The following is a 48,732-nucleotide window of genomic DNA, read 5'->3' as shown; positions in this document are numbered from 1 at the left end:
CCGACCCGCCGGTGCTGCTGGCGCAGCAGGACCGGCAGGATGCCACGGGCGAGCGCATCCGCGCTGCGCTGGCTTTATATATCCGCCGCATCGTGCGCGAAATCGGCGCCCTGACGGCCGTGCTGGGGGGGCTGGACATGCTGGTGTTTACGGCCGGTATCGGCGAGCACAGCGCCGAGCTGCGCCAGCGTATCTGCGACGAGCTGGGGTTTATCGGCCCCGTGCTCGACGCGGAGGCGAATGCGCGTAACGCCAGCCGCATTTCCACCGATGCCAGCCGCATCGTGGTGGGCGTGGAGCCGGCCAACGAGGAGTGGGTGGCTGCCCGCCACGCGGCCCTGGCCGTGGGCGCATGAGGTCTTGATGCGTAAGGCTGCACTCGATGGGGAATTTGCCGAATTGCACATATTTTCCGTTGAGTGCGCTAACGCACTGTGTGGTTTGCCAGATATCTTTACTATGAAGTCATGCCATTGCGCTACATCAAGAAACAGCGCGATGCCTGGCAAATTTTGAACATTTTGCCCGCCTTTAGTAAGAATAAAATTAAACCATATTGAAAGGTCTCATCATGAACAAATTACTCGCCACCCTGATCGCTACCCTGTTTGCCACCGCTGCCATCGCGCAAACGGCGCCAGCTACCCCAGCCGTTGCCAGCGCCCAGGCGTCTGCGCAGCATGACATCAACAAGGCTGCCAACAAGGAAGCCAAAGTCGATGCCAAAGCTGACGCCAACGTCGCCAAGGCCGAAATGAAGGCCGACGAAAAGAAAGCCGACGCCCAGCACAAGGCAAATAAAACCAAGGCCAAGGCCCACGACAAAGTGGTCGACGCCGATCCGGAAGACAAGATGAAGGCGCAAGCCAAGGCTGACAAGGCCGCTGCCAAAGCCGATGCCAAAGCGCACAAGGCCGCCGTGAATGCGGATGCCAAAGTGGCCAAGGAAAAAGTGGAAGCGAACCAGGATAAAGCCATCGCCGCCACCAAGACGGAAGAAGCCAAGGCCAAGGCCGACGCTGAAGTCAAGGCTGCCGCCGCCAAGTAATGCACCGTTTGCGGGCCACGGCCTGCAAGCCCAAAAGACAGCTTCGGCTGTCTTTTTTTTCGTTCGCCATTTTTCTTAGACGCCGCTTGCCAGTCTTGATCTCGCGCAAATGCTCCTCTTTTCGCCGTGCCATAGTGAATTGGCACACAGACGAAGGAGACATCATGAGCACCGCTAAAACGAAAAAAACGCCTGCCACCGGTTCGGCGGAAGGCGCGCCAGCCACGTCCGCCACGCAGTCCATGCCGGTCGAAGGCGACATGCAGGCCGGCGCCGATGCGGCGGGCGGCGACGCCATGCCGGGGCAGCGCCTGGGCGTGTCGTATGCGGACCAGGCGGCGCTCGCCCAGGGCGCGACGGCCGCGAATGGCGGCGACATGCCGGGCGGCGGCATGCAGCAGGCATCGCAGGCCATGGCCGGCGCCAGTTGCATGCAGGTGGGAGGTGGCGGCGGCATGGGGGGCGATGGTGGCGGGAGTGGCGGCATGGGTGGTGATGGAGGACAGGGCGGCGGGCAGGGCGGCGGCACGCCGCAGACGCGCACCTGCGCCACGATGGACGTGCATCGCCGCCTGCTCACAGAAGATCCGGCGTACGCGAACGTGCGCGCCGATATCGAAAACCTGGCCGGACTGTACGAGGGCGACGGCAGCATTGCCGGGCGTGCCGGCGTGACCCACATCCCGGTGGTCGTGCACGTGGTGTGGAATACGGCCGCGCAGAATATCTCGGATGCGCAGGTCGCCAGCCAGATCGATGTGCTCAATCGCGACTTCCGGCGCGTCAATCCGGACGTCAACAGCACGCCGGCGCCATTCCTGCCGCTGACGGCCGACGCGCGCGTGGAGTTTGCGCTGGCCACGACCGATCCGCATGGCGCGGCCACCAGCGGCATCGAGCGGCGCCAGACGACGGTGGCCTCGTTTGGCGCGGACGATGCCGTCAAGTCGCAGGCGACGGGCGGCATGGATGCCTGGCCGGCCGACAGCTACCTGAATATCTGGGTCTGCCAGCTCGGTGGCGGCTTGCTCGGTTACGCGCAGTTTCCCGGCGGCCCGGCCGCCACCGATGGCGTGGTGATACTGCAATCGGCCTTTGGCACGACGGGCACGGCGGCGCCGCCGTTTCACCTGGGGCGCACGGCCACGCATGAAATCGGCCACTGGCTGAACCTGAACCATATCTGGGGCGACGACGGCACCGGGTGCTCGGGCACGGACAACGTGTCCGACACGCCGAACCAGGGCGGGCCGAACACGGGCCAGCCCTCGTTTCCCCAGGTGTCGTGCAATAACGGGCCGAATGGCGACATGTTCATGAACTACATGGATTACGTCGACGATCCCGCCATGTTCATGTTCACGGCAGGCCAGGTGGCGCGCATGCAGGCTTGCCTCGATGGCCCGCGCGCCAGCATTGGCACGGGCGGGACAGGCGCCGGCGCCACGCCGCGCCAGAGCTCCTCTCCAGTCGTGGCCTGGGGCGCAAGCCGCCTCGACGTCTTCGTGGTGGGCACCGACCGCGCGCTCTTCCACAAGGCCTGGAATGGCACGGCCTGGGCGCCGTCCGTCACCGGCTATGAAGCGCAGGGCGGCATTTGCACCAGTGCGCCGCAGGTGGTGTCGTGGGGGCCGAACCGGCTCGACGTGTTCGTCACGGGCACCGACAGCGGCTTGTTCCACAAATGGTGGAACGGCACGGCCTGGGGACCGTCGCTGACCGGCTATGAAGCGATGGGCGGCCTGTGCGTGGGCGATCCGCGCGCCGTGGCCTGGGGCCCGAACCGCCTCGACGTGTTTGTCGTCGGCACGGACCGCGGCCTGTATCACAAGTGGTGGAACGGGTCCGCCTGGGGGCCATCCTTGACGGGCTATGAAGCCATGGGCGGTCTGTGCCTGGGCCAGCCGGAAGCCGTGGCGTGGGGTCCGAACCGCCTCGATGTCTTCGTCGTCGGCACGGACCGGGCCCTGTACCACAAGTGGTGGGACGGCACGGCCTGGGGACCGTCGCTGACGGGCTATGAACGCCTGGGCGGCATCTGCACCTCGTCGCCGAAAGCCGTGGCGTGGGGACCGAACCGCCTCGACGTCTTCGTCACGGGTACCGACGGCGCGCTGTACCATAAATGGTGGGACGGCGCGAAATGGGGGCCTTCCAACGATGGTTTCGAACGCCTGGGCGGTGCCTGCGTGGGCGAGGTGGAAGCCGTGTCGTGGGCGCCCAACCGGCTCGACCTGTTCGTCATCGGCACGGACAGCGCCCTGTATCACAAGGCGTGGAATGGCACGGCCTGGGCACCGTCCCTGGCGGGCTTTGAAAATCTGGGCGGCGTGTGCACCTCGCGTCCGCGCGCCACGGCCTGGGCGCCAAACCGCCTCGACGTCTTTGTCACGGGCACGAATGGCGCCCTGTTCCACAAGGCGTGGAACGGCACGGCCTGGTCGCCCTCCGTGACTGGCTATGAAAACCTGGGCGGCGTGGTATCGTGTTTCTGAGGGAGGGATCGCCATGCACGGCATGACCACGGCACTGCCCAGCGGCAGCTGGACGCACTCGTTCGAGGAAGATGCGGACGGTATCGAGGTGTACCGGCCCACGGCCACGTTCGCCTTTCCTGCCAGCCGCAAGGGGCGCAAGGTGCTGGAATTCGGCGCGCCCGCCGGCGCCATGGCGCAAGGGGCGGCGACATTGACGTCGATGGCACCCGGCCCCGACGACCGGCCCCGCGCCGGCCCCATGTCCCGGCTGGTGCCCCTGGGCATGGGCCGCTATGCGCTCGGTGATGGCGCCGGCGCGCAAGACGTGATCGACATCGTCGAAGCGACGCCCGAGGTGCTGCGCCTGTCGCGGCGCTAAGGCTGGCCGCGCAGCTTGTGCGCGAGCGCCGTGCGGTTGCCCACGTCCAGTTTCTGGTAAATAGCATGCAGCTGGTTGCGCACGGTGGCCGGCGACTTGCCCAGTTCCCTGGCGATGCTTTTATATGGCAGACCTTCGGCTGCCATGGCCGCCACCAGCCGCTCGGCCGGGGTCAAACGCTGCATGGCGACCTGCCTGAAACATTGTTTGTCATCGCTGTTCTCCTGTCCGTGGGCGGCATGCCGGTGGCATGCCTGCAGGGATAACGGGGATGCGGCGCGTATTTGTAAAACTATTTTTCCCGCGGTGATGGGCGAAAAAAAAGACAGGCGAACCTGTCTTTTTTGTATGGCGCGATGCCGGTCAGCCGATGGCTGCCATGGACACAGGTTTCAGCTTGGCCGCCAGCGCCTTGCCTTTCTTCGAACGCTTGCCGAAGTGGTCGGCCAGGGCCGTGGCGCCCAGCGATGCATCCTGCGGTTTCGACGCCCGGCCGATGCCCGAGACCACCACGCCGCGCTGCGTGATCGGTTGCACGGCCAGCAGCTTGTCCTTGGCATCGAGGTCGATCAGCTTGACGCCGGTGCCGCCCTTGGAGAGGGTCTTCATCTCATCGAGGCCGAACACCAGCAGACGCGCGCCTTCCGTCAGGCAGGCCAGGGCGCTGGCTGTCTCGGCGATGACCTTCGGTTCGAGCGGCACGTCGCCGTCGTCCAGGGTGATGAAGGCCTTGCCGCCTTTCAGACGGCTCGTCATGTCGCCCGCCTTGGCGATGAAGCCGTAGCCGGCGCTCGACGCCAGCAGCAAATTGGTGGCGCCATTGCCCGCAAAGTAGTGCAAGATGCGCACGGCGTTGCCCGGGGTGCCGCCGCTCAGGTCGCACAAGGTCGTGATCGGCACGCCGTCGCCGCGCGCGTTGGGCAGCGCCGAGACGGGAACCGAGTAAATCTTGCCGTTGTTGCCAAAGCCCAGCAGGGTGTCGACCGTGCGGCACTCGAAGGCGCCATGCAGGCTGTCGCCCGCCTTGAAGGTGAACTGCGCCGCATCGTGGCCGATGCCGGTACGCGCGCGCACCCAGCCTTTTTCCGAAATGATGACGGTGACCGGTTCATCGACGACCTTCTGTTCGGCCACTGCTTTCTGCGCTTCCTCGATCAGGGTGCGGCGCGCGTCGCCGAACTGCTTGGCGTCCGCTTCGATTTCGCGGATGATGGCGCGCTTCATCGAGCCCGGGTTGTCGAGCAGGTCTTGCAGCGATTTTTCTTCCTTGCGCAGCTCGGCCAGCTCCTGCTGGATCTTGATCGTTTCCAGGCGCGCCAGCTGGCGCAAACGGATTTCCAGGATGTCGTCGGCCTGGCGTTCGGACAGATTGAACGCGTCGATCAGGGCCGCCTTCGGTTCATCCGAATTGCGGATGATCTGGATCACCTTGTCGATATTGAGCAGGATCGCTTCGCGCCCTTCCAGGATATGGATGCGGTCCTTGACCTTGCCCAGTTTGTAGCCGGTGCGGCGGGTGACGGTCTCGAAGCGGAAATCGATCCACTCGCGCAGGATGTCGCCCAGGCCTTTCTGGCGTGGACGGCCGTCGCCGCCTATCATCACCAGGTTGATCGACGTCGATGATTCCAGCGAGGTGTGCGCCAGCAGCATCAGCATGAATTCTGTCTGGTCCTGGTTCTTCGACTTCGGCTCGAACACGAGGCGCACGGGCGCGGCGCGGCCCGATTCGTCGCGGATGGTGTCGAGCGAATTGAGGATCAGCGCCTTCAGGGCCACCTGGTCCGGCGACAGCGCCTTCTTGCCCAGCTTGATCTTCGGATTCGTCAGTTCTTCGATTTCTTCCAGCACTTTTTGCGACGAGGTGCCAGGCGGCAGTTCCGTCACGACGGCTTGCCACTGGCCGCGCGCCAGTTCCTCGATCTTCCAGCGCGCGCGCACCTTCATGCTGCCACGGCCGCTCGCGTACATATCCTGGATCTGCGACGGCGGCGTGATGATCTGGCCGCCGCCGGGGAAGTCCGGGCCGGGAATGATGGCCATCAGCTCGGCGTGCGTCATCTTCGGATCGCGGATCATGGCGACGGCCGCTTTCGCCACTTCCGCCAGGTTGTGCGACGGGATTTCCGTCGCCAGGCCCACGGCAATGCCGGAGGCGCCGTTCAGCAGCACCATCGGCAGGCGCGCCGGCAGCAGCTTCGGTTCTTCCGTCGAGCCGTCGTAGTTGGGCTGGAAGTCCACCGTGCCCATGCCGATTTCATCCATCAGCAGCTTGGCGATCGGCGTCAGACGCGCTTCCGTGTAACGCATGGCCGCCGCGCCGTCGCCGTCGCGCGAGCCGAAGTTGCCCTGGCCATCGATCAGCGGGTAGCGCAGCGAGAAATCCTGCGCCATGCGCACCAGCGCGTCGTACACGGACTGGTCGCCGTGCGGATGCAATTTACCGAGCACGTCGCCGACCACGGCCGCCGATTTGCGGGGCTTCGCGGTGGAATTGAGACCCAGCTCGTTCATCGCATACAGGATGCGGCGCTGCACGGGCTTCTGGCCGTCGCAGACGTCGGGCAGGGCGCGGCCCTTCACGACGGAGATGGCGTAATCGAGATAGGCGCGCTCGGCAAAGGTGGACAGGGTCAGCGCTTCGCCGTCGAATACCGGTTCATCCGGCTCGATCGGCTCAGGCTGGGCATCGTCAAATAAATTGGTTTGTGTGGACATGGCGCTTGTTTCGGTGTTGAGTGGTTGCGGTTGAATTCGTGGGGCTGATTATGACAGCCGGGATTTGGAAAAGGACTTGCCGTACGTCAGATACATATAGCGCAAGGTCAGATACAGCACGGCCAGGGCCAGCTCGACGCTGTGATGCATCACGGGCATGGCGCGGATGGCGGGGGCATGGCCGGCCAGCACGACGCTGGCGAGGGACGGCACCAGCACGACCGGCCAGATCGTCTTCCATTTGAAATCGGTGGGGGAAAACAGCAAGCCGGCGCACGACCAGGCATACAGCGCGGCGCCGACGAGGGCGGCCGGCAACTGCTGCACATACAGCAAGGACAGCAAGCCCGCACAGCCGATCAGCCATGCGGCGCGCAGGCGGGGCAAGAGCGATTCGCGCCAGCCGCAATCGCCATACAGGCCGGTGGCGCAGCGCAAGGCCAGGGCCGCCAGGCAAAACATCAGCGGCATGGCATCGCCGATGGCCAGCGCCGACGGGCCTTTGCCGCTCATGAACATGGCTGCAAACAGCGACAGGCCCAGACACAGGAGCAGCAGCATGCCATGCAGCAGCTGGCGGTTCATCGCATACGCCAGCAGGGCGGACGCGCACAAGCCGGCGGCGGTAACGAGGCGCATGGTGTCGCTGCGCTCGGGCAGGAACAGCAGCAGTGCCAGCACGAGGTAGGGCGCGATCCAGCCCAGTTGCCGCAGGCCGGGCCGCTGCCACAGTACGGGCAGGCGTTCCTGCAGCGACTCTTGCAGCGTGTCGAGTTGCGCAAACAGGGGCGCCGGCCAGCGCAAGGCATGCATGGCCAGCAGGGCAAAGGCCAGTGCCTGGAAGCCCAGCAGGCTGGCATAGGCCGCCGCGTCGCCGAGCTTGAAGCCGGCCGCATCGAGCACGCCCGCGAGCATGAAGTGCAGTACGAAACCGAGGCCACCCGAGGCCAGCGCCGTCTGCTTGAAGTAGCGCTTGGCATGGACGGCGTGTTCCCATCGTTCGAACAGGTCCGTATCGAGTTTGTAAGCGAGCATCTCGCCGTGCTGCCAGCGTATCGCGTGCAGCAGTTCGCGTAGTTGCAGCGTGAATTTTTGGTCGAACAGCTGGCGCGCGTAGGCCGAAGGCGGCTGTTGCGACATGATGCAGTCCAGGCCCGGGTAGCTGTCGCGGTTGTCGCTGAAATGGGCGAACGAGCGGTCGGCCCGGTAGCGCTGCACGGCGCTGCGCACCAGATCCCCATGGCTGCGCGCCAGGTAGGAAAAATCGCGGTCCCAGCCCAGTTGCTCAAACAGGGCCTGGCGCAGCGACAGGTCATAGCCGGCGCTGGCGCAGTAGCGCAGCGCGCATAGTTCGAATTCCTCGCGCACGTCGAGGTTCAGCATGGCGTCGTCCTGCAGGATGCCGGCCAGTACCTCGCTGCCATCCGCGTGCCGCGACTGTTTCAGGAACGCCTGCCACAGGCTGGCCGCTTCCTGCGCCGGATCGATGGCGACCACGCCCCATAGTTCCGACGGCGGTGCGGGCTCCTGGGCAATGACGCCCCACAGTTCCGCAGGCGGCTCCTGCGCTTCCTGCGGGGGTTCGTCGATCACGCCCCACAGCTCGGCCGGTTCCATGGGCGGCGCTTCTGGCGCTGCCGCTTTGGCTTCGACTTCGGCTTCGGCCGCTTGCGCTTCCGGGAACTCCTCGGCAAACAGGTGCGCATGGCGCAGCGCGTATTCATACGCGTCGCGCAGTTCCTGGAAGGCGGCCGGATCGTCCTCGGGACGCGTCACCTTCAGGCGCTTCGCATACGCGCGCTTGAGGGCGCGCTCGTCGCCGGTCGGCTCCGTGCCCAGGATTGCCCACAGGCTGCGCTGTCCGTTGTCCATGCCGCCGTCCATTTACAGGAAGCTCTCGCTCTCGACCTGGCGCAACACGTCATCCAATGCCTGGCGCGCCTTGCGGATGGTGTTCGGGTCCTGCGTTTCCAGCGCGGCCTGGAAGTTGGCCGTGTGCGCCGCCAGGTACTGGCGCACGTCGCCCAGCGACTGTTCGTACAGGCGGTCGGCGCGTGTGACCAGGGTGCGGTTTTCCAGCTGCTCGCGCGGGTGGATCTTCAGGTCGGCCAGTTCCGCAAAGCGCTGCTCGATCTGTTCCGGCGTCATCACGCCCGCGTTGTCGCTGATGATCATCTTGTGGCGTTCCTGTGTGGCCAGCACCGTCACTTCCGCTTCCAGCACGCCGCTGATGTCATAGGTGAAGCGCACGTCGATGCCGATCTCGCCCGCTTTTTTCGCGGGGATCGGGAAGCTGATCTTGCCGAGGAAGACGTTGTCGGCCACCAGGCGCGACTCGCCCTGGAAGATCGCCACGTTGATTTCCTTCTGGTTGTCGTGGATGGTGGTGATGTTTTCCGTGCGCGAGACGGGCACGACGGAATTGCGCTCGATGATGGGCAGATAATGCCCGCCTTCATACTGGTTCGCGCCGACCTGGCGCGAAATGGAAATGCCCAGCGAGTACGGCGCCACGTCCGTCATGACCACTTCGTCGAGGGCCGCGTCGCGCATTTTCAGTCCCGCCTGCACGGCGGCCCCCAGCGCCACGGCTTCGTCCGGGTCCAGGTGGATGGCGGGGAAACGGCCGAACATGCGCGAGACGAGCTTGCGCACCAGCGGCATGCGCGTGGCGCCGCCGGCCAGTACCACTTCATTCAATTCCGCGGCGCGGATGGTGGCGTCGCGCAGCGCCCGTTCCACGGGCAGGCGCAGGCGGGCCAGCAGCGGCTCGCACAATTGCGCCAGCTTGTCTTCGCCGATCTCCCAGCTGTACTCCCTGTCCTGGTAGCGCGTGGCCATGCGCACGGACGGCTGCTCCGACAGCAAACGCTTGACGCGCTCGGCCTCATCGCGCAGCAGCTGCTGCTGGCGCGGATCGAGCAGGCGGCTGCCGACGGCGTCGCGCAAGCCGCTGCCTTCCATGAAAGCGTCGACCAGCACGGTGACGAAGTCTTCGCCGCCCAGAAAATTGTCGCCGGCCGAGGCGCGCACTTCCATCACGCCTTCGAACAGCTCCAGGATCGACACGTCGAAGGTGCCGCCGCCCAGGTCGAAGACGAGGAATTTGCTTTCCTGTTCCTTGTCGCGGATGCCGTAGGCCAGCGCGGCGGCCGTTGGTTCGTTCAGCAACCGCTCCACGCGCAAGCCCGCCAGTTGGCCGGCGATGCGCGTGGCCTTGCGCTGCGCATCGCTGAAATACGCGGGCACGGTGATGATGGCTTCCTCGACCTTGTGGCCGAGGAAGGCTTCGGCATCTTCCTTCAGCGCGCGCAGCACCATCGACGACAGTTCTTCCGGACGGAATTGCTGCGTGCCGAGAGTGATCTTCTTTTCACTGCCCATGTAGCGCTTGAAGACGGCCGCCGTCAGTTGCGGGTGCGTCTGCAGGCGCTCGCGCGCTGCGCGGCCCACGAGCACGGTGCCGTCGTCATCGATGCTCACGCACGACGGCGTCAGGTGCTCGCCGAGCGCATTCGGGATGATGGAAGCCTTGCCGTCGCGCCAGATGGCGACCAGGCTGTTGGTGGTGCCCAGGTCGATGCCGATGATCATCAGATATCCGCCTCCGCCTCATTGCCGTGTTCTTCGATCCAGGCGCGGCGTCCGGCCGCTTCGCCCTTGCCCATCAACATATTGAAGCGCGAGGCCGAGGCCATGTGGTCGACTTCACCGAGCGTCACGGGCAGCAAACGGCGCGTGTCCGGGTTCATCGTCGTTTCCCACAGCTGTTCGGCGTTCATCTCGCCCAGGCCCTTGAAGCGCGAGATCGACCAGGCGCCCTGTTTCACGCCTTCCTTGCGCAGCTTGTCCTCGATGGCCACCAGTTCGCCGTCGTCGAGCGCATAGATTTTCTGCATCGGCTTCTTGCCGCGCGCGGGCGCGTCGACCCGGTACAAAGGCGGGCGGGCGATGCAGATGTGGCCCTTGTTGATCAGGACGGGGAAGTGCTTGAAGAACAAGGTCAGCAGCAGTACCTGGATGTGCGAGCCGTCCACGTCCGCGTCGGACAGGATGCAGATCTTGCCGTAGCGCAGGCCGGACAGATCGGGTGTATCGCCCACGCTGTGCGGATCGACGCCGATGGCGACCGCAATATCGTGGATCTCGTTATTGGCGAACAGGCGGTCGCGGTCCGTTTCCCACGAGTTCAAGACCTTGCCGCGCAGGGGCAAAATCGCCTGGAATTCCTTGTCGCGGCCCATCTTGGCCGAACCGCCCGCCGAGTCCCCCTCGACGAGGAACAGTTCATTGCGCGCGATGTCCGACGATTCGCAGTCGGTCAGCTTGCCGGGCAGGACGGCGACGCCCGAGGATTTTTTCTTTTCCACTTTTTGCAGCGAACGCTGGCGCGACTGCGCCTGCTTGATCACGAGTTCGGCCAGCTTCTTGCCGTAGTCGACGTGCTGGTTCAGCCACAGTTCCAGCGGCGGCTTGGTGAAGGTTGAGACGAGGCGCACGGCGTCGCGCGAGTTCAGGCGTTCCTTGATCTGGCCCTGGAATTGCGGGTCCAGCACCTTGGCCGACAACACGAACGAGGCGCGCGCGAACACGTCTTCCGGCAGCAGCTTCACGCCTTTCGGCAGCAGCGAGTGCATCTCGACGAAGTTTTTCACGGCGCCGAACAGGCCGTCGCGCAAGCCCGATTCGTGCGTGCCGCCATTCGAGGTGGGGATCAGGTTGACGTACGATTCGCGCACGATGGCGCCTTCTTCCGTCCACGCCACCACCCAGGCCGCGCCTTCGCCTTCGGCAAAGCCTTCCGAGTCCGGGCCCGCGTACTGCGCGCCTTCGAACAAGGGGATCAGGGTTTCGCCATTCGATACCTGCGCCAGCGTTTCGGTCAGGTAGCCGCGCAAGCCTTCCGCATACTGCCAAGTTTGCGTGTCGCCCGTTTTCGCGTTGGTCAAGGTGACGGTGACGCCCGGCAGCAGCACGGCTTTCGAGCGCAGCAGGCGCTGCAGCTCCGTTTGCGAGATGTTGGGCGAATCAAAGTATTTTGCATCGGGCCAGGCCGTGACGCGCGTGCCCGATTTTTTGCCGTCGCGCGGGGCGGGGCGGGAATTCAATGGCTCGATCACGTCGCCATTCGCAAACACCATGTGGTGCAGGCCGTTGCCGTCGCTTTCCTTGCGCCAGACGGTGATTTCCAGGCGCGTCGACAGCGCATTGGTGACGGACACGCCGACGCCGTGCAGACCGCCCGAGAACGCATAGGCGCCGCCCGAACCCTTGTCGAACTTGCCGCCCGCGTGCAGCCGTGTAAACACGATTTCCACTGTCGGCACACCTTCTTCCGGGTGCAGGCCGACGGGAATGCCGCGGCCATTGTCTTCCACGGTAATGCTGCCATCCGTGTTTTGCGTGACGGCGATATGCGTGCAATGACCGCCCAGCGCCTCGTCGGAGGCATTGTCGATCACTTCCTGAATGATGTGCAGCGGATTTTCAGTGCGGGTGTACATCCCCGGGCGCTGCTTGACGGGTTCCAGTCCTTTCAGGACACGGATGGATGATTCGCTGTAGTCGGATGCTGGTTTTTTAGTGGCCATACGTGTTCAAGCTAAGTAAAGACAGTGGTTGGAACGCCAGGCCAGGGCACTGCGGGCGCAATGACAGCGGCGGCGATAACTGTATAAATATACAGTATATCCCGTCCAGCGTCACTGGGGGAGGGCAGTGCGGCAGGCTTGGCGTCCTTGTGCGGACGCTCGCGCATTCTATCTTGATCGGCGGGCAATAGCGCTACTCCAAGGCAACAACAGTGCGCCGCGCGCGTGGTTTTGCGCCAATTGTGATGGATTTTATGCGGTAAAGCCGCCGTTTTTACATCTTGTTTACAGCCGCCTCCCCAGTCTTTACGAATTTTTTAGACCCTTTTGGCTAATCTGCTCACTATCAAAACAAACCTGTGTGAGGGTGGGAATGGATCTCGTGTATCTCGGCTTGATTGCCGTGTTTTTCGTCCTGGCGGCCGGCTTTGCCGTCGCCTGCGACAAATTAGGGAGCGTCAAATGAATGCGTTTTATGTGCTGGGTGCCGTCGTCTCGGCTGGCCTGCTCGTGTACCTGCTGGTAGCGCTGCTGAAGGCGGAGGAACTGTGATGACGACGCAATCGATACTCTTATTGGTGGCCTTCCTGGCCGTGCTGCTGGCCGCCGGCTATCCGCTGGGCCTGTACATGGCCAAGGTGGCCGGCGATGCGCCCGTGCGCGGCCTTGGCTGGCTGCAAAAGCTGGAAAACCTGCTGTACCGCTGGTCCGGCCTGCCCGCCGACAAGGCCATGGGCTGGAAAAGCTATGCCATCGCCCTGATCGTCTTCAACACCGTGGGCGCCGTCTTCGTCTACGGCCTGCAGCGCCTGCAGGGCTTCCTGCCCTTGAATCCCCAGGGACTTGGCGCCGTCAGCCCCGATTCCTCGTTCAATACCACCGTCAGCTTCGTCGCCAACACCAACTGGCAGGGCTACGGCGGCGAACAGACCATGAGCTACCTGACCCAGATGCTGGGCATGGCATGCCAGAACTTCTTTTCGGCGGCCACCGGCATCGCCGTGATTTTCGCGCTGGTGCGCGGCTTCGCCTCGCGCTCGGGCAAATCGATCGGCAATTTCTGGGTCGACCTGGTGCGCTCGACCCTGTACATCCTGCTGCCGCTGTCGCTGGCCCTGTCCGTCGTCTTCATGGGCGAAGGCATGATCCAGAATTTTTCCGCCTACAAGGAAGTGACCCTGCTCGACCACGTGGCCTATGAAACGCCGAAAATGACGGCAGACGGCCAGCCCGTGCTGGATGCGGCCGGCAAGCCCGTGATGGAAGCGCAAGTGGCGACGACGCAGACGATCGCCATGGGCCCTGTCGCATCGCAGGAATCGATCAAGCTGCTGGGCACGAATGGCGGCGGCTTCTTCAACGCCAATTCCTCGCACCCGTATGAAAACCCCACCGTGCTGTCGAACTTCCTGCAGATGCTGGCCATCTTCCTCATTCCCGCCGGCCTGTGCTTCACCTTCGGCAGCATGGTGGGCGACATGCGCCAGGGTTGGGCCGTGCTGGCCGCCATGACCCTGATCTTTGTCGTCATGACGGCCGGCGTGATGAGCGCCGAGCAGCAAGCCAATCCGGCCCTGCAAACGCTGGGCGTGGACCAGCAGGCCAGCAGCCTGCAATCGGGCGGCAACATGGAAGGCAAGGAAACGCGTTTCGGCATCAGCTCCTCGACCCTGTTCGCGGCGGTGACGACGGCTGCGTCGTGCGGCGCCGTCAACTCCATGCACGACTCCTACATGCCACTGGGCGGCATGGTGCCGCTGCTGCTGATGCAGTTCGGCGAAGTGATTTTCGGCGGCGTGGGCACGGGCCTGTACGGCATGCTGATGTTCGCCATCCTGGCCGTCTTCATCGCCGGCCTGATGATCGGCCGCACGCCTGAATACCTGGGCAAGAAAATCCAGGCCTATGAAATGAAGATGGTCTCGCTGGCCATCCTGATCACGCCAGCCCTGGTGCTGACGGGCACGGCGATCGCCGTGATGGTTGAACCGGGCACGGTGGGCGTGGCCAACCCGGGCGCGCATGGTTTCTCGGAAATCCTGTACGCCTTCACGTCGGCCGCCAACAACAACGGCAGCGCGTTTGCCGGCCTGTCCGCCAACACGCCGTTCTACAACGTGATGCTGGCGATCGCCATGTGGTTCGGCCGCTTCGGTGTGATCGTACCCGTGCTGGCGGTGGCCGGTTCGCTGGCGGCCAAGCAGCGCCTGTCGGCCAATGCCGGCACCATGCCCACGCACGGCCCCATGTTCATCGGCTTGCTGATCGGCGTCGTCATCCTCGTCGGCGTGCTCAATTACGTTCCCGCGCTGGCCCTGGGCCCGATCGTCGAACACCTGCAACTTTTCATCAAATAAGAGGCTACCATGTCACGCACAAGCCTGACTTTGTTCGATTCCGCACTGATCGGCCCCGCCGTCGTCGATGCGTTCAAAAAACTCGACCCCCGCACGCAGTGGCGCAGCCCCGTGATGTTCGTCGTCTACGTGGGCAGCATCATCACGACCCTGCTGGCGACCCAGGCCGGGATCAGCGGCGGCCAGGGTGAAGCGCCATTCGGCTTCATCGTTGCCGTCGCCGTGTGGCTGTGGTTTACCGTGCTGTTCGCGAACTTCGCCGAAGCGCTGGCCGAAGGCCGCAGCAAGGCGCAGGCGGCCTCGCTGCGCGCCCTGAAGCAAACGGTGATGGCAAAGAAAATGCAAACGCCGAAATACGGCACTTCCTGGCTGCCCACGCCGGCCACCGACCTGCGCAAGGGCATGACGGTGCTGGTCGAAGCGGGCGACGTGATTCCCGCCGACGGCGAAGTGACGGCCGGCGTGGCTTCCGTCGATGAAAGCGCCATCACGGGCGAATCGGCGCCCGTCATCCGCGAATCGGGTGGCGACTTTTCCGCCGTCACGGGCGGCACCCGCGTGCTGTCGGACTGGCTGCTGGTGCGCGTCTCCGTCAACCCCGGCGAAGCCTTCATCGACCGCATGATCGCCATGGTCGAAGGCGCCAAGCGCCAGAAGACGCCGAACGAGATCGCCCTGACGATTTTACTGGTGGCCCTGTCGATCGTCTTCCTGATCGTCACCGTGACCCTGTTGCCGTATTCGCTGTTTTCCGTGGCGGCGGCCGGCACTGGCACGCCCGTGACGATCACGGTGCTGATCGCGCTGCTCGTGTGCCTGATTCCAACCACCATCGGCGGTCTGTTGTCCGCCATCGGCGTGGCCGGCATGAGCCGCATGATGCAGGCCAATGTGATCGCCACGTCGGGTCGCGCCGTGGAAGCGGCCGGCGACGTGGACGTGCTGCTGCTCGATAAAACGGGCACCATCACACTGGGCAACCGCCAGGCGTCGAGCTTTGTACCTGCGCCCGGCGTGACGGAGCAGCAGCTGGCCGATGCGGCGCAGCTGGCCTCCCTGGCCGATGAAACGCCGGAAGGGCGTAGCATCGTCGTGCTGGCCAAGCAGAAGTTCAATATCCGCGAACGCGAAATGGCCAGCCTGCACGCCACCTTCGTGCCTTTCACGGCGCAAACGCGCATGAGCGGCGTGGATATCCCGGGCGAGCAGCAGGTGCGCCAGTTGCGCAAGGGCGCGGCCGATTCCATGAAAAAGTACGTGGAAGCGCTGGGCCAGCCGTATCCGGCCGAGGTGGGGCGCGCCGTCGACGATATCGCGCGCCGCGGCAGCACGCCGCTGGTGGTGGTCGACGACGGCCGCGTGATGGGCGCCGTGGAGCTGAAGGATATCGTCAAGGGCGGCATCAAGGAACGCTTCGCGGAATTGCGCCGCATGGGCATCAAGACCGTCATGATCACGGGCGACAACAAGCTGACGGCCGCCGCCATTGCGGCCGAAGCGGGCGTGGACGATTTCCTCGCCGAGGCGACGCCGGAAGACAAGCTGAAACTGATCCGCAGCTACCAGGCCGAAGGCCGCCTGGTGGCGATGACGGGCGACGGCACCAACGACGCCCCGGCGCTGGCGCAGGCCGACGTGGCCGTGGCCATGAACTCGGGCACGCAGGCGGCAAAGGAGGCGGGCAATATGGTCGACCTCGATTCGAACCCGACCAAGCTGCTGGAAATCGTTGAAATCGGCAAGCAGATGCTGATGACGCGCGGTTCGCTGACGACGTTCTCGATTTCGAACGACATCGCCAAATACTTCGCCATCATCCCGGCCGCCTTCGTGGGCACTTATCCGCAACTGAAGGCGCTGGACATCATGCATTTGGCCAGCCCCGCGTCGGCCATCATGTCGGCCGTGATCTTCAATGCGCTGATCATCGTCGTGCTCATTCCGCTGGCGCTCAAAGGCGTGCAATACCGGGCCATCGGCGCAGCCAGCCTGTTGCGCCGCAACCTGCTGATCTATGGCCTGGGCGGCATCGTCCTGCCCTTCATCGGCATCAAGCTGATCGACATGCTGCTGTCCGCACTCAATTTAGTCTAAAGGAACCATCATGAGCACCATCGTACGTCCTGCCCTGGTCCTGTTTGCCGCGCTGACCGTGATCTGCGGCGTCGTCTATCCATTCGCCACGGCCGGCATCGGGCAGCTGGCTTTCAGCGATGAAGTCAACGGCAGCATCGTCGAGCGTGGCGGAAAACCCGTCGGCTCGACCCTGATCGGCCAGTCCTTCACGTCGCCCAAGTACTTCTGGGGCCGTCCATCGGCGACCGCGCCGATGGCGAACAACGGCGCAGGTTCGGGCGGCTCGAACCAGGGGCCGACCAATCCGGCCCTGGTGGACGCCGTCAAGGCGCGCATCGCGGCCCTGAAGGAAGCCGACCCGGGTAATCGCAATCCGATTCCCGTCGACCTGGTGACGGCGTCGGGCAGCGGCCTGGATCCGGAAATCAGCCTGGCGGGCGCTCTGTACCAGGCGCCGCGCGTGGCCCGCGTGCGCGCCATGCCGCTGGCGCAGGTGGAAAACGCCATCGCCAAGGTGCAGAAAACCGCATATATCGGCTTTTTCGGCGAACCGCGCGTCAATGTGCTGGAACTGAATCTGGCGCTCGATGCGATGGCGAAGTAAGCTGGCGAAGAACCGTAGGTCGGCGTAGGTCGGCTTAGCGCAGCGTAAGCCGACACCACCACCAGCCAGGCCACCAATGTCGTCGGATTACGCGCAAGCGCTAATCCGACCTACGTGCTTACGTCGCCGCTTGACGCCACAGCAAAATAACAAGATAGCATTACGCAAGAAGATTAAAATACAACATGCTCCCCAACGACAGCCAACGCCCCGACCCTGATGCCCTGCTGGCGCAAGTGCAGGCACAGGAAAAGAAAGCCGCGCGCGGCCGGCTGCGCATCTATTTTGGCGCCTCGGCCGGCGTCGGCAAGACCTATGCGATGCTGGCCGCCGCGCGCAAGCTGCTGGCCGATGGCCAGGATTTGCTGGTGGGCGTGGTGGAGACGCATGGGCGCCAGGATACGGCGGCCCAGCTGGACGGTTTGCCTGTGCTGCCCCTGAAGGCCATCGAGTACCGGGGCAAGACCCTGTACGAGTTCGACCTTGACGAAGCGCTGCGCCGCGCGCCGCCGCTGATACTGATGGATGAACTGGCCCATTCGAACGTGGCCGGTTCGCGCCATCCGAAACGCTGGCAGGATGTCGAGGAATTGCTGGCGGCCGGCATCGACGTGCTGTCCACCGTGAACGTGCAGCACCTGGAAAGCCTGAACGACGTGGTGGGCGGGATCACGGGCGTGCGCGTGGCCGAGACCTTGCCAGACACGGTGTTCGACCGCGCCGACGAAGTGGTGCTGGTCGATATCCCCGCCGACGAACTGCTGCGCCGCCTGAAGCAGGGCAAGGTGTATCAGCCGCTGCAGGCCGAGCGGGCGTCGCAGCATTTTTTCCGCAAGGGCAATCTGATCGCCTTGCGTGAGCTGGCCTTGCGCCGCACGGCGGACCGGGTGCAGGACGACGTGCAAGCCTACCGCGTCGAAAAATCGATCAATCCCGTGTGGAAGACGGGCGCCGCGCTGCTGGCCTGCGTGGGGCCGCACGCGGGGGGTGAACACGTGATCCGCAGCACGGCGCGCCTGGCCAGCCAGCTGAACGCGGAATGGCATGCGCTGTACGTGGAAACGCCGCGTTTGCAGCGCCTGCCGGCGGGCCAGCGCGAGCGTATTTTGAAAACCCTGAAACTGGCGCAGGACCTGGGCGCGCGCACGGCCATCGTGCCGTCGGCCGACATCGCCGGTGCCGTGGTCGAGTATGCGCGCAGCGCGAATATCTCGAAAGTCATCGTGGGCCGTGGCCGTGCCAACTTCAATGCGCTGGCGCGCCTGTGGCAGGCGTCGCCGGCCGCGCGCATGGCCAGCCTGGCGCCCGATATCGATCTGATCGAGGTGGGCTTGCCGCCAGCCGATGCGGCGCCCCGGCGCGCAGCCGGCGATGATGCGGAAGCGCCGCGCCGGCCATCGCGCCATTGGCGCTACATCCTGGCCACCGGCGCCAGCCTGGCCACGGCCCTCGCCTCGGTTCCATTGCAGCCTTATCTTGACCTGGCCAATATCGCGATGCTGTCCTTGCTGACGGTGGTGCTGGTGGCCGTGCGCCTGGGGCGCGGGCCGGCGGCGCTGGCCAGCCTGGTGGGCGTGGCCTGCTTCGATTTCGTCTTCGTGCCACCGCGCTTTTCATTTGCCGTGGGCGACTTCCAGTACGTGATCACGTTTGGCGTGATGCTGGCCGTGGGCCTGATCACGGGCCACCTGACGGCTGGCCTGCGCTTCCAGGCGCGCGTGGCTTCGCACCGCGAAGCGCGCGCCCGCGCCCTGTATGAATTTTCGCGCGAGCTGTCCGGCGTGCTGCAGACGGAACAGATTTTCGACATCACGAAAAGCGCCATCGAACGGGCTTTCCGTGCGCGCGCCACCTTGCTGCTGCCCGATGACGAGGGAAGCTTGCAGGCCCCGAACGGCGGCGAGGCCCTGGATATCGGCATCGCGCAGTGGGCCTTCGACCATGCGCAGGCGGCGGGGACGGGCACCGACACCTTGCCGGCGTCGCCAATTTTCTACCTGCCGCTGATCGCACCCATGCGCACGCGTGGCGTGCTGGCGCTGCTGCCGCTCGAGGGAACGCAGCGTGGACGCTGGCTGCTGGTGCCGGAACAGCGCCAGCACCTCGATACCTTTGCCGCCCTGGCGGCCATCGCCCTCGAGCGCGTGCACTACATCGACGTGGCCCAGGGCGCGCTGCTGCAGATGGAGTCCGAGCGCTTGCGCAATTCGCTGCTGGCGGCCCTGTCGCACGACTTGCGCACGCCCTTGACGTCGCTCGTGGGCCTGGCCGAATCGCTGGCCTTGTCCCGGCCCGCGCTGTCGCCCGCGCAGCTGGACATGGCGCGCTCGCTGCAGTCCGAGACCGTGCGCATGAGCGCCCTGGTGGCAAACTTGCTGGACATGGCGCGCATCGAGAGCGGCCAGGTGCGCCTGAACCTGCAATGGCAGGCGCTGGAAGAGGTGGTGGGCAGCGCGCTGCGCGCCAGCGGCCCGCAATTGCAGCAGCATGCCGTGCAGACGCAACTGGCGCCGGATTTGCCGCTGGTGCGCTACGACGCCGTGCTGGTCGAGCGTGTGCTGTGCAACCTGCTGGAAAACGCGGCCAAGTACACGCCGGCCGGCAGCACCATCACGGTCGTGGCCGGGGTGCACGGCCAGTTTTTGCAGGTGACGGTGCTTGACGATGGCCCGGGCTTGCCGCCGGGCCGCGAAGAAGCCATCTTTGAAAAATTCACGCGCGGCGAACGCGAATCGAACAAGCCGGGTGTCGGGTTGGGGCTGGCCATTTGCCGCGCCATCGTCGAAGCCCACGGCGGCACCATCCACGCGCAGCCGCATGTGCCGGGACAGGGCGCCGCCATCGTCTTCAGCCTGCCGCTGGGCACGCCGCCGGCGCCGCCGGAGCTCGAGCTCGATGACGCGAACGACTTTGAAACAGGAAAACCAATATGAACGAACCTTCCGCCACCGCCTTGCTGGTCGAGGATGAACCGCAAATCCGCCGCTTCGTGCGCGCCGCGCTGGAAGACGAGGGCTGGCAGATTTTCGAATCGGCCACCATGCAGCGGGGCTTGATCGATGCGGGCACGCGCCGGCCCGACCTGATCGTGCTGGACCTGGGGCTGCCGGACGGCGACGGCATCGATTTTATCGCCGACATCCGCAAATGGTCGGCCGTGCCCATCATCGTGCTGTCGGCGCGCGTCGACGAGCAGGACAAGATCCGCGCGCTCGACGCGGGCGCCGACGATTATCTGACCAAGCCGTTTGGCGTGGGCGAATTGCTGGCACGCGTGCGCGCCACCTTGCGCCGCCAGCGCCAGCCCGCCGCCAGCGACGATGGCGTGGTGCAGTTTGGCGACGTGCGCGTCGACCTGAAGGACCGGCTGGTGACGCGCAACAAACAGCTGGTGCACATGACGCCGACGGAATTCCGTTTGCTGTCGGTGCTGGTGAAAAACGCCGGCAGGGTGGTCACCAATCCGCAGCTGCTGCGCGAAGTGTGGGGGCCGTCGAACAGTGAAAACGGCCACTATCTGCGCATCTACATGGGCCATCTGCGCCAGAAGCTGGAAGCCGATCCGGCCCAGCCGCAGTACCTGCTGACGGAAACGGCCGTCGGCTACCGGCTGCTGCTGCCGCTCTAACACCTGTTATTTCCCCTGTTTGAAAACAGGCGCCGCGCGCGCCAGGGGGACGCTTTACTTAAAATTTTGCAGCGATTTTTTGCAGCGGCGGGCCAGCTGCGCCATGTTGGCAAAGGCCCATACCACCGATGAAGAAGAACAACCATGAACAAAATGCTACTTGCACTTGCCGTCGCCACTGCTTTTACGGGCAGCCTGGCCCACGCGGACGAGGCCAAGCCGGACAATGAAGTGAGTTTCAACGTGGCCGGCGTGTCCGATTACCGCTACCGCGGCATCTCGCAGACGCGTTTGAAACCCGCGCTGCAAGGTGGCGTCGATTATGTCAACAATCCGACGGGCCTGTACGCGGGCGCCTGGGCTTCCACCATCAAGTGGACCAAGGATGCGGGCGGCAGCGGCGACGTGGAAGTGGACCTGTATGCGGGCAAGCGCGGCCAGCTGACCAGCGATGTTGGCTATGACGTGGGCGCGCTCGCCTATGTGTATACGGACAACGGCTTGAAGCACGTCGCAGGCCTGGCCGACGCGGATACGCAGGAAGTCTACGGCCAGCTGTCGTATGGCCCCGCTTATATCAAGTACTCGCATGCCGTCTCGAACCTGTTCGGCATCGTCAACAGCAAGAACAGCGGCTACCTGGACATCGGCGCGAATATCGACCTGACGAACGGCTGGACCGGCAACCTGCACGCAGGCCACCAGAAGGTCAAGAATAACGATGCATCGAGCTACACGGACTGGAAAGTGGGCGTCACGCGCGACTTCGGCATGGTGACGGGCGCGCTGGCCGTGATCGGCACGAACGCGGGCAAGTCGGCCTATGCCTCGCCCGTGAATGGCAAATTCATGGGCAAGACGGCGCTGCAACTGACGGTCAGCAAGACGTTTTAATTAGTAGAGAGGAGAGGCGGCGCATGCGCCGCCTTTTTTGCGTACTCTAGGCGGGCAGGTTGAAAACGGCGCAGTACAGCTGCCCCAGGCTGACCACGCGGGCGGCCGGGATCTGCGCGGCCAGGGCATGGGCGGGCGCCGCTTGCGTGTCCGTTGCCAGCAGCACGCGCAGGCCCGGATTGACGCTGCGCGCGTGCGCGATGCGGCGCGCCAGGCCTGATTGCGCGGCGCCGTCGACGACACCGTCGAGCGGCACCACCAGCACGCGCGCGGCGACCAGGGCCGAACGGCTGCCCATGGAGTCGCGGCCTTCGCTGTCGATGACGATGTCGTGGTAGCAGTGCACCAGGTGTTCCAGCTCCGGCTGCAAGCCCTTGGCGCTGATGGCGCGCGCCATCAGGCGCGGCCGCGTCAGGCTGCCGTGCATGGCGCCGTCGTGCATATTCCTCGCCTGCGCCATGGCGCCCTGGCGCGGATCGGCATCGAGCAGCAATACCTTGCGTCCGGCCAGCGCGCGCGAAGCGGCCAGCCGCCCGGCCAGGATGGATTTCTCCATCCCTCCGCGTTCATCCGTGATGGCGATGATCATCTTGGCGCACGGCTGGCATGATATTGGCAGGGGAAACCAGTTGCAGCAGACAGCCTTCACGCGGCTCGTCCCTGTCGCCGGCCGTCCATACGGGCAGTTCCAGCAGGGGCTCGAGGGCCGCGGCCAGGGCGGCCTGGCCGGCGGCCGACATGGGCGTCATCGGCAGGCGCAAGGCGTTGCGCACCTTGCCCTGCATGGCCAGCGCTGCTTTGACGGGAGCGGGATTCGGTTCGGAAAACAGCAGGCGGATGACGGGCAGCATGGTCTTGAACAGGGCGCCGGCGGCGCCGTGGCGGCCCTGCCTGACGAGGTGGTACAGCTGCGCGTACAGGTCGGGGCGTACCTGGGCGGCGGCCGACATGGCGCCATGGCCACCCATGGACAGGCTGGCCAGCAGCAGCGCATCGTCGCCGCACAAGACGTCCAGGCGCGTGTCGAGCAGCAGTTCGCCCAGCTGCTGCAGCTTGCCGCCCGCTTCCTTGATGGCGACGAAGTGCGAGTCGCGCGCCAGCAGGGCGGCCGTCTGCGGTTCGATATTGACGCCCGTGCGGGCCGGCACGTTGTACAGCACGATGGACTGGTCGGTGGCGGCGGCGATGGCCTGGAAGTGGCGCAGGATGCCGTCCTGCGACGGGCGCACATAGGCGGGGGCGGAGACCAGCAGGCCCGCCAGCGGATGGTCGTTATAGCGCTGCACCGTGGCGACGACGCTGCGCGTATCGCTGCCGCCTATCCCCATCACGACAGGGAAGCGGGGGCCGACGGCTTCGAGCACGCTGTCTAACAGCATGGTCTGTTCGGCGGCGCTCAGCATGGCCGCTTCGCCCGTGGTGCCGCACACCACGAGGCCATCGATGCCGCTGGCGGCCAGCTCGCACGCGAGCTGCTGGGCCGCGTCGAAGTCGATGTCGCCATCGCCATCATGGAATGGCGTGACCATCGGCACCCAGATGCCCTGGAAGTGCGCGGTGATGCGCATCGAGGACATCGCCTGCTCGCAGGAATACTGGTTCATAGCGATTTCCCCTGGCTGATGCGGCCAAATTCCGCCGCCGGCAGCAGGCGCATGACGGCATCCATGGTCAGGCGCAGGGCCGGTTCCGTCACGCACAGCCAGACTTTCATGCGTTCGGCATGGTCGACCGCCTCGACGCGCATGAACGACAGCATGCCGCCGCACGTCCTGACGACCAGCTGGCGCAGCTCGGCCAGGCAGGCTTTGTCGACCGTGATATGCATGAGGAAAGTGGGCAGGCGAGGGTGGCGGTGGGGCAGGGCTTGATGTGCGGACAGGCGTGAATGGGGTTCCATGGTGGCTTTGCAGCGGTGGTTGAGATACGTTCAAGATTAGCAGCGGGGGCGTAAAGATTCTCTAAAAAGCGGGGCCGCCGGCGTAAACGGACTGTATGCGCCGGGAGTCCGGCTGTTGCGTGGATGCCCCGCAGGTATGCTTTTGTTACAAAATTGAATCGTGCTTTTGAAGGCAGGGGTTTATATTGAAACCGTTCTCCGCTTTCAGTCAGCCCCGCCATGTCAGACGAAAAAGATCCCCAGCAGCCCCCGTCCACCGACCCAGCGGCGCCACAGCCGGCACCGGCGCGGCCCGACAGGGTCGGCCGCCGGGCGCCCGATGACGAGCACCGCGCGCGCGACGCCGCCCCCCGCTACCTGAAGGATAACGACACGCCGCTGGCGCTGGCCTGGCGGGTGATCTCATCGCGCTACCGCTCCATGCGCGACAAGGCCAGCCGCGATTTCATGCGGCGCACCCTGCGCATCGGTATCTCGGCGCGCATTTTCCACCCCGAGCCGGGCGCCACTGGCCTGCGCAGCAAGAACCTGCAATACCTGGAAGAGTCGATCGCCCAGTGGGTCATGTCGCGCGACGTGCTGGTGTTCATGATCCCGACGGTCAATACCAACGGCCAGCTACACCCGAGTAACATCACCCTGCGCCACTATGCACGCCACCTCGATGGCCTGGTGCTGCAGGGGGGCGCCGACGTTTCGCCGCAGACGTATTCCGAGGCGGCCACGCGGCCCGAATGGAACGGCGACCGCGCGCGCGACCTGTACGAACTGGAACTGCTGCACGAATTCGTCGATGCGGGCAAACCCGTGCTGGGCATTTGCCGCGGCTGCCAACTGATCAACGTGGGCTTTGGCGGCACCCTGTACCAGGACATCGCCTCGGACGTGGAAGGCGCTGCCTCGCACGTCAACGACCTGTATGACCGTCACCGCCACACCATCGTCTTCCCGAAAGGCTCGTCGCTGGCCGGCATGTTCCCGAAGGCGGGCGAGGCGCTCGTCAATTCCATCCATCACCAGTCGGTCAAGGACCTGGGGCGCGACGTCACGGTGGAAGCGTATTCGCAAGGGGACAATATCGTCGAAGCCATCCGCTACCAGCGGGCCCGTTTCGTCATGGGCTTGCAGTGGCACCCGGAATTCCATTCGGCGGGCGGCGTCGAGCTGCTCGATTGCACACCCATCCTCGATAATTTCTTGCGCGCGGCGCGGGAGACGCGGTTTTGAGTACGCACCTGATGCGCCGGCGTATGCTGCTGGCCGGCCTGCTGGCGCTGCCCCTGGCGGGCTTGCGCGCGGCACCGCGCCCGCACGACGGCCCGCTGCCGTTTGCGCTGACGTCCGCCGCGCGGGCCCGCATGCTCAAGGCGAAGGTGGCGCCGGCCATTGCGGAACACGTGCTCAAGGCGGCGCGCAAGGATGCGGCGCGGCCCGTGCATCTGATGGCCGAAGTGCGCACGGGCGGCTTGCTGAAGGGAGAGGGCGGGCGCGAGACCAGTCAGCAGGCGCAGGAAGACTGGCGCCAGGCACGCTTGCAGGCCCTGGCCTGGCGGCTGTCTGGCGAGATGGCGCATTTCGAGGCGGCGCGTCAGCTGCTGCTGGCCTGGAGCGGCAGTTATCAGCCCTCGTTCAGCCCCGTCGACGAGACGGAGCTGGCCAGCTTGCTGATGGGCTTTGATCTGGTGCAGGAACGCTTGAACGGCGTCGAGTGTGAGCAGGTGCAGGCGTTTTGCCGCACTCTGGCGAACGGCTATCTGAGTGACCCCATCAAGGTAGGCGGCCCGTCCACGGCGCGCAACAACTGGCACAGCCACCGCATCAAGATCGGCACTGCCGCCGCGTATGTCACGGGCGATGCCTTGCTGATCGCGCGCGCGAGAGAGCGCTTCCTGGCGCACGTGCCGCGCAATATTGGCGCCGGCGGCGTGCCGTTCGACTTCGAGCAGCGCGATGCCCTGCACTACACCACCTACAGCCTGGAGCCGCTGCTGACGACGGCCCTGATGGCGCAGGCGCATGGCGACGACTGGTATGGCGCGCCGGAAGCGCGGCGCCTGGCCGAGGCGCTGGCTTGGCTGGCGCCGTATGCGCAGGGCAGAAAGACGCACGAGGAATTCGCGAAAAGCGCCGTGCCCTTCGACCGCAAGCGCGTGGCGGCCGGCGAAAAGGGCTTTACGGGGAATTGGGAGCCGAAGGGCGCCGCCAATGTGTATTTGCTGGCGGCGCGCTTCGATCCCGCTTACCTGTCCCTGGCGCTGGAATTGCGTCCGCCAGCCTGGGCGCTGGCGCTGTATGGCAGCTGATTAAAACTTCGTGCGCACGGTCAGCATGACATTGCGCGGTTCGCCGTAAAAGCCCGTCTGGAACAGGCCCAGGCCCGTCATGTTTTTTTATCCCGCGCTCGCAATGTTGTCGGATTACGGTTCCAGAGGGAGCAACATCAGTAATTCATGCGTTGTCGGGGTAAAAGCGGGTAGGTCGGATTAGGTCCGAAGGACCGTAATCCGACAATATTGTTGGCGGCGCCAGTCTGATTACGCTTGGGCGGCGTCAGTAGTTCATCGGCTCGCCACGGAAGCAGCGGATCGCCGAATCAACCATGCCCTCCGCGCTGCCCTGCACATTGCGCTGCTTGCGCAGGTATTGCGCGTCGCTCCACTGCTTGGCTACGTCCGACAGGTGTTTCAGGGCTGGCGTGCTGCCCAGCGCCTCGGCGTGCGGCTCCATCTTGCGCAGGGTGGTCATGATGTCTTCGCGCAGCGACATCGTTTCGTAGGTTTTCGGATGCGTGATGGCGCCGTCGAGGCCGAAGCGGCAGGCCTGGAAGCGGTTGTAGTTATACACGAGGTAATCGTCTTCCACCGGCGGGGTTTCGCGGCGTTCGAGCAGGTAGCGGCATAGCGCCTGAAGATAGGCGGCCAGCGCGGCGGCCCGTTCCACCGTCAGCGGCGTGTCGCACACGCGCAGTTCGATGGTGCCGAATTCCGGCTTGGGACGGATATCCCAGTAAAAATCCTTCATGCTCTTGATGATGCCCGTGTTCTCCATCTTGGCGAAATACTCGTTGGAGAACTGATCCCAGCTCAGGGTGAACGGCGCGCGCCCGCTCATGGGAAACGCGAACACGGAGTTCAGGCGGGCCGAATCGAACAGGGTGTCGCGCCCCTGCACGTAGGGCGAGGACGCCGACAGGGCGATGAAGTGGGGGATGTAGCGGTTCAGCGAATGCAGCAGGAACATGGCGTCATCGCCCGAGGCGCAGCCGATGTGCACGTGCTGGCCGAAGATGGTGAACTGCTTGGCCAGGTAGCCGTACAGTTCCGAAATCTCCTGGAAGCGGGGCTTGGAAAAGATCTTTTGCGACGACCATTGCTGGAACGGATGCGTGCCGCCGCCCGCGATGCCGATATTGAGCTTGTCGCCGGCCGTGATCAAGGTGTCGCGGATTTCCTGCAACTGCTCCAGCAAAGGGCCGTGATGCGTGTGCACGCTCGAGTTGATCTCGATCATGCTCTCGGTGATTTCCGGCGTGACGTTGCCGGGGAACGGCTTTTTATTCAGCAGATGCAGCAGGTCGGGACTGGCGGCCGTCAAGTCGTAGTCCGACAGGTTCACCAGTTGCAGTTCGAGTTCGACGCCGAAGGTCAGCGCGGCCGATTGGCCAAAGGGTTCCAGCGGCATTTAGCGCTCCTTGATTTCGTGGGTTTCTTTGGCCAGCATCAGCACGCGCTGCACCAGCACGGGGCCGACCAGTTCCAGACCCAGGGTGATGGCGGCCAGGGCGTTCAATTCGTCGCCGAAGTTCACGCCGTGCTGGCGCGCGTGTTCGAGCAGCAGGATGATGAAGACGGAAACGGGCGTCAGCGCCACGCCCGTCAGCACGCCCTTGCGCCAGGAAATGCCGCTCACGTGCGAAAACGCGGCCACGCCGGCGACCTTCGTCAGCAAGCGTCCGCCGACGACGGCCAGGGCCAGGCCCGCGCCGGCCGTCACGCTGGCCCATTCCAGGGTCGAGGCGGCATACACGAACAGCAGCACCGTCAGCAGCTCGCCCATGGCGCCGAAATTGCGCTGCGCCTGGCTGAAGGCGACACGGCGGTGGCGCGCCACCAGGCCGAAGGTGAGCGTGGCCAGCAGCGGCGACAGGCTGGTGGTGTAGGTCAGGGCGACGAGCAGCATCACCGACAGCGCGAACGCCACGGTGGCGTCCTGCGCCATGTTGCCCAGGCGGCGCAGCATGGCCGGCACGACGATGCCGAAGACGGTGCCAGCGGCCACCGAGGCGGCCAGCACGGCGGCGCTACTGCTGCTCGCCTCGATCAAATCGGTGGAGCTCTGGAACATCCAGAAGCCGACGATGATGTTGAACGTGAAGACGGCCAGCACGCAATTCAAGGCCGTGAGGTGGACGATGCGTTCCGTGACCTGGCCCGAGCTGCGTTCCTCGTTGATGACGCGCATGATGGTGGCCGGCGAAGTGGACATGGCCAGCGACGCCAGCAGCAGCGCCGTCATCGAAGTGCTGCCGAATTCGATGCCGATGAAGTAGACGACGGCAAAGGTCAGCAGGGATTCGACCAGGCCCGTGACGGCAATCCACGGATTGTTCTTCAGCCAGCGCAGGTTGATGCGGTAGCCGACCTCGAACAGGATCAGGCCGAAGGCCACATCGGCCAGCACCAGCATGGGGCCGGCGTCCGTCTGCGGCAGGATGCCGACCTGCGTTTGCGCGAGGACGAAGCCGATCACGCCGTAAAAACTGATGCGCGGCAGGCCCGTCCAGCGGTGGCCGAATTCGCCCACCACCCAGGCCAGGGTAATGGCGAACGGCCAGGACAGGTCGGCGGCGATCGAGATCAGACTTTGCATGCTCATTCCTTTGAAAATGGCGCTGGCACCGGCCGGCAGCACGGGGGCTGGCGCGGCTATGTCGTGGTGCAGCGATGGTGCATTGTTTGCGCAGAGCGATGCGCCGATTCTACCGGAGCAGAAGGCGCGCACGATGTGCGCAATCGAACAGTGTCGCGGCCATGGCGGCCGCGCACAGGATGCAGCAGGGTAGGGCAGGGCTGGTATCAGCGTATGGTACCCGCCCGCGGCGGAGATGCTCCGCACGGTAGTGCCGTGTCGCAGTGTACGGCATGGCGGCCCCCTGCCGCCATGGACTTTTTGTTAGGCGCTTTTATTTACTGAGCAGGCGCATGCCCCGCTCCAGCCCGTCGATCGACAGGGGGAACATGCGGTTGTTCATCAACTGCCGCATCACGCCGATGGACTGGCGGTATTGCCACAAGCCTTCCGATTCCGGATTGAGCCAGATGAATTTCGGGAACGCCTGGGTAAAGCGCGCCAGCCACCTCGATCCCGCTTCCTCGTTGTTGTATTCGACGCTGCCGCCCGGCTGCAGGATTTCGTAAGGGCTCATGGTGGCGTCGCCGACGAAGATCAGCTTGGTGTCGGGCGGGTATTTGCGCAGCACGTCCCAGGTGGGAAAACGCTCGGCGTTGCGGCGCCGGTTGTTCTTCCACAGGTAGTCGTAGACGCAGTTATGGAAGTAAAAGAACTCCATGTTCTTGAATTCCGTCTTCGCCGCCGAAAACAGTTCCTCGGTGCGCTCGATATGGTCATCCATGCTGCCGCCCACGTCCAACAGCATCAGTACCTTGATGCGGTTCTTGCGCTCGGGCCGCATCCTGATGTCGAGGTAGCCCGCATTGTTCGCCGTGGCGGCGATGGTGGCGTCCAGCGCCAGTTCGTCTTCCGCCCCTTCGCGCGCGAACTTGCGCAGGCGGCGCAAGGCCACCTTGATGTTGCGCGTGCCCAGTTCGCGCTCGCCGTCGTAATCCTTGTAGCTGCGCGCTTCCCACACTTTCACGGCCGTGCGGTTGCCGCCCTTGCCGCCGATGCGGATGCCTTCCGGATTCGTGCCGCCATTGCCGAACGGCGACGTGCCGCCCGTGCCGATCCACTTGCTGCCGCCTTCGTGGCGCTCCTTCTGCTCCTTCAGCAGCTCGTTCAGGCGATCCATCAGCTTGTCGTAGCCGAATTTTTCCAGCTGCGCCTTCTGCTCCTCGGACAGCTCGCGCTGCATGCGTTTCAGCAGCCAGTCGAGCGGAATCGCCGCGTTCGTGTCGAAGGCCGCGTTGACGCCCTTGAAATACTGGGCAAACGCGCGGTCGAACTTGTCGAAATGGGCTTCATCCTTGACCAGGGTCAGGCGCGACAGATAGTAAAAATCATCCATCGAGGCGTCGATGACGTTCTTTTGCAGCGCCTCAAGCAAGGTCAAAAATTCCTTGATCGAGACGGGAATCTTCGCGTCCTTGAGCGTGAAGAAGAAATCGATCAGCATGGCGACCGCTCTCCTGCGCGGGGCAGTGCGGCGATGGGGCGCTGCGCCAGCTTGTAGCGCAGATGGGCGGCAATCTCGGGCCACTCGCCGCGCGTAATGCTGTACATGACCGTGTCGCGCACGGTGCCGTCGCGGCGCAGCGCATGGTGGCGCAGCACGCCATCCTTTTTCGCGCCCAGGCGTTCGATGGCCGCTTGCGAGGCGTGGTTGAAATTATCCGTGCGCAGGCCCACCAGCGCGCAGCCGAGCGTGTCGAAGGCGTGCGCCAGCAACAGCAATTTGCAGGTGGTATTGACGTGGCTGCGCTGGCAGCGCTTCGCATACCAGGTGTAGCCGATTTCCAGGCGCCCGATGGCCGGCACCACGTCGTGGTAGCTGGTGGTGCCGAGCACCTCGCCGCTGGCCGCGTCAACGACGGCAAAGGCGAAGCGCGTGGGGCGCATCTCGATGCCCTTGAAAATGTACTGGTCCACCTGGTCCGGCTCGGGCACGGAGGTGACGCGCAGATTCCACAGTTCGCCATCCATGGCCGCCGCGCGCAGGCCGGCCGCATGGTGCGGCGCCAGCGCTTCGAGGCGGATGCCGTGCAGTTCCAGGGGGACGAAGACTTTGTCGGGGCTGATGTCGTTCACCGGCGCTCCTTAACGGTTGGTGCGCGACATGAACATCAGGCGCTCGAACAGGTGCACATCCTGCTCGTTTTTCAGCAGCGCGCCGTGCAGCGGCGGCACGACGGCCTTGTTGTCCTTGCTGCGTAACGCTTCGGCGGGAATGTCCTCGGCCAGCAGGAGTTTCAGCCAGTCGAGGAATTCCGACGTCGACGGCTTTTTCTTCAGGCCCGGCACGTCGCGCACTTCATAGAAGGTTTGCAGCGCCTGCGCCAGCAATTCCTGTTTCAGGTGCGGGTAGTGGACGGCGACGATCTGCTCCATCGTGTCCTTGTCCGGGAATTTGATGTAGTGGAAGAAGCAGCGGCGCAAAAAGGCGTCCGGCAATTCCTTCTCGTTGTTCGAGGTAATGATGACGAGCGGACGGTGGCGCGCCGTGACCATTTCGCGCGTCTCGTACACATAGAATTCCATGCGGTCTAGTTCGCGCAGCAGGTCGTTCGGGAATTCGATGTCGGCCTTGTCGATCTCGTCGATCAGGAGCACCACCGGTTCGGGCGCCGTGAACGCCTGCCACAGCACGCCCTTGACGATGTAGTTCTGGATGTCGCGCACGCGCTCGTCGCCCAGCTGCGAATCGCGCAGGCGCGAGACGGCGTCGTATTCGTACAGGCCCTGCTGCGCCTTGGTGGTCGATTTGATATGCCACTGCATCAGCGGCATGTTCAGCGCGGCGGCCACTTCCTCGGCCAGCATGGTCTTGCCCGTGCCCGGTTCGCCCTTGATCAGCAGCGGGCGTTGCAGGGTCAGCGCCGCATTCACGGCCAGTTTCAGGTCGGCGGTGGCGACGTAGCTGTCGGAACCTTCGAAGCGTTGGCCTTGCTGGGTGTGCTGTGCTTGCATGAGCGGTCTGCCAAAGTGGGGAAATGGTGAGTATAAACAGAACTGTGGCGCAGCGTCACGCGGACGGCCTGTGCCTGCCTGCCTACAATGCGGGTTTTATAGGTGGACTTGCAAGAATATCTTGGCTAGAATCGGCAAGCAGCAGATTAATTGGCAACCTTAATTGTCAACACATAAAATCAATAAAAACCAGCTCTGGCGTTTCTCCGATTACCTTTGTTCACATTGCCACTATGAAAAAAATATTTGCACTTCTCGTGCTTGCCGGCATAGCAAATGCCGTCACAGCGGCTGACATTGTAGGAAACGCCAAGGCAGCCCCTGCCAAGGTGGAAATGTGTATCGGCTGCCACGGCATCCCCGGTTACAAGGCAACCTTCCCTGAAGTGTTCCAGGTGCCGATGATCGGCGGCCAGCCGGCAAAATATATCGAGAATGCGCTGCAAGCCTACAAGAAGGGCGACCGCAAGCACCCCAGCATGAAGGGCATCGCCAGCAGCCTGTCGGACCAGGATATCGCCGATGTCGCCGCGTATTACGCGCAACAAGCCAAGCCGAACTGAGGACCAGCCAGATGATGAAAACACTACTCGCCGCCCTCGTTTGCGCCACCGTCTCGTTCGGCGCCAGCGCCGCCGGCAATATCAATACGGGCAAGGCCCTGGCCGAAAAATACAGCTGCGCCACCTGCCACGGCAAGGATTACGGCTCGCCCATCGACCCGTCGTACCCGAAGCTGGCAGGCCAGCACAAGGATTACCTGGAACACGCGCTGACCGCGTATAAACGGGGCGACAAGGCCAACGGCCGCAATAACGCCATCATGACGGGCCAGGTAAAACCGTTGAGCAACCAGGACATCAAGGACCTGGCCGCCTATCTGCACAGCTTGCCGACCAGCCTGGTGACCCACCGCTGAGCGGTAGCGCCGGCTCAGGCTTTCAGCCCCACCCGGCGAGCAAGTTTATGCAGATTGCTGGCGTCCAGCCCCAGCTGCCGCGCCGCAGCGGCCCAGTTATCCTGATGCAGCACCAGCGCTTGCCGGATGGCTTGGCGCTGGCTCGCTTCCACGATCTGATGCATCGATAGCAGCGGCGCCGCCGGCGTGCCGCAAGCGGCCGGCGCCAACGGCAGCGCGTCCGTGCCGGCCGGCGCTTCCAGCGCATCGAGGTCGAGCATATCCGTTTCCAGGGTCACGATATCCTTGCGGTCCGCGCCGCGTATGACGGCTTTCAGCGCGGCCCGGCTGATCACATGTTCCAGTTCGCGCACATTGCCGGGCCAGCGGTAGTGGCACAAGGCGTTTTCCGCCGCGGCGGACAGGCGCAGGCTGCGCAAGCCCAGGCGCGCGCGGTTCAGTTCCAGGAAGCCGCCCGCCAGCAGCAGCACATCATTGCCCCGCTCGCGCAGCGGCGGAATCGGCACGGGATACACGGATAAACGGTGATACAGATCGGCGCGGAACGAGCCGTCGCGCACATGTTCGCGCAAGCTGCGGTTGGTGGCGGCGATCACGCGCACGTTGACCCGGCGCGGCCGGTCCGCGCCCAGGCGCTGGATTTCGCCATTTTGCAAGGTGCGCAGCAGCTTGGCCTGGATCGACAATGGCAATTCGCCCACTTCATCGAGAAACAGGGTGCCCCCTTCGGCCGCCTCGAAGCGTCCGGGCCGGTCGCTGACGGCGCCGGAAAACGCACCGCGCACATGGCCGAACAATTCGCTTTCGGCCAGGGACTCGGGCAAGGCCGCGCAATTGACGTGGATCAAAGGCTTGCCCGCGCGGCGCGACAGCCGGTGCAGGCGGTGCGCGCACAATTCCTTGCCCACGCCCGTTTCGCCCAGCAGCAGCACAGGCAGTTCGGAATCGGCGACGATCTGCAATTCGTGCAGCAAGTGCGTGATGGCGCCGCTCTGGCCCACGAAATCGTGTTCCTCGCGCGGCGCCTGCGCATCGGCCAGCATGGCGCCGCCCGACAGGCGCAAGGCGCGGATCTCCGTCTCCAGGCGCGTCACGCGCACGGCCGCCTCGATGGCGCAGGCCAGTTCGCCCAGGTCGCGCTGCGCCTGCGTATCGAAGGTGCCCACCTGCAGCGCGTCGAGCGTGATCACGCCCCAGCGTTCGCCTTCCAGGTCCAGCGCCATGCCCATGCAGTCGTGCACGGGCAGCGGTTCGCCGGCCCGCTCGGCGATCAGGCCATCGTAGGGATCGGGCAGGGAGCTGTCGTGATGGAAGCACAGCACGCCGCGCCGCTGCAGGATGGCGGCCAGGCGCGGATGGTCGGCGACGGCGAAGCGGCGTCCCAGCGCGTCGCTGGCCAGGCCAACCATCGCCACGGGGCGCAAATGCTCGCCATCGAGCTTGAGCAAGGCCACGGCTTCGCAGCCGAAGTGCGCGCGCAGGCTGCCGACGAGGCGCTGCAGGCGCACGGCCACGGGCAGGTCGGCGACCAGGTCGGTGAGCAGCAGCAGGTGGATGGCGGTGGTGGTCATAAGTACCATGCAGGGTACAACGGACCACGCTCAAAGAGGGTCATACCGACCCTGCATTTTTCAAATCGTTGATTTAAAACAAGTTTTTCCTGGCACACGGTTTGCCTAGGTAAGAGTGCCGAACCGGCATACAAGACCAAGGAAAGCTTGATGAAAACGACTCCCTCCCTCCGCGCCATTGCCGCCGCCGTCTGCGTGCTGGCCATGCCCCTGTCCGTGCAAGCCCAGGTAAGCCTCCCTGCCAGCGCCGCCGCCACCGCCGTCAAACCCGCTACCGCCGCAGTCAAGCGCTATGAACTGCAAACCAATATCGTCGACGGCAAGATGGTGTTCATCGACGCCAAGGGCCAGGTCAACCCCGTGCTGGCGGCCAAGGTGGGCGACACGGTGGAACTGGTGCTGAAAAGCGGCGAAGGCGCCGAGCACGATCTGCTGATCCCGGAACTGAACGTCGCATCCGCCAAGTTCAGCGCCAACAGCGGCAGCACCACCGTGCGCTTCAAGGTCACGCGCGCCGGCACGTTCACCTATTACTGCTCGATTCCCGGCCACCGCCAGATCGGCATGGAAGGCAAGCTGGAAGTGAGCGGCACCTCGCTGGCCGAAGCCGGAGCACCGAAGGCAGCCGGCGCCGGCAGCGCTGCCAGCGAATCGAGCCAGGCCGCCGCGCTGGCCCTGTACACGCCCGCGCCGTCGCCGATGCGCGGCCCCGATCCATCGGCCGTCAACGTGGCGGCCAATCCGGCCTCCGTGCCGACCGCCATCGGCGCGCGCGCGCCGCAAACCCTGAAATACCGGATGGAGACGGTGGAACTGCCGGGCAAGCTCGATGACGGCACCAGTTTTACCTACTGGACCTTCAACCGGCAAGTGCCCGGCCCCATGCTGCGCGCGAAGGTGGGCGACACGGTGGAACTGACCCTGTTCAACGCCAAGGACAGCAAGATGATCCACTCGATCGACCTGCACGCCGTGACGGGCGGCCATGGCGGCGGACAGCACACGCAGGTGGCGCCGGGGCAGGAAAAAACCGTCACTTTCAAGGCGCTCAATCCGGGCCTGTATGTGTACCACTGCGCCACGCCGCTGGTGCCGCAGCATATCGCAGCCGGCATGTACGGCATGATCCTGGTCGAACCGGAAGGCGGCCTGTCAAAAGTCGACCGCGAGTATTACGTGATGCAGGGCGAGATGTACACGGGCCGTCCGCACGGCGCACCCGTGCACCAGGAAGCGAACCTGGAAAAAATGGCCAATGAACTGCCCGACTACTACGTCTTCAACGGTGAAGTGGGTGCTCTGAGCAAGACGCACAAACTGCAGGCGAAAGTGGGCGAGACGGTGCGCATCTATTTCGGCGTCGGCGGCCCGAACAAGATTTCATCGTTCCACATCATCGGCGAGATCTTCGACAAGGTGTACAGCGAAGGCTCGATCAGCAGCCCGAAACACGACGTGCAGACCACCCTGGTGGCGCCGGGCGGCGCGACCATCGTCGAACTCAAGGTACAGCATCCGGGCAGCTATCTGCTGGTCGACCATGCGCTGTCGCGCGCCGGCAAGGGCGCCGTGGGCGTGCTGGAAGTGACTGGCGAACCCGTACCCGGCGTCTACCACGCGGGCGCGGTGCAATAAATCTACCTATTCATCCTCAAGGAACCATTATGGAAATGATCGAGCTATCCCTGGGCCAACTGGCCCGCCGCATCCCCGGCGCCACGCGCCTGTTCGATGCCCACCGCCTGGATTTCTGCTGCGGTGGCAACAAGACCCTGCGCGCGGCGGCCGAAGCGGCCGGCGTGGACACGGCGCCCATCGTCAAGGAACTGCAACTGCTGGCAGGGCGGGCTGACGCCAGCGGCGAGCGTGACTGGCAGGAGGCTTCGGCCACGGAACTGGTGGAACATATCCTGTCGCGCTACCACGCCGTGCACCGCGAGCAGCTGCCCGAGCTGATACGCCTGGCACGCAAGGTCGAGCAGGTGCATGGCGACCGTGCCGACTGTCCGCACGGGCTGGCGGAACACCTGTCGGCCATGGCGCAGGAGCTGGAAAGCCATATGCGCAAGGAAGAAGACGTGCTGTTTCCCATGATCGTGCGCGGCCAGGGCTCCCGGGCCGGCGCGCCCATCAACGTGATGCGCATGGAGCACGACGACCACGGCGTGGCCTTGCGCGCGATGGAGGAAATGACGAACGATATCACCGCACCTGGCGGCGCCTGCACCACCTGGCGCGCGCTGTACACGGGCTTGCGCACCTTCCGCGAAGACCTGATGGCGCATATCCATACTGAAAATAATATCCTGTTCGAGCGCTTTGCGCCGGCCGTGGTGCACTGACAAAGGAAAGACCCATGGGGCAATACAAAAAACTCTGGTTCACCCTGATCGGTGTGCTGATCGTGACGTTTTCGCTGCTTGGCTACTACGGCACGGAAGTCTACCGGCAGGCGCCGCCCATCCCTGCGCAAGTGCTGGCGCAGGATGGCCGGCAGCTGTTCGACCGCGAGGGCATCCTCGATGGCCAGACGGCCTGGCAATCCGTCGGCGGCATGCAGCTCGGTTCCATCTGGGGCCACGGCGCCTACCAGGCGCCCGACTGGACGGCCGACTGGCTGCACCGCGAACTGACGGCCTGGCTGGAACTGGCTGCGCAAGAGCAGCATGGCAAGGCCTACGCGGCGCTCGACGGCCCCGCACAGGCGGCGCTGCGCGAAGCGCTCAAGCTCGAATACCGGGGCAACCGGACCGATGATGCGCAAGTGCTGCGCCTGTCGCCGCGCCGCGTGCAAGCGATCGCCAACACGGCGCATTATTACGACCAGCTGTTCTCCGACGCGCCGGCGCTGCAAAAAAGCCGCGAGCATTTCGCCATGAAGGAAAACACCCTGCCCAGCGCCGAGCGGCGCGCGCAGATGACGCAATTCTTCTTCTGGACGGCGTGGGCTGCCGCCACCGAACGTCCGGGCCAGAAAGTGACCTATACGAACAACTGGCCGCACGAACCGCTGATCGGCAACCAGCCCAGCGGCGAAAACCTCGTCTGGTCGGTCGCCAGCGTGGTGGTGCTGCTGGCCGGCGTGGGCTTCCTCGTCTGGGGCTGGGCCTTCTTGCGCGACCATGACGAAGCGCTGCCGGCGGCCGGTCCGCGCGACCCGCTCACCACGTTCGCGCTGACGCCTTCGCAGCGGGGACTGGGGAAATATCTGTTCCTCGTGGTGGCGCTGTTCATCTTCCAGGTCTTCATCGGCGGCTTCACGGCGCACTACACGGTGGAAGGGCAGCAGTTCTACGGCATCGACGTGTCGCGCTGGTTCCCGTATGCGCTCACGCGCACCTGGCATATCCAGGCCGCGCTGTTCTGGATCGCCACGGGCTTCCTGGCCGCCGGCCTGTTCCTCGCGCCGCTGATCAATGGCGGCAAGGACCCCAAGTGGCAGCGCCTCGGTGTCGACGTGCTGTTCTGGGCTCTTGTCGCCGTCGTCGTCGGCTCCTTCATCGGCAACTACCTGGCCATTGCGCAAGTGATGCCGCCCGAGTGGAATTTCTGGCTGGGCCACCAGGGCTATGAATATGTGGACCTGGGGCGCTTGTGGCAGATCGGCAAATACATCGGCATTTTGCTGTGGCTCGTGCTGATGCTGCGCGGCGTCGTGCCGGCCCTGCGCAAGCCGGGCGGCGACAAAAACCTGCTGGCGCTGCTGACCGCATCCGTGGGCGCCATCGGCCTGTTCTATGGCGCCGGCCTGTTCTACGGCGAGCGCACGCACCTGTCCGTGATGGAGTACTGGCGCTGGTGGGTGGTGCACCTGTGGGTGGAGGGTTTCTTCGAAGTCTTCGCCACGACGGCGCTGGCCTTCATCTTCTCGACCCTGGGCCTGGTGTCGGTGCGCATGGCCACGGCGGCCAGCCTGGCCTCTGCCTCGCTGTTCATGCTGGGCGGGATACCCGGCACTTTCCACCACCTGTACTTCGCCGGCACCACCACGCCCGTGATGGCCATCGGCGCGAGCTTCAGTGCGCTGGAAGTGGTGCCGCTGATCGTGCTGGGCCATGAAGCGTGGGAAAACTGGCGCCTGAAGGAACGCGCGCCATGGATGGAAAACCTGCGCTGGCCCATGATGTGCTTTGTCGCCGTCGCCTTCTGGAATATGCTGGGCGCCGGCGTGCTGGGCTTCATGATCAATCCGCCCGTCGCCTTGTACTATATCCAGGGCTTGAACACGACCCCCGTGCATGCGCATGCGGCGCTGTTCGGCGTGTACGGTTTCCTGGCGCTGGGCTTTACCTTGCTGGTGCTGCGCTATCTGCGTCCCGACTACCGTTTCAGCCCTGCCTTGATGAAGACGGCGTTCTGGGGCTTGAATATGGGCTTGGTGCTGATGATCTTTACCAGCTTGCTGCCGATAGGCATCATCCAGTTCCACGCCAGCGTGACGGAAGGCCTGTGGTATGCGCGCAGCGAAGCGTTCATGCAGCAGCCGCTGCTGCAGAACCTGCGCTGGATACGTACCTTTGGCGACGTGGTCTTCATCGGCGGCGCCATCGCCATGGCGCTGCAGGTGGTGCTGGGGTTGCTGGACAAGGCGCCGAAAGCGCCTGTACTGCAGCCGCAGGCGGTGCGGCCCGGTTAACGCCTGCGGACGCAGTCGATGTAGGCTTCAGTATCCGGCGGCAAGCCCGAGCGCTGTGAAGCCCAGATCATCTGGCCCAGGCATTCCATCACTTCGTGCTGGGCCGCATGGGCCGAATCGAGGCGCTGGGTCAGTTGCTGGACGGCCGGGCGGATGCCGCGCGGCTGGTCCACCTGCACCTGCTCCGTGATCGACAGATGCATGGACAGGTGCAGGAACGGGTTGGCCTGGCCCCCTTCGACGGAGTAGTCGCGCGCCAGCGCCGCTTCGACGTCGGAGAGCTCGTTTTCATACTCTGGGTGTTCGAGTATCCAGTCGAGCGCGATGGCTTCCATCGGCGTGAGGATTTCATGGGCGCGGTGCTTGCGCAAGGTGTCGCAAAAGAAGCGGCGCACGTCGTCGGAAGAGGGGTTGAACATGGCTGAATGACTATGGCTATAGGGCAGCCGGCATTGTACCGCGTACGTCAACGAAGGGCATCGAGGATGCCCTTTTTGCCGTCTGGCGTCCGCTTTCATGACCCGATAGTCACCGAAATTTAATACCCTGCAGTAAGTATTATCCACTACCGCCACGGCCCGGCGGCGCCAAATAACGGTGATAAAATCGCCGCTCTTGATATTTGCACTGGACATGACGGCGATTTTATTGCCATTCCCCTGTTTCCATTGCCCGCACTTTTGCCACCAGATCTTGCTCCTGGCTTATCCCGGAGCGCGGCAGCATGCCTATCACCATCGACCTTGACCTGTCCGGCCGCCCTGGCGTTCCGGCTGGCTGGCTGTTTGCATTCCATGCAGCGATGGTGCCGCCACGGTGGCGCGCAAGAATCATCCTTCAGTATTCATAAACGGAGTTACGTATGCGTAAATCGCTATTACTTTTGATGTCGTGCCTGATCCTGGCGGCATGTAACAAGACCCCTCCGGCCTCGTCCGAAAAACCGGTCGACGTGCTGCTGATCGGCGCCGGCACCATGAGCGCTACCCTGGGCAGCATGCTCAAGGAACTCGACCCGTCGCTGACGATGGAAATGGTCGAGCGCCTCGATTCCGTGGCCGCCGAAAGCTCGGACGCGATGAACAACGCGGGCACGGGCCACTCGGCGTTTGCCGAACTGAACTACACGCCGGAAGCGGCCGATGGCAGCATCGAGACCAAGAAAGCCGTTGCCATCAACGAGCAATTCGAAATTTCCAAGCAATTCTGGGCCTATCAGGTGGCCAACAAGCACCTGGGCGCGCCGCAAACCTTCATCAACAACGTGCCGCACATGGCTTTTGTCTGGGGCGACGACAATATTTCCTTTTTGAAGAAGCGCTATGCCGCGCTGCAAAAGGAAAACCTGTTCAAGGGCATGCTGTTCTCGGAAGACCAGGCGCAGATCGAGCAATGGGCGCCACTCGTCATGCAAGGCCGTGACAAGGGCCAGAAAGTGGCGGCGACGCGCATGGAAATCGGTACCGATGTCAATTTCGGCAACCTCACGCGCGGTCTCGTGAAATACCTGACGGACAGCCACGGCATGGTCCTGCACCTGCGCCACCAGGTGGAAAACATCCAGCGCGGCGCCGACGGCGTGTGGAACGTCACGGTGAAAGACCTGGCCGCCGGCAAGGAAAAAACCATGCGCGCCAAGTTCGTCTTCATCGGCGCCGGCGGCGGTTCGCTGCCGCTGCTGGAAAAATCGGGCATTCCTGAAGCCAAGGGCTACGGCGGCGTGCCGGTGGGCGGCCAATGGCTGGTGACCACCAATCCGGAACTGGTAGCGGCGCATGCGGCCAAGGTCTACGGCAAGGCGTCCGTCGGTTCGCCGCCGATGTCCGTACCGCATCTGGACACGCGCATCATCGATGGCAAGAAAGCCTTGCTGTTTGGCCCGTTTGCCACCTTCTCGACCAAGTTCCTGAAAAACGGTTCGTGGATCGACTTGCCTGCCTCGATCGGCACGGGCAACGTGAAACCGATGCTGCAAGCCGGCTACGACAATATTCCGTTGACGAAATACCTGGTGGAACAGGTCATGAACACGCCGGAAGACCGTTTGAAAACCCTGCGCGAATACTTGCCGAACGCCAAGATGGAAGACTGGACCTTGCAAAACGCCGGCCAGCGCGTGCAGATCGTCAAGGATGACCCTGTCAAAGGCGGCTTGCTGCAGTTCGGCACGGAAGTCGTCGGCGCCGCCGATGGCAGCATCGTCGCCCTGCTGGGTGCATCGCCAGGCGCTTCGACCGCGCCGCCGATCATGATCAAGGTGCTGCAAACGGCATTCAAGAGCCGTCTGGCAACACCGGAATGGCAAGCGAAGATGGTGGAAATGGTGCCGTCGTACGGCCAAAAGCTGAACAACGACCCTGCCCTGGCCAACAAGATCCGCCACTACAGCAGCAATATCCTGGGCTTGAAAGCGATCACCCTGGACGTTCCCGCCGCTGCGCCAGCGCCGGCAGCAAACTAAGCCAGCCTGACCGGCAGGGAAGTTTCCTGCCGGCATGAAAAAAGGGGCAGCCTGTTCAGGCTGCCCCTTTTGCGTGGGAGAGTGCGTTCATTGCGGCGGACTACTCCTTGCCCGGTAGAATCAGCTCCGGCGTACACCCTTCGGCGGCGATGCCGTCGCAAGGCTTGGCCACAGCCGTACCGTCCTGCGCCCGTGGCGCATGGGGCTGGCGCAGGTAGCGCGATGTGTGGCGGTGCGCTTGCTGTGCGTTGCCATGCACGGGCCAGGTCAGGAAGCGGGACAGCTCCTGCAAGGCGCGCTGGTAAACATCGCGTTTAAATTCAATGACGACATCGAGCGGGACCCAGTATTCATGCCAGCGCCAGGCGTCGAACTCGGGATGGTCGGTCAGGCGCAGATTGACGTCGTTATCGCGCGCGCACATTCTCAGCAGAAACCAAATCTGCTTCTGGCCACGGTAATGGCCGCGAATCTCGCGCTTGATGAAGTGGTCTGGCACTTCATAGCGCAGCCAGTCGCGGGTGCGGCCGACAATTTTGACGTGTTCCTGTCTGAGTCCGATTTCCTCTTCAAGTTCGCGAAACATGGCTTGTTCCGGTGTTTCGCCATATTTGATACCGCCTTGCGGAAACTGCCATGAGTGCTCGCGCACCCGCTTGCCCCACCACACCTCGTTCTGGGCGTTTAGCAGGATGATGCCGACGTTGGGCCGAAACCCTTCACGGTCGAGCATAATGCACCTCAAACTTTCTGCGACAGTGCGTCTTTTTTTACATAATTACCCACAACTTCGCAAGCCGGTGACCTTTTCGGGGTGCGAAAAGCGCCGGAATCGCACCAATTGAGCGCATTTGTGTAAAGTATGGACGCATCAGCCAGCTAATCCTTTAAAATTAGGTTGATTATAACCCTCTCTTTTTAAAAAGAATTCACCGTTATGCGCGCCTCCCGTTTTTTTATTTCCACACTTAAAGATGCACCTTCTGACGCGGAAATCGTCAGCCACCAATTGATGATGCGTGCAGGCATGATCAAACGCCTCGGTTCCGGCATCTATACCTACATGCCGATGGGCTTGCGCGTGATCCGCAAGGTGGAAGCCATCATCCGTGACGAGATGAACAAAGCCGCCGGTATCGAACTGCTGATGCCGCTCGTGCAGCCAGCCGAACTGTGGCAAGAGACGGGCCGCTGGACCAAGATGGGCGACGAACTGATGCGCGTGAAAGACCGCCACGGCCGCGAATACGCGATCCAGCCGACGTCGGAAGAAGTCATCACGGACGTCGTGCGCACGGAAATCAAGTCCTACCGCCAGCTGCCGTTGAATTTTTATCACATCCAGACCAAGTTCCGCGATGAGCGCCGCCCGCGCTTCGGCCTGATGCGCGGCCGCGAATTCACGATGAAAGACGCCTATTCGTTCGACCGCGACCTGGCCGGCATGCAAGCGTCGTACAAGGTCATGTTTGACGCCTACACGCGCATCTTCACGCGCTTCGGCCTGAAATTCCGCGCCGTGGCAGCCGACAACGGCGCCATCGGCGGTTCCGGTTCGCATGAATTCCACGTCATCGCCCACACGGGCGAAGACGCGCTCGTGTACTGCCCGACGTCCGACTACGCGGCCAACATGGAAGCGGCCGAAGCGCTGCCGCCAGCGGGCGAGCGCCCGGCTGCCGTCCAGGCACTGACGAAAACGGCTACGCCGGACACCGTCAAGTGCGAAACCGTGGCTGCCCTGCTGGGTATCGAGCTGTCGCGCACCGTGAAAACCATCGCCCTGACCGTGGAAACGACGGGCAAGGACGAGAAAGTCACGAAACAGCATTTCATGTTGCTGCTGCGCGGCGACCATGAATTGAACGAGATCAAGGTGGGCAAAGTTGCCGGCCTGGCCGGTCACCGTTTCTCGACGGAAGCGGAAATCCTGGAAGTCTACGGCACGATTCCCGGTTACCTGGGCCCGATCAGCACGAAAGCCCCCGTCACCGTGGTGGCGGACCGCACGGTTGCCCACATGAGCGACTTCGTGTGCGGCGCGAATGACGCCGGTTTCCACTACACGGGCGCCAACTGGGGCCGTGACGTGGCCGAGCCTGCCATCGTGGCCGACTTGCGCAACGTCGTCGCCGGCGACGCTTCGCCGGACGGCCAGGGCGCGCTGGCCATCGAACGCGGCATCGAGGTGGGCCACGTGTTCCAGCTGGGTACGGCGTACTCGGAAAGCATGAAAGCTACCTTCCTCGATGAAAACGGCAAGCCTGCGCCGCTGCAGATGGGCTGCTACGGTATCGGCGTGACGCGCATCCTGGGCGCCGCCATCGAACAGAACTTCGACGACAAGGGCATCATCTGGCCAGCGTCGATCGCGCCGTTCGAGGTCGTGCTGTGCCCGATGGGCATGGACCGCAGCGAACTGGTCAAGGAAGAGACGGAGAAGCTGTACGCAGCCCTGCAAGGCGCTGGCGTGGACGTCATCGTCGACGACCGCGGCTTGCGTCCAGGTGCCATGTTCGCCGACTGGGAACTGATCGGCGTGCCGCACCGCATCGTCATCGGCGAGCGCGGCCTGAAAGAAGGCAAGCTGGAATACCAGGGCCGCCGCGATGCGGAAGCGACCGGTGTGGCGCCGGACGAGATCGTCGCCTTCATCCAGGGCCAAATGGCGCAGTGAAGCGCCTATCAGTAAGCAAGACGGCTGGCGCGCTCGCGCTGGCCGCCTGCCTGGCCTGCGTCTCTCCGGCGCAGGCTGGCAACCAGAAGGAGGAGGCGCTGGCCGACTCCGTCCGCCTGGCCCTGTCGCATGCGATCCGCGACGAACGCCCGCCGCAACCCAAATTTGCCACGCCCGCCGACTTGCAGCGCTACCAGCAATGGCTGGCGCAGATGTCGCAACGCCTGCAGCGCAAGCTGCCGGACGCCCAGCTGCGCACGGAATTCCTGGAAACCGTATGGTACGAATCGCGCCGCGCGGGCCTGGAGCCGGCCCTCGTGCTGGGCCTGATCCAGGTCGAGTCGGCCTACCGCAAATACGCCGTCTCGCTGGCTGGCGCGCGCGGCTACATGCAGGTGATGCCGTTCTGGACGGGCGTCATCGGCGACCATGACCGCAGCAAGCTGTTCCACATGCAGACGAATCTGCGCTACGGCTGCGCTATCCTGCGCATGTATCTGGATATGGAACGAGGGGATTTATACCTGGCGCTGGGGCGGTACAACGGCAGCCGGGGGCGTGCCGAGTATCCGAATGCGGTCAGGGCGGCTTGGCGGCAGTGGGAATTCAAATGAAGGCTGGGGTCGGACCCCAGGCAGCGTTGGCGCAGAGCTCTGTGTTAACGGTGTTGAGGGTCTGACCCCGGGCAAATGGCAGCCCCAAAAAAAATGCCCCGCTCGCGGATGCGGCGGGGCACTCACACGGCGTAGACGCCCTGTGCGTATCTGATTATTTCAAATGATCGGAGATCAGTTTGGTCATTTCAAACATGGAGACTTGGGCTTTGCCGCCGAAAACTGCTTTCAGCTTGTCGTCCGCATTGATCATGCGGCGGTTGGCCGGATCTTGCAGATCGAGTTTTTTGATGTAATCCCATACCTTTTTGGTCACTTCCGTGCGCGGCAGTGGTGCTGCGCCAACAACGGCGGCCAGCTCTTTCGATGGCGTCATTGCTTTCATGAATGCTGCGTTTGGCTTGCGTGGTGTTGCCGGTGCTGCCGCTTTCTTCGCCGCTGCTGGTTTAGCTGCTGCCTTGGCTGCGGGTGCTGCTTTCTTGGCGGCTGCAGGCTTGGCTGCTGCTGCTTTGGCTGGCGCTGCTACTGGGGTTTTTTTGGCTGTTGCCATCTTCGAGCCTCCTTAACAAACACATGGGAAATTGCGCAATTAATCGCACGGCTAATATTGGTGTGGATTTACCTTGTATGCAAGTGTTTTTCACGTTTTCACGAGGAAAAAGCAGGGAAATGGCCATGCTGTCGCCCGGGCGCACCGCTTGGGAGCGCAGAACGGCGTTTTTGCCCCTAAATGGCATGGTTGCTGGCTATGCGGGGAGGGGTGCTGCGGAGGGAGGGAAGAGTGATGCCGGACACATGAAAATGCAATCCGGCATTATTTAGAACGATGTTTTTTGACTTGAACTACGCCTCACGCGGCGTAAAAAAGGCCTTCAAAATCACAGCGAGCGGATGGTATTTGTGGCCGAGAAGCGCAACCGTACTAAAGTACGGTGAGCATCGCCGGCCGCAAAGACCACCGCGCAGCGGATTTTGAAGCCTTACCTCATTCCCGGCATCATGCCTTTCATACTGCGCATCATCTTCATCATGCCGCCGCCCGACAATTTCTTCATCATCGTCTGCATTTGCTCGAATTGCGTCAGCATGCGGTTTACTTCCTGCACTTGCACGCCGGCGCCGGCGGCGATGCGGCGCTTGCGCGTGGCCTTGATCAGTTCAGGCTTGGCGCGTTCCTGCGGCGTCATCGAATCGATGATGCCGCACATGCGGCGCACCTGTTTGTCGGCTTGATCCATGTTCTTGCCGCCTGCCGCCTGCTGGAACTGGGCCGGCAGCTTGTCCATCAGGTTGGCCATGCCACCCATTTTCTTCATCTGGCCCAGTTGCGCCTTGAAGTCGTTCATGTCGAACTTGCCGCCGACCTTGATCTTCTGCGCCAGGTCGGCCGCCGCCTTGCTGTCGACGCCCTTGCGCGCCTCTTCCACTAGGGCGAGGATGTCGCCCATGCCCAGGATCCGGTTGGCCATGCGGGTCGGGTCGAACGCTTCCAGGCCGTCGAGTTTTTCCGAGACACCGGCAAACTTGATCGGTTTGCCCGTGATGTGGCGCACGGACAGGGCCGCACCGCCGCGCGCATCGCCATCGAGCTTGGTCAGCACGATACCGGTCAGCGGCAGCGCATCGTTAAAGGCTTTGGCCGTGTTGATGGCGTCCTGGCCCAGCATGGCGTCGACGACAAACAGGGTTTCGATCGGTTTCACGGCGCCGTGGACGGCGGCGATTTCGCGCATCATCTCTTCGTCGATACCGAGACGGCCCGCCGTATCGATGATCAGCACGTCGTGGTAATGCTTTTTCGCCCAGTCCAGCGCTGCCAGGGCGATATCGACCGGCTTGTCCGTGCTGGTGGACGGGAAGAAGTCGGCGCCCACCTGGGCGGTGACCGATTGCAGCTGGGCGATCGCGGCGGGACGGTACACGTCGGCCGAGACGGTCAGCACTTTCTTCTTCTTTTCTTCCTTCAGGTATTTAGCCAGCTTGCCGACGGTGGTGGTTTTACCCACACCCTGCAAACCGGCCATCAGGATGATGGCGGGCGGCTGTTGCGCAAAGCTGATCTGCGACGCTTCCGGTCCCAGGTCGGCGCCCATCAGGGCGGCCAGCTCGCGCTGCACCACGCCCACCAGGGCCTGGCCTGGCGTGAGCGAGGAAATGACATCCTCGCCCATGGCTTTTTCTTTGACTTTGGCGATGAATTCGCGCACGGCGGGCAGGGCGACGTCGGCTTCGAGCAGCGCCAGGCGCACTTCGCGCAGCATGTCGGCGGTGTTCGCTTCGGTCAGGCGCGCCTCGCCGCGCATGGTCTTGACGACTTTGGCAAGCCGTTGGGTGAGATTATCTAGCATGATGAACCTGCAATGAAAAGCTTGGGAGTGGGCGGCGAAAGCCGGACGATGGGCGCCATTTTAACCCATCGCGGGTGGCTGGCGGTCCCGCGCTGCACCGCCTGGCGGTTGGCCGGCGTTTGAATTAGTTGGTATTTCTGGCAATGCCGCGATTGCATGAATGGCAGTAACGCGGTTAGAATGAGAATAATTCTTATTTACATTCTCGGGCGCCGCACGCCCGGGCGGAAAGGGATGCCATGTCGGCCGCCGATTTTGCACAGCAACAAGACCTGCACGCGCTCTACAGCAGCCATCACGGCTGGCTGCAGGGCTGGCTGCGGCATAAGCTGGGCAATGCGGGCGATGCGGCGGACTTGGCGCAAGACACCTTCATCAGCGTGCTGACGGCCGATGCCGCGCCGCAGATCCGCGAAGCGCGGCCTTTCCTGGCCACTATCGCGCGGCGCCTGGTGGCGCACCGCTACCGCCGGCAAGTGCTGGAAGACGCTTATCTGGAAGCGCTCGCTTGCCTGCCGCCCGACGTGGCGCCCGCGCCGGAAGAGCGGTTGCTGGCGCTGGAAGCCTTGCAGGAAATCGACCAGGCCCTCGACGGCTTGCCCGGGCCCGTGCGCACGGCGTTCCTGCTGGCGCAGCTCGAAGGTCTCAGCTATGCCGAGATCGCCGCGCGCCTGGAGGTGTCGGCCAGCTCGGTCAAGCAATACCTGACGCGTGCCAACCGCCAGGTGTTTTTCTCGCTGCCGGCATGAGCAAGGTGGCGGGACCCACGGCTCCGGCGGCCATCCGCGAGGACGTGCAGCAGCAGGCGGCCGAGTGGCTGACCATGCTGATGTCGGGCGAGATGGACGCGGCGCAGCACGCCGCATGGCAGCGCTGGCGCGAGGCCGACCCGGAACATGAGCGGGCCTGGCGGCATATCGAGGCCGTGTCGCAGCGCTTCAACGGCTTGCACCGCGGTGCGGCCGCGCAGGCGCTGGCCGGTACGGAGCAGAAAACCGTCAACGGCAAGCGGCGCCAGTTGCTGGCGTGGCTGGGCGTGGCGGCCGGCGGCGGCATGCTGGCCGCGCAGACGGATGCCTGGGATGGCGTGCGCACCCTGCGCGCCGACTACCGCACGGCCACGGGCGAGCGGTGCGAGGTGGCGCTGGACGATGGCAGTGTGCTCAGCCTGAATACGGGATCGGCCGTGAACGTGCGTTTCGACGCCAGCCGCCGCCGGATCGAGCTGCTGGCCGGCGAGATCCTCGTCACCAGCGGCCATGGCGCCGGCAGCGGCGCGCCGCTGGAAGTGGCCACGCGCGAAGGCCTGGTGCGCGCGCTGGGCACGCGTTTTGCCGTGCGCCAGCAAGATGACTACAGCACGGTCGACGTGTTTGAAAGCGCCGTTGAAATCCATCCCCGCGACGGCGACGGCGCGCCGTTGCTGCTGGCGGCCGGGCGCGGCGTGGCATTTTCCCGCAAGGCGCTGGACGCGCCGCACGCCATCGGTGCCTATGCGGACGCCTGGTCGCGCGGGCAGCTGATCGTCGACGACGTGACCCTGGGCGATTTCCTGGCCGACCTGGCCCGCTACCGCCCCGGCGTGATCGATTGCTCGCCGCAGGTGGCCCAGCTGCGCCTGTCGGGTGTGTTCCCGCTGGCTGACACGCAGCGCATTTTGAACATGCTGCCGGACTCGCTGCCGGTGCAGGTGCGTAGCCGCACGCGCTACTGGGTGACGGTCGAACCGGCCCCGTAGTACTCCACAAAAAATATTTGCAGTCGGACTGCCCGTTTTTCGTTTTCGTGGCACCTACAGAGTAGGGCGCCTGTTTTTCACCGTCTGATGACGCCACTATCAGGAACTTGCATGTCGCACGCTTTGAATTTTGTCAGTTTGCCATCACCTCACTCCGCATTGCGTCCGTTGGCGCAAGCGGCGGCGGCCCTGTGCCTGGCCGCCAGCCTGCCGGCCATCGCGCAGCAGGCGCC

40 protein-coding genes and 1 pseudogene are annotated in these 48,732 nt (G+C 64.0%); 23 read left to right on the top strand and 18 right to left on the bottom strand.

Annotated features, from left to right (window positions below; all coding sequences use genetic code 11):
• From VM94_RS29060 to VM94_RS15865, 4 genes and pseudogenes are all read left to right on the top strand, one after another.
• A pseudogene (locus tag VM94_RS29060) lies at window positions 1-356 on the top strand (acetate/propionate family kinase); the annotation flags it as partial.
• A gap of 215 nt (window positions 357-571) precedes the next feature.
• A complete protein-coding gene (locus tag VM94_RS15875) occupies window positions 572-1,048 on the top strand; it encodes a hypothetical protein (RefSeq protein ID WP_046684271.1) in 477 nt (158 codons plus the stop codon).
• Window positions 1,049-1,212: 164 nt separating this feature from the next.
• The gene (locus tag VM94_RS27825; protein ID WP_200899223.1) at window positions 1,213-3,543 is read left to right on the top strand and encodes a M43 family zinc metalloprotease; all 2,331 of its coding nucleotides are present in this window, start codon (window positions 1,213-1,215) and stop codon (window positions 3,541-3,543) included.
• 13 nt (window positions 3,544-3,556) lie between these two features.
• Entirely contained in the window at window positions 3,557-3,904 is a 348-nt protein-coding gene (locus VM94_RS15865; RefSeq protein WP_138828984.1) for a hypothetical protein, read from the top strand.
• On the opposite strand, the gene VM94_RS15860 is transcribed toward VM94_RS15865, so the two are convergent.
• The 5 genes from VM94_RS15860 to VM94_RS15840 form a co-directional block, all read right to left on the bottom strand.
• Window positions 3,901-4,089: a helix-turn-helix domain-containing protein gene (locus VM94_RS15860; RefSeq protein WP_034746472.1), complete on the bottom strand. Its 189-nt coding sequence runs from the start codon at window positions 4,087-4,089 to the stop codon at window positions 3,901-3,903. The genes VM94_RS15865 and VM94_RS15860 overlap by 4 nt on opposite strands.
• Before the next feature lie 178 nt (window positions 4,090-4,267).
• Window positions 4,268-6,622: a DNA topoisomerase IV subunit A gene (gene parC, locus VM94_RS15855; RefSeq protein ID WP_046684269.1), complete on the bottom strand. Its 2,355-nt coding sequence runs from the start codon at window positions 6,620-6,622 to the stop codon at window positions 4,268-4,270.
• 48 nt (window positions 6,623-6,670) lie between these two features.
• A complete protein-coding gene (locus tag VM94_RS15850; RefSeq protein ID WP_138828985.1) occupies window positions 6,671-8,494 on the bottom strand; it encodes a J domain-containing protein in 1,824 nt (607 codons plus the stop codon).
• A gap of 12 nt (window positions 8,495-8,506) precedes the next feature.
• A complete protein-coding gene (locus VM94_RS15845; protein ID WP_046684267.1) occupies window positions 8,507-10,216 on the bottom strand; it encodes a molecular chaperone HscC in 1,710 nt (569 codons plus the stop codon).
• Window positions 10,216-12,213, bottom strand: a complete 1,998-nt coding sequence (locus VM94_RS15840) for a DNA topoisomerase IV subunit B (protein ID WP_046684266.1) — start codon at window positions 12,211-12,213, stop codon at window positions 10,216-10,218. Before VM94_RS15840 ends, VM94_RS15845 begins: the two co-directional genes overlap by 1 nt.
• A 462-nt stretch (window positions 12,214-12,675) precedes the next feature.
• Between VM94_RS15840 and kdpF the strand changes: the two genes are divergently transcribed.
• The 7 genes from kdpF to VM94_RS15805 all read left to right on the top strand — a co-directional run bounded on the left by kdpF (window position 12,676) and on the right by VM94_RS15805 (window position 21,772).
• The gene (gene kdpF, locus VM94_RS15835; protein WP_034746483.1) at window positions 12,676-12,765 is read left to right on the top strand and encodes a K(+)-transporting ATPase subunit F; all 90 of its coding nucleotides are present in this window, start codon (window positions 12,676-12,678) and stop codon (window positions 12,763-12,765) included.
• Window positions 12,765-14,570, top strand: coding sequence for a potassium-transporting ATPase subunit KdpA (gene kdpA, locus VM94_RS15830; RefSeq protein ID WP_046684265.1), 1,806 nt, complete (start codon window positions 12,765-12,767; stop codon window positions 14,568-14,570). The genes kdpF and kdpA overlap by 1 nt, the downstream gene beginning before the upstream one ends.
• A gap of 9 nt (window positions 14,571-14,579) precedes the next feature.
• Window positions 14,580-16,664, top strand: a complete 2,085-nt coding sequence (kdpB, locus tag VM94_RS15825; RefSeq protein ID WP_046684264.1) for a potassium-transporting ATPase subunit KdpB — start codon at window positions 14,580-14,582, stop codon at window positions 16,662-16,664.
• Window positions 16,665-16,674: 10 nt separating this feature from the next.
• Complete coding sequence (gene kdpC, locus VM94_RS15820; protein ID WP_046684263.1) at window positions 16,675-17,250, top strand: potassium-transporting ATPase subunit KdpC; 576 nt, start codon at window positions 16,675-16,677, stop codon at window positions 17,248-17,250.
• Window positions 17,251-17,435: 185 nt separating this feature from the next.
• On the top strand, window positions 17,436-20,183 hold the full coding sequence (locus tag VM94_RS15815; protein WP_046684262.1) for a DUF4118 domain-containing protein: 2,748 nt from the start codon (window positions 17,436-17,438) through the stop codon (window positions 20,181-20,183).
• Window positions 20,180-20,878, top strand: a complete 699-nt coding sequence (gene kdpE / locus VM94_RS15810; protein WP_034746496.1) for a two-component system response regulator KdpE — start codon at window positions 20,180-20,182, stop codon at window positions 20,876-20,878. Before VM94_RS15815 ends, kdpE begins: the two co-directional genes overlap by 4 nt.
• Window positions 20,879-21,022: 144 nt before the next feature.
• Window positions 21,023-21,772, top strand: coding sequence for a TorF family putative porin (locus VM94_RS15805; protein ID WP_046684261.1), 750 nt, complete (start codon window positions 21,023-21,025; stop codon window positions 21,770-21,772).
• Window positions 21,773-21,818: 46 nt separating this feature from the next.
• On the opposite strand, the gene VM94_RS15800 is transcribed toward VM94_RS15805, so the two are convergent.
• Genes VM94_RS15800 through VM94_RS15790 form a run of 3 tightly spaced genes read right to left on the bottom strand, consistent with a single transcriptional unit; the run spans window position 21,819 to window position 23,672 of the window.
• On the bottom strand, window positions 21,819-22,328 hold the full coding sequence (locus VM94_RS15800; protein ID WP_235432922.1) for a cobyrinic acid ac-diamide synthase: 510 nt from the start codon (window positions 22,326-22,328) through the stop codon (window positions 21,819-21,821).
• Window positions 22,329-22,338: 10 nt separating this feature from the next.
• Entirely contained in the window at window positions 22,339-23,376 is a 1,038-nt protein-coding gene (dapA, locus tag VM94_RS15795; RefSeq protein WP_046684259.1) for a 4-hydroxy-tetrahydrodipicolinate synthase, read from the bottom strand.
• Entirely contained in the window at window positions 23,373-23,672 is a 300-nt protein-coding gene (locus VM94_RS15790; protein WP_230518844.1) for a hypothetical protein, read from the bottom strand. Before VM94_RS15790 ends, dapA begins: the two co-directional genes overlap by 4 nt.
• A gap of 219 nt (window positions 23,673-23,891) precedes the next feature.
• Here VM94_RS15790 and VM94_RS15785 point away from each other — a divergent pair, with 219 nt between their 5' ends.
• Both VM94_RS15785 and VM94_RS15780 read left to right on the top strand, forming a co-directional pair.
• Window positions 23,892-24,899: a gamma-glutamyl-gamma-aminobutyrate hydrolase family protein gene (locus tag VM94_RS15785; RefSeq protein WP_046684258.1), complete on the top strand. Its 1,008-nt coding sequence runs from the start codon at window positions 23,892-23,894 to the stop codon at window positions 24,897-24,899.
• On the top strand, window positions 24,896-25,975 hold the full coding sequence (locus VM94_RS15780) for an alginate lyase family protein (RefSeq protein WP_082127735.1): 1,080 nt from the start codon (window positions 24,896-24,898) through the stop codon (window positions 25,973-25,975). The genes VM94_RS15785 and VM94_RS15780 overlap by 4 nt, the downstream gene beginning before the upstream one ends.
• A gap of 247 nt (window positions 25,976-26,222) precedes the next feature.
• Here VM94_RS15780 and VM94_RS15775 read toward each other — a convergent pair whose 3' ends face one another.
• From VM94_RS15775 to VM94_RS15750, 5 genes are all read right to left on the bottom strand, one after another.
• Window positions 26,223-27,353: a YbdK family carboxylate-amine ligase gene (locus tag VM94_RS15775; RefSeq protein WP_046684257.1), complete on the bottom strand. Its 1,131-nt coding sequence runs from the start codon at window positions 27,351-27,353 to the stop codon at window positions 26,223-26,225.
• Entirely contained in the window at window positions 27,354-28,541 is a 1,188-nt protein-coding gene (locus VM94_RS15770) for a cation:proton antiporter (protein WP_046684256.1), read from the bottom strand.
• A 313-nt stretch (window positions 28,542-28,854) separates the two neighbouring features.
• A complete protein-coding gene (locus tag VM94_RS15760) occupies window positions 28,855-30,024 on the bottom strand; it encodes a vWA domain-containing protein (RefSeq protein WP_046684255.1) in 1,170 nt (389 codons plus the stop codon).
• Window positions 30,018-30,656, bottom strand: coding sequence for a GNAT family N-acetyltransferase (locus tag VM94_RS15755; protein WP_034746520.1), 639 nt, complete (start codon window positions 30,654-30,656; stop codon window positions 30,018-30,020). Before VM94_RS15755 ends, VM94_RS15760 begins: the two co-directional genes overlap by 7 nt.
• Before the next feature lie 9 nt (window positions 30,657-30,665).
• The gene (locus VM94_RS15750) at window positions 30,666-31,535 is read right to left on the bottom strand and encodes an AAA family ATPase (RefSeq protein WP_034746522.1); all 870 of its coding nucleotides are present in this window, start codon (window positions 31,533-31,535) and stop codon (window positions 30,666-30,668) included.
• Window positions 31,536-31,768: 233 nt separating this feature from the next.
• On the opposite strand from VM94_RS15750, the gene VM94_RS15745 reads away from it, so the two are divergent.
• Both VM94_RS15745 and VM94_RS15740 read left to right on the top strand, forming a co-directional pair.
• Entirely contained in the window at window positions 31,769-32,098 is a 330-nt protein-coding gene (locus VM94_RS15745) for a c-type cytochrome (protein WP_046684254.1), read from the top strand.
• A 14-nt stretch (window positions 32,099-32,112) separates the two neighbouring features.
• A complete protein-coding gene (locus tag VM94_RS15740; RefSeq protein ID WP_046684637.1) occupies window positions 32,113-32,454 on the top strand; it encodes a c-type cytochrome in 342 nt (113 codons plus the stop codon).
• A gap of 14 nt (window positions 32,455-32,468) precedes the next feature.
• On the opposite strand, the gene norR is transcribed toward VM94_RS15740, so the two are convergent.
• Window positions 32,469-34,025, bottom strand: a complete 1,557-nt coding sequence (gene norR / locus VM94_RS15735; protein ID WP_046684253.1) for a nitric oxide reductase transcriptional regulator NorR — start codon at window positions 34,023-34,025, stop codon at window positions 32,469-32,471.
• 150 nt (window positions 34,026-34,175) lie between these two features.
• Between norR and nirK the strand changes: the two genes are divergently transcribed.
• The 3 genes from nirK to VM94_RS15720 are packed head-to-tail and all read left to right on the top strand — an operon-like array spanning window position 34,176 to window position 38,661.
• Window positions 34,176-35,660 carry a copper-containing nitrite reductase gene (gene nirK / locus VM94_RS15730; protein WP_046684252.1) on the top strand — a complete coding sequence of 495 codons (1,485 nt, stop codon included), beginning with the start codon at window positions 34,176-34,178 and terminating at the stop codon, window positions 35,658-35,660.
• Window positions 35,661-35,689: 29 nt separating this feature from the next.
• The gene (gene ytfE / locus VM94_RS15725; protein WP_046684251.1) at window positions 35,690-36,367 is read left to right on the top strand and encodes an iron-sulfur cluster repair protein YtfE; all 678 of its coding nucleotides are present in this window, start codon (window positions 35,690-35,692) and stop codon (window positions 36,365-36,367) included.
• Window positions 36,368-36,381: 14 nt separating this feature from the next.
• On the top strand, window positions 36,382-38,661 hold the full coding sequence (locus tag VM94_RS15720) for a nitric-oxide reductase large subunit (protein ID WP_046684250.1): 2,280 nt from the start codon (window positions 36,382-36,384) through the stop codon (window positions 38,659-38,661).
• Here the strand turns inward: VM94_RS15720 and VM94_RS15715 are convergent.
• Window positions 38,658-39,080, bottom strand: a complete 423-nt coding sequence (locus VM94_RS15715; protein ID WP_034746547.1) for a DUF1841 family protein — start codon at window positions 39,078-39,080, stop codon at window positions 38,658-38,660. The genes VM94_RS15720 and VM94_RS15715 overlap by 4 nt on opposite strands.
• A gap of 443 nt (window positions 39,081-39,523) precedes the next feature.
• Here VM94_RS15715 and mqo point away from each other — a divergent pair, with 443 nt between their 5' ends.
• The gene (mqo, locus tag VM94_RS15710; protein WP_052755781.1) at window positions 39,524-41,122 is read left to right on the top strand and encodes a malate dehydrogenase (quinone); all 1,599 of its coding nucleotides are present in this window, start codon (window positions 39,524-39,526) and stop codon (window positions 41,120-41,122) included.
• 100 nt (window positions 41,123-41,222) lie between these two features.
• On the opposite strand, the gene VM94_RS15705 is transcribed toward mqo, so the two are convergent.
• A complete protein-coding gene (locus VM94_RS15705; protein WP_034746553.1) occupies window positions 41,223-41,855 on the bottom strand; it encodes an RNA pyrophosphohydrolase in 633 nt (210 codons plus the stop codon).
• Window positions 41,856-42,059: 204 nt separating this feature from the next.
• Here VM94_RS15705 and VM94_RS15700 point away from each other — a divergent pair, with 204 nt between their 5' ends.
• Window positions 42,060-43,799 (top strand): proline--tRNA ligase, encoded by a 1,740-nt coding sequence (locus VM94_RS15700; protein WP_046684248.1) that lies wholly within the window; start codon window positions 42,060-42,062, stop codon window positions 43,797-43,799.
• A complete protein-coding gene (locus VM94_RS15695) occupies window positions 43,796-44,413 on the top strand; it encodes a lytic transglycosylase domain-containing protein (RefSeq protein ID WP_046684247.1) in 618 nt (205 codons plus the stop codon). The genes VM94_RS15700 and VM94_RS15695 overlap by 4 nt, the downstream gene beginning before the upstream one ends.
• A gap of 154 nt (window positions 44,414-44,567) precedes the next feature.
• On the opposite strand, the gene VM94_RS27820 is transcribed toward VM94_RS15695, so the two are convergent.
• Both VM94_RS27820 and ffh read right to left on the bottom strand, forming a co-directional pair.
• Window positions 44,568-44,963 carry an SWIB/MDM2 domain-containing protein gene (locus VM94_RS27820; RefSeq protein ID WP_071653383.1) on the bottom strand — a complete coding sequence of 132 codons (396 nt, stop codon included), beginning with the start codon at window positions 44,961-44,963 and terminating at the stop codon, window positions 44,568-44,570.
• Between the two features lie 430 nt (window positions 44,964-45,393).
• Window positions 45,394-46,761, bottom strand: a complete 1,368-nt coding sequence (ffh, locus tag VM94_RS15685; protein WP_034746567.1) for a signal recognition particle protein — start codon at window positions 46,759-46,761, stop codon at window positions 45,394-45,396.
• A gap of 239 nt (window positions 46,762-47,000) precedes the next feature.
• Between ffh and VM94_RS15680 the strand changes: the two genes are divergently transcribed.
• Together VM94_RS15680 and VM94_RS15675 are read left to right on the top strand one after the other, a co-directional pair.
• Window positions 47,001-47,510 carry a sigma-70 family RNA polymerase sigma factor gene (locus VM94_RS15680; RefSeq protein WP_046684246.1) on the top strand — a complete coding sequence of 170 codons (510 nt, stop codon included), beginning with the start codon at window positions 47,001-47,003 and terminating at the stop codon, window positions 47,508-47,510.
• On the top strand, window positions 47,507-48,499 hold the full coding sequence (locus VM94_RS15675; RefSeq protein WP_046684245.1) for a FecR domain-containing protein: 993 nt from the start codon (window positions 47,507-47,509) through the stop codon (window positions 48,497-48,499). The genes VM94_RS15680 and VM94_RS15675 overlap by 4 nt, the downstream gene beginning before the upstream one ends.
• Window positions 48,500-48,732 lie beyond the last annotated feature (233 nt).

This window comes from Janthinobacterium sp. KBS0711, assembly GCF_000988085.1.
Classification (GTDB): Bacteria; Pseudomonadota; Gammaproteobacteria; order Burkholderiales; family Burkholderiaceae_D; genus Janthinobacterium; species Janthinobacterium lividum_E.
The sequence above is the reverse complement of the archived record's forward strand: the minus strand, read 5'-3'. Positions and strand labels throughout refer to the sequence as shown.

Excerpts from the sequence above, each read along its gene's own strand:
- VM94_RS15875 (WP_046684271.1), top strand. The coding sequence starts at position 572 with ATGAACAAATTACTCGCCACCCTGATCGCTACCCTGTTTGCCACCGCT.
- VM94_RS27825 (WP_200899223.1), top strand. The coding sequence starts at position 1,213 with ATGAGCACCGCTAAAACGAAAAAAACGCCTGCCACCGGTTCGGCGGAA.
- VM94_RS15865 (WP_138828984.1), top strand. The coding sequence starts at position 3,557 with ATGCACGGCATGACCACGGCACTGCCCAGCGGCAGCTGGACGCACTCG.
- VM94_RS15860 (WP_034746472.1), bottom strand. The coding sequence starts at position 4,089 with ATGCAGCGTTTGACCCCGGCCGAGCGGCTGGTGGCGGCCATGGCAGCC.
- parC (WP_046684269.1), bottom strand. The coding sequence starts at position 6,622 with ATGTCCACACAAACCAATTTATTTGACGATGCCCAGCCTGAGCCGATC.
- VM94_RS15850 (WP_138828985.1), bottom strand. The coding sequence starts at position 8,494 with ATGGACAACGGACAGCGCAGCCTGTGGGCAATCCTGGGCACGGAGCCG.
- VM94_RS15845 (WP_046684267.1), bottom strand. The coding sequence starts at position 10,216 with ATGATCATCGGCATCGACCTGGGCACCACCAACAGCCTGGTCGCCATC.
- VM94_RS15840 (WP_046684266.1), bottom strand. The coding sequence starts at position 12,213 with ATGGCCACTAAAAAACCAGCATCCGACTACAGCGAATCATCCATCCGT.
- kdpF (WP_034746483.1), top strand. The coding sequence starts at position 12,676 with ATGAATGCGTTTTATGTGCTGGGTGCCGTCGTCTCGGCTGGCCTGCTC.
- kdpA (WP_046684265.1), top strand. The coding sequence starts at position 12,765 with ATGACGACGCAATCGATACTCTTATTGGTGGCCTTCCTGGCCGTGCTG.
- kdpB (WP_046684264.1), top strand. The coding sequence starts at position 14,580 with ATGTCACGCACAAGCCTGACTTTGTTCGATTCCGCACTGATCGGCCCC.
- kdpC (WP_046684263.1), top strand. The coding sequence starts at position 16,675 with ATGAGCACCATCGTACGTCCTGCCCTGGTCCTGTTTGCCGCGCTGACC.
- VM94_RS15815 (WP_046684262.1), top strand. The coding sequence starts at position 17,436 with ATGCTCCCCAACGACAGCCAACGCCCCGACCCTGATGCCCTGCTGGCG.
- kdpE (WP_034746496.1), top strand. The coding sequence starts at position 20,180 with ATGAACGAACCTTCCGCCACCGCCTTGCTGGTCGAGGATGAACCGCAA.
- VM94_RS15805 (WP_046684261.1), top strand. The coding sequence starts at position 21,023 with ATGAACAAAATGCTACTTGCACTTGCCGTCGCCACTGCTTTTACGGGC.
- VM94_RS15800 (WP_235432922.1), bottom strand. The coding sequence starts at position 22,328 with ATGGAGAAATCCATCCTGGCCGGGCGGCTGGCCGCTTCGCGCGCGCTG.
- dapA (WP_046684259.1), bottom strand. The coding sequence starts at position 23,376 with ATGAACCAGTATTCCTGCGAGCAGGCGATGTCCTCGATGCGCATCACC.
- VM94_RS15790 (WP_230518844.1), bottom strand. The coding sequence starts at position 23,672 with ATGGAACCCCATTCACGCCTGTCCGCACATCAAGCCCTGCCCCACCGC.
- VM94_RS15785 (WP_046684258.1), top strand. The coding sequence starts at position 23,892 with ATGTCAGACGAAAAAGATCCCCAGCAGCCCCCGTCCACCGACCCAGCG.
- VM94_RS15775 (WP_046684257.1), bottom strand. The coding sequence starts at position 27,353 with ATGCCGCTGGAACCCTTTGGCCAATCGGCCGCGCTGACCTTCGGCGTC.
- VM94_RS15770 (WP_046684256.1), bottom strand. The coding sequence starts at position 28,541 with ATGCAAAGTCTGATCTCGATCGCCGCCGACCTGTCCTGGCCGTTCGCC.
- VM94_RS15760 (WP_046684255.1), bottom strand. The coding sequence starts at position 30,024 with ATGCTGATCGATTTCTTCTTCACGCTCAAGGACGCGAAGATTCCCGTC.
- VM94_RS15750 (WP_034746522.1), bottom strand. The coding sequence starts at position 31,535 with ATGCAAGCACAGCACACCCAGCAAGGCCAACGCTTCGAAGGTTCCGAC.
- VM94_RS15745 (WP_046684254.1), top strand. The coding sequence starts at position 31,769 with ATGAAAAAAATATTTGCACTTCTCGTGCTTGCCGGCATAGCAAATGCC.
- VM94_RS15740 (WP_046684637.1), top strand. The coding sequence starts at position 32,113 with ATGAAAACACTACTCGCCGCCCTCGTTTGCGCCACCGTCTCGTTCGGC.
- norR (WP_046684253.1), bottom strand. The coding sequence starts at position 34,025 with ATGACCACCACCGCCATCCACCTGCTGCTGCTCACCGACCTGGTCGCC.
- nirK (WP_046684252.1), top strand. The coding sequence starts at position 34,176 with ATGAAAACGACTCCCTCCCTCCGCGCCATTGCCGCCGCCGTCTGCGTG.
- ytfE (WP_046684251.1), top strand. The coding sequence starts at position 35,690 with ATGGAAATGATCGAGCTATCCCTGGGCCAACTGGCCCGCCGCATCCCC.
- VM94_RS15720 (WP_046684250.1), top strand. The coding sequence starts at position 36,382 with ATGGGGCAATACAAAAAACTCTGGTTCACCCTGATCGGTGTGCTGATC.
- VM94_RS15715 (WP_034746547.1), bottom strand. The coding sequence starts at position 39,080 with ATGTTCAACCCCTCTTCCGACGACGTGCGCCGCTTCTTTTGCGACACC.
- mqo (WP_052755781.1), top strand. The coding sequence starts at position 39,524 with ATGCGTAAATCGCTATTACTTTTGATGTCGTGCCTGATCCTGGCGGCA.
- VM94_RS15705 (WP_034746553.1), bottom strand. The coding sequence starts at position 41,855 with ATGCTCGACCGTGAAGGGTTTCGGCCCAACGTCGGCATCATCCTGCTA.
- VM94_RS15700 (WP_046684248.1), top strand. The coding sequence starts at position 42,060 with ATGCGCGCCTCCCGTTTTTTTATTTCCACACTTAAAGATGCACCTTCT.
- VM94_RS27820 (WP_071653383.1), bottom strand. The coding sequence starts at position 44,963 with ATGGCAACAGCCAAAAAAACCCCAGTAGCAGCGCCAGCCAAAGCAGCA.
- ffh (WP_034746567.1), bottom strand. The coding sequence starts at position 46,761 with ATGCTAGATAATCTCACCCAACGGCTTGCCAAAGTCGTCAAGACCATG.
- VM94_RS15680 (WP_046684246.1), top strand. The coding sequence starts at position 47,001 with ATGTCGGCCGCCGATTTTGCACAGCAACAAGACCTGCACGCGCTCTAC.
- VM94_RS15675 (WP_046684245.1), top strand. The coding sequence starts at position 47,507 with ATGAGCAAGGTGGCGGGACCCACGGCTCCGGCGGCCATCCGCGAGGAC.